The organism is Kineococcus haloalkalitolerans (genome assembly GCF_050871905.1).
GTDB lineage: Bacteria > Actinomycetota > Actinomycetes > Actinomycetales > Kineococcaceae > Kineococcus.
Genome location: NZ_JBJLSH010000023.1, coordinates 1 through 54,692 on the forward strand (window position 1 = coordinate 1; position 54,692 = coordinate 54,692).

Sequence of the window (54,692 nt, forward strand, 5' to 3'; positions counted from 1 at the left end):
CATCGCCCAGACCCTCAACGTGCTGCAGGCGATGATCCTGACCGACGGGGACGCGCTGGTCCTGACGCCCAGCTACCACGTGTTCGCGATGAACAAGGGCCACCACGACGCCGACTCCCTGCCCCTGCACCTGCGCACCCCCTCGCCCGTGCGGACGGTCGGGGACGAGGAGCTGCAGACGTTCACGGCCACCGCGAGCACCAAGGACGGCCGCGTCCTCCTCTCGCTGACGAACCTCGACGCCGTCGACGACCTCGAGGTGGACCTCGACCTGCGCGGCGCCGCGGTCTCCGACGCGCGCGTGCGGCTCCTGACCGCCGACGAGCTGACCGCGCACAACACCGCCGACGCCACCCCCGTCGTCGTCCGGGACGCCGACGAGACCGCGACGCTGGAGGGCGGGCGCCTGCGCGTGCGGCTGCCGCGGCACTCCTTCGCCACCGTCAGCCTCGCCGTCACCGCCTGAGACCCGTGGGGGCGGCCGGGATCAGTCCCGGTCGCTCCCGGCGAGGGCCGCCGCGGCCGCAGCCGCGCCCTCGGCGAGGACCGTGGCGTCCACCGCCACGGCGACCTCGTCGAAACCCAGCGCCGCCAGCGCGCGGGCCGGCTCCACCGCGCCCCCGAAGGCGCCCGCGCTGATCCCCGCCGCGCGGCAGGCCGCCACCACCCGGGGCAGCGGGTCGTCCGGCGCGGTGGCCGCCAGCAGCTCCGCGTGCGTGGTCCCCAGCGAGAGGGCCAGGTCGTAGGGGCCGACGAACACCTCGTCCACCCCGGGCACGGCGGCGATGGCCTCCACCCGCTCCAGCGCCCCCGGCGACTCCACCATGACGACGCACCGCACCCGCGCGTCGGCGCGCGCCGGGTCCTCGACCGCCCCCGTCCACAGCGGCGCCAGCTGCCCCCAGCTGCGCCCGCCGCGCGGCGGGTAGCGGCAGGCGCGCGCCGCCCGCCCGGCGGCCGCCGCGTCCTCCACGAGCGGGACGACGACGCCGTCGGCCCCGGCGTCCAGGACGCGCCCGGTCCAGGCCGGGTCCTCGCGCGGCAACCGCACGAGGACCTCCACGTCCGGCGGTGCCGTCCCGCGCAGCGTCGCGAGGGCGGCGAGCACCGAGGACTCGTCCCACAGGCCGTGCTGGGCGTCCAGGACCACGCGCCCGACCCCGCTGCGGGCCAGCGCGGCCGCCGCGGCGGGGCTGCCCAGCGTCGACCACGCGCCGGGGCGCACCTCAGTACCCGCGGTCGGAGTACCCGCCGTCGGCGGAGGTGCTGCTCGCACGGGACCGCGGCCGGAAGAACGCGAACTCCAGGACGATCCCGAGGACCCCCACGACCATGAGGATGACCCCCACCGTCTGCAGGTCCACCCCGGACACCTCGAGGGTCACCGCGAAGCGGAGGACCGCCCCCACGGCGAGCAGGAAGATGGCTGTTCCCAGGCGCACACCCCGAGCTTCCTCCGATCCCGTGATCGCGCAAGGCGGACACGCGGGCGGCCCCGCGCACACGCGCCCGACCCCGCCGCGAGGGCGCCGGGGGCCTGCGACCACCCTGGTCCGGTGCCCGACCCGGTGACCGCCCCCCGGCCCGCCCGCCTGCCGCCCTGGTGGCCGGGCGCCGTCCTCGTCGGGGCGGCCACGGTCGCGGCGCTGACCGCCGGGGCCGCGCTGCCGCTGCTGCCGGCCTCGACGGCGGCCGTCGTGCTCGGCGCGGTGCTGGGCAGCACGGGCCTGCACCGGCCGGCGTTCCGCCCGGCCACCGCGTTCGCCTCCCGGCGCCTGCTGCGCGCCGCCGTCGTCCTGCTGGGTCTGCAGGTCCCGCTGGCGCAGGTCCTCGGCCTCGGCGCCGCCGGCGCGGTCCTCGTCCTCGGCACCGTCGCGGTCACCTTCGCCGGGACGCTCCTCCTGGGCCGGCTGCTGCGGGTGCGGCGCGAGCGGACCCTGCTCGTGGCGACCGGGTTCTCGATCTGCGGGGCCTCCGCCATCGCCGCCGTGCGGCCGGCCACCGACGCCGACGAGGACGACACCACCACCGCGATCGCGCTCGTCACCCTCTGCGGGACGCTGGCGATCGGCCTGCTGCCCCTGCTGCGCGGCCCGCTGGGGCTGGACGTGCAGGGGTTCGGCGCGTGGGCCGGGGCCAGCGTCCACGACGTCGGCCAGGCCGTGGCGGTCGGCGACCTCGTGACCGGGGCGCTGGCGACCGTCGTGGCGGTCAAGCTGGCCCGGGTGCTGCTGCTGGCGCCCCTCGTCCTGCTCGTCGGGCTGTCCCGGCGTCGCCGCGCGCGCGCCGGGGGCCGCGCGCACCGGCCTGCGCTGCTGCCCCTGTTCGTGGTGGGGTTCGTCGCCGCCGTGGCGCTGCGGGCCACCGGCGTCCTGCCCGGGGAGCTGCTGACCGGGGTGGCGCGGGTGCAGGACGTGCTGCTGGTGGCGGCGCTGTTCGGCCTGGGCACGGGCATCGACGTGCCGCGGCTGGTGCGCACCGACCGGCGCTCGCTGGCCCTCGGCCTGGCGGCCTGGCTGCTCGTCGCCGGCGTCGCCCTCGCGGGGGTGCGCCTGCTGGGGCTGTGAGGCCCGCGGGTGCGCGGTGCGCGCGGGCCCTGGGACCCCGCGCGCACCGCACTCTCCTACTGCGCGTTCCCGCCGGCGGTCCTGCCGCTGCGGCCCACGGCGGTCCCGTGCGACAGGCGGCCCGGCATGAGCAGCGCCAGGCCGACCATGCCCAGGCCGAGGCCCAGGTGCAGCCAGTCGTCGGCCCGGTTGACCGGCACGAAGTTCGCCCCGCTCTGCTCGGCGACCACGAGGCCGTAGACGAACAGGCCGAGGTAGGCCACGCCGCCGACGAGCAGGTACGCCTTGGCGAGGGCGGCCGTGCGGGCCAGGGCGAGGCCCGCGACGCCGAACAGCAGGTGCAGCAGGTTGTGCAGCACCGAGACGTGGAAGACGCCCAGCAGGTGGGCGCCGGACTCGTGCCCGGCGAAGGTCATGTCACCGACGCCGGTGGTGATCCCCGGCACGAAGCCGAGGACGCCGACGAGCAGGAACGTCGCGCCGACGAGCAGGGACGCCAGTTGCACGGGAGTGCGCCGGGACCTGCTCACGGTCAGGTCGTCGGTGCGGGTGGACGAACTGCGGTCGCTGGCCACGGGTCCTCCTGGTGGGTCGTGGGTGGGGTGGTGCGGCGGCTCAGGAGACGGCGGGGCCCGAGGAGCTGCTGCCGGAGAGGTCCTTCAGGAACTCGTGCGCCCTGGCCGCGCGCTGGGAGTCCTCCTGCATGACCTGCTCGAAGAACTGCGCGATGTCGTCGCGCCCGGCGTTGCGGGCGTCGCGGACGTACTGGCCGTAGTCGTGCCCGGCCTTCAGGGAGTGGTACTGCACGGAGATCAGGTCGAACGTGACGTCGTCGAAGCCGGTCTCGCCGGTGGCCATGGTGCCTCCTCCATCGATCGGTGGTCCGTCACCCTGTCCCTACCCGCCGTGGCCGCGCTCACACCCGCGTCCGGGGCGCTCCCGCACCCGGTCCACCACCGCCCGGCTCGCCCGGCCGGCGCCGGCTGCGTACGGTGCGACGGGTGAGCGCCCTGCGGACGTTGTTCATCGGTGGTAGCGGGATCATCAGCTCCGCCTGCGTGGCCGAGGCGGTGCAGCGCGGGCACGAGGTGACCGTGCTCAACCGCGGCAGCGGGCGGCGCGACCTGCCGGAGGGCGTGGAGCGGGTCGTCGCCGACGTGCGCGACCCGGCCTCCGTGCGCGAGGCGCTGGGGGACCGCGAGTTCGACGCCGTCGCCGACTTCGTCGCCTTCACGCCCGAGCACGTGCGCACCGACCTGGAGCTGTTCGAGGGGCGGACGGGGCAGTACGTCTTCATCAGCTCCGCCTCCGCCTACCAGACGCCCCCGGCGCGACTGCCGATCACCGAGTCCACGCCCCTGCGCAACCCGTTCTGGCAGTACAGCCGCGACAAGGCCGCCTGCGAGGACGTCCTCGTCGAGGCCTACCGCGACCGCGGGTTCCCGGCCACGGTGGTGCGCCCCTCGCACACCTACGACCGCACGCTCGTCCCGCTCGACGGCGGGTGGTCGGCCGTGGAGCGCATGCGCCGCGGGCAGGAGGTCGTCGTGCACGGCGACGGCTCGTCGCTGTGGACGCTGACGCACCACACCGACTTCGCGCGGGCCTTCGTCCCGCTGCTGGGCCACCCCCGCACGCTGGGGGAGGCGTTCCACATCACCTCCGACGACGTGCTGACCTGGGACCAGATCGCCCACGCGCTGGCCGCGGCCGCCGGCGTCGAGGCTCGGATCGTCCACGTGCCCTCCGAGCAGATCGCCGCCGCCGACCCCGAGCGGGGCGCCTCGCTGCTGGGCGACAAGACGCACTCGGCGGTGTTCGACAACAGCAAGGTGCGCAGCGTGGTGCCGGGCTGGACGGCGACCGTCCCGTTCGAGCGGGGCGCCCGCGAGATCGTCGACTGGTACGACGCCGACCCCTCCCGCCGGGTCGTCGACGAGGACTGGAACGCCCTCGTGGACGACCTCGTCGCGCGGTTCCGCATCGGCTGAGGGGGGCCTCGCCGGCCGGTGGACGTGCCGCGCCGGCGAGGAAGTTGCTGCGGCGTACTGGACGGGTCCACGACGTTGTGTTCAGATACGGCTCTCTTCCGTGAGCACGTTGCTCGTGGAAACAGCCCTGACCCGGGCGCGGTGACGCCTGCGCGCCGCCGTGCCCGGCACTCACCGAGGAGCGCCGTGCCCCGCACCACGACCACCCGCACCACGACCACCAGCACCCGCAGGACCCTGGCCACGGGCGCCGCCCTGGCCGCCGCGATCAGCCTGACCGTCGGTGCCCCGCACGCGGGTGCCGCGCCCACCGCGAGCAGCGCGACCGCCGGCACCTCCGCGACCGCCGCCGCGGCCGTCCCGATGAACTACACCGTCAACGTGGCGAAGGCCAACCGCGGCCAGACGCTCAAGGTCGAGCGCGCCGTCACCGCCGCCGGCGGCACCGTCGTGCAGTCCTGGGCCGAGATCGGCGTCGTCGTCGCGCAGTCGGGCAGGAGCGACTTCGCCGAGCGCCTGCGCGCGGAGAAGGCCGTCGAGTCCGTCGGCGCCACCCGCACGGCCGCCGTCGTGGAGACCGACCCGACCTGGGAGATCAGCGACCCCCTGCGCCCCGGCGAGCCGGGCCGCGGGAACGCCCGCACCCTCGCCCAGCGCACCGGGAACGTCGAGGACGCCACCACCGCGGTCCCCGACCCCCGCGAGGGCGAGCAGTGGGACCTGCAGCTCATCGGCGCCGACGCCGCCCACCAGGTCACCGACGGCAGCCGGGACGTGCTCGTCGCCGTCCTGGACTCCGGCATCGAGGGCGGCCACCCCGACCTGGCGCCGAACGTCGACACCGCCGCCTCCGCGAGCTGCCTCAGCGGCGTCCCGGACACCTCCTACGCCGCGTGGCAGCCCACCACGAGCGACCACGGCACCCACGTGGCCGGGACGATCGCCGCGGCCCGCAACGGGATCGGCATCGTCGGCGTCGCCCCCGGCGTGCGGATGTCCGCCGTCAAGGTCGTCAACGACGACGGGTTCATCTTCGCCGAGGCCGCGATCTGCGGGTTCATGCACGCGGCCGCCACGGGCGCCGACATCACCAACAACAGCTACTACATCGACCCGTGGCAGTTCTGGTGCGACGACGACGCCGACCAGCGCGCCGTCAAGACCGCCGTGCAGCGCGCCGTCCGGTACACCCAGGACCGGGGGATCGCCAACGTCGCCGCCGCGGGGAACTCGAACGTCGACCTGGCGAACAAGACCGTCGACACCTCCAGCCCCAACGACAGCACGCCCGTCTCCCGTCCGATCGGGAACGACTGCCTCGACATCCCCGCCGAGGTCGAGGGCGTCGTGACCGTCTCCTCGACCGACCGCAGCGGGGCGAAGTCGAGCTTCTCCAACTACGGCGACGGCGTCGTCGACGTCGCCGCCCCCGGACGCGCGATCCTGTCGACCGTCCTGGGCGGCGGGTACGGGACCAAGAGCGGCACCTCGATGGCGTCCCCGCACGCCGCCGGCGTCCTGGCGCTCGTGAAGTCCGCGCACCCCGAGCTCAGCGGCGCCCAGCTCGTGGAGCGCCTCGAGCAGCAGGCCACCGACGTGCCCTGCCCCGCGGGCGTCCAGCAGTGCACCGGCACGAAGGAGCGCAACGGGTTCTTCGGCGAGGGGCTCGTGAACGCGGCCGCTGCCGTGCGCTGACGCGCTGACCCGCGGCGGCGCTCAGGCGGGCGCCGCCGCGGGCTCGCGGTCCGCGCGCAGGCTGAACAGCGCGTACGCCGCCACCACGGCGAAGCAGGCACCCGGCACCAGGTAGGCGGTGGTCGCGCTCGTCGCGTCGATCGTCGCCCCGTGCACCAGCGGCAGCAGCGCACCGCCCAGGATCGCCATGACCAGCCCGGCGGCGCCGAACTTGGTGTCCTCGCCCAGCCCCCGCAGCGCGATCCCGTAGATCGTCGGGAACAGCAGCGACAGGCACAGCGACAGCCCCACCACGGCCAGCATCCCCACGAGGTCCGGGGACAGGACCGCCACCGCGCACAGCACGACGCCGAGCACCGTCATGAGCAGCATGAGGAACGCCGCGCGCACGTACCCCATGAGCCACACCATGAGGAAGCGCGAGACGAGGAACACGATCAGGCTGGCCTGCAGCCACACCCCCTGCTCGGTCGAGGACGCCCCCACGGCCTCCGCGGCGTACTGCAGGGTGAACGTCCACGCGCAGGTCTGCGCGCCGACGTTGAAGAACTGGGCGACCACGCCGAAGCGGTAGTGGCGGTTGGCCAGCAGCCTCTTCAGCGTCGCGGCGAAGTGCGTCTCGTGGCCCTCCTCGACGTCGGTGCCGACGTGGTCGGGCATCCGCACCGCGGCGATGCCGAGCCAGATGAGCACGAGCGCGACGCCCATGCCCAGGTACGGCGCCATGACGGCGTCCAGCTCCTCGGCCTGGATCGCGCGCAGCGCCTCCGGATCCAGGGCCGCGCGCTCCTCGGCGGTGGCGCTGTTCAGGTTCGGCAGGATGAAGACCGCGGCCAGCAGGACGCCGAGGTTCGTGCCGACCGGGTTGAAGGCCTGCGCCAGGTTCAGGCGGCGGGTGGCGCTGTCGTCTGGTCCCATCGCCATGACGAACGGGTTGGCCGACGTCTCCAGGATCGACAGCCCGGCGGCCAGCGTGAACAGGGCCACCAGGAACCAGCCGTACGTCATGGACTGCGCGGCCGGGAAGAACAGGAAGGCTCCGCCGGCGGCCAGGCCGAGGCCCAGCAGCACGCCGGTCTTGTAGGAGAAGCGCCGGTTGATGAACGCCGCCGGCAGCGCGAGCAGGAAGTAGGCGCCGTAGTAGGCGGACTGCACCAGCGCCGACTGGAAGTTGCTCATGCTGAAGATCGTGCGGAACACGCTGACCAGCGGGTCTGTCATGTTCGCGGCGGTGCCCCACGCGGCGAAGCACGTCACCAGCAGGACGAACGGGAGCTTCGCCCCCGGGTTCAGGAAGGGGGCCTTCTCGACGGTCAGGTCCCCGCCGGTCGTCGAACGTGTCGTCACGGCCGTGCTCCTCGTGTCCTCGTCGACCTGAGGAGGTGCCCACCGGCCGGCGACCCGTCACGGGCCGGCCGGCGACGCCTCGGGCCCGAGGGCCCCAGGCAGGTCTAGCACGTCACCGCCCCGCCCTCCAGGGCAGCGCGGCGCGGGCCCGCGCGTCAGTCGACGGCGCGGCGGGAGGCCGGCAGGACGACGACCGAGGCGCCGCGGGTGGCGGGCATCGCGGCGACGACGGCCTGCTCGGACGGGCGCGGGCGGGCGACGTGGCGCAGGGCGGACAGCCAGCCGGATCGGGTCGTGACGGGGGTCGAGGTGCCGGGGTCGGTCATGCCTCCAGTGTCCGCGGCACCCCGTCCATGCGTCCAATGAACCTTGCGCATGTCACCCATGACGTGGCGTCATGCGGGATGGACACGCAGGCCCTCCGCTGGTTCCAGCAGGTCGCCGACGGCGTGAGCGTCACCGACGTCAGCGCCGGCGAGCGCGTCAGCCAGTCGGGGGTGTCCCGCGCTCTGGCCCGGCTGGAGGCCGAGGTCGGCACCCCGCTGCTGCGCCGCTCCGGGCGCTCGCTGCGCCCCACGCGCGCCGGCGCCGCGTTCAAGCGGCACGTCGACGCCGCCCTGCACGCGCTCGACGACGGCCTGGCGGCCGTGGAGCAGGCGGTCGACCCCGGGGCGGGCACCGTGGTCCTGGCCTTCCAGGCGTCGTTGGGGGCCTGGCTCGTGCCCGACCTGCTGGCCGGCTTCCGCGCGCGGCACCCCCGGGTCGGCTTCGAGCTGCGCCCGGCGCGCGACGAGCTCACCACGTCGCTCACCGCCCGCGGCGACGTCGACCTGGAGCTGACGGCCCTGCGGCCCGTGGGACCGGCGCTGCGGTGGCGGCGCCTGGCGCGCCAGCCGCTGCGCCTGGCCCTGCCCGCCGCCCACCGCCTCGCGCGGCGCGACGCGCTCACCCTCGCCGACGTCGCCGGCGAGCCGTTCCTGGTCCTGCCGCCCACGTCCCTGCTGCGCCGTCGCACCGACGAGCTGAGCGCGGCCGCGGGCTTGGCGCCCGCCGTCGCCTTCGAGTGCGGCGACCTGCCCTCCCTGCACGGGTTCGTCGCGGCGGGTCTGGGCGTGGCGGTCGTCCCCGACGGGCCCGAGCAGGACCCCGCCGTGCGGACCGTGCCCCTGACCGACGCCGGCGCTCACCGCGACGTCGGCGTGGTGTGGTCCTCCGAGCGCCGGCTGCTGCCGGCCGCCGAGCGGTTCCTCGCGCACGTCACCGAGCGCGCCGAGCGCGAGGGCCCGCGGGGCCTGGACCCCGGGGGCCGCGGGGGTCCACGATCGCGGGGTGGCGACGCGACGCAGCGGTGAGCTGCAGCCCGAGCCGGGCGCCGACCGGGAGGAGGGCGGTGCGGGCGAGGTCCCGCGCCGCGCCTACGAGCGGCGGCTGCTGGAGCTGCAGGTCGAGCTGGTGCAGATGCAGGAGTGGGTCCGGCGCAGCGGCACCCGCGTCGTCGTGGTGTTCGAGGGGCGCGACGCCGCCGGCAAGGGCGGCACGATCAAGCGGATCACCCAGTACCTGAACCCCCGCTCGGCGCGCATCGCCGCCCTGCCCGCGCCCGACGCCCGCGAGCGCGGCCAGTGGTACTTCCAGCGCTACGTCGAGCACCTGCCCACCGCCGGCGAGATCGTCCTGTTCGACCGCTCCTGGTACAACCGCGCCGGGGTGGAGCGGGTCATGGGTTTCTGCACCCCCGATGAGCTGGAGGTGTTCCTCCAGCAGGCGCCGGTGTTCGAGCGGCTGCTCGTGGACTCCGGCACGGTCCTGGTGAAGTACTGGTTCTCCGTCAGCGACGCCGAGCAGGAGCGCCGGCTGCGCTCGCGCCTGTCGGACCCGGTGCGCCGCTGGAAGCTGTCGGCGATGGACGTGGAGTCCCGCCGCCGCTGGGTGGAGTTCTCCCGCGCCAAGGACGAGATGTTCGCCTGCTGCGACACCGAGCACGCCCCCTGGTGGGTCGTCGAGGCCGACGACAAGCGCGCCGCCCGCCTCAACTGCATCTCCCACCTGCTCGCCCAGGTGCCCTACGAGCACGTCGAGCCCGAGCAGCTGGAGCTGGGCGAACGACCCGCCGCGGGGGAGTACCGGCGCCCGCCGCGCAGCGCCTCCCGGTACGTGCCCGACGTCACCGGGCCGCTGCGCGCGTGAACGCAGCGGACGGCAGCGCCGCGGACAGCGCCGATGATCCCGTCGCGCTCGTCGTGGAGTTCAGCGCGCCGCTGTGGCGGTGGGAGGCGCGCACCGACGAGTGGGTGTTCGCGCGGCTGCCGCAGGACGCCTCCGACGACGTCCGGGCCCTGCCGCGCCCGCCCAGCGGTTTCGGGTCCGTGCGGGTGCGCGTCACCTGCGGCGCGTCGACCTGGACGACCTCGGTGTTCCCGGAGTCCGCCGACGGCGCGTACGTCCTGCCGCTGAAGCGCTCGGTGCGCCGCGCCGAGGGGATCGGCGTCGGCGACACCGCGCGGCTGCGGGTGGAGGTGCTGCGGTAGGCGGGGCCGTGGCGGCGTCGACGACGGTCACGACCGGCCGTCGCGGTCCTCACGCACCGCCTCGACCGCGTCGCGGAACGACACGCTGCCACCGGCCCGCCCGCCGGCGCGCTCCAGCACCGCGTCGAGCGCGGGGATGCCTTCCTCCTCGACGAGGCTGGTCGGCCGTCGCTCCTGGGGCGACTGGTGGGCGCGGGCTGCGCGGCGGCGCGGGGCGGCGTGCGTCTCGTCGGGGACGTCTTCGATCGGAGCGCTGGGCACATCGCCACGGTGACACTGCCGCAGCGGTTCCGCGAGCGCCGGAGCGACGGGACCGTGAGGTGGAGCCGACCTCGGCCGCCCACCCGGTGAGCGGGATGACCGGTGAGTCGCAGGGAGCGTCGGAGGCGAGCGCTAGCGTCCGGACCTGACCTGCTCACGACCGGGAGGGCGCAGACGATGACCCCGCTGATCGATGCGCTGAACGTCCGCGCCATCCACGCCTACGAGCGCCAGGACGCGTCAGCCCTTCCCGGTCTCCGCTCCCTGGGTGCGGTGATGGCCCTGCACGGCATCGCCGAGAACGGCGGACTGGTCGGTGGAGGCATCGAGAACGTCTTCTTCAGCGACGGCCTGCGATCGATCGAGGACGCCGTCGAGGGCTACCGCTGGCTCGGTCTGAGCGACGTCGCCGAGCTCGTCACCCGCGCCCGCGAGGAGTACCTGCGGTTTCGGCCCACCGGCTGGGAGGAGCTCTCGGAGGCGGACGCCTCGCTGTGGGACCAGCTCGACTCGGCGTACTCCGCGATCGCTCCCTCGGAGCGGCTGGAGGCGGCGGTGGCCGCTCACCTGCACGAGATCGCACCCGAGCTGCTGCCGTCCTGACCGCGTGGTCGTCACACCGGGATCCGCAGGACCGGCGTCAGTTCCGCGCCTCCCGGCCCGCCGCCCGCAGCAGCCCGTCCTCCAGCTCCCGCGGCAGCCCGTGCACCGGCCGGTCCGGGCGCTGCGCCGGGAACCCCTCGCGCTGCAGCCACTCCCACGTGTCGGCCACCGTCTCCTCCACGGGCCGGCAGCGCAGACCGGCGGCCGCGGCGCGGGAGGTGTCAGCCTCCAGGAACCCGGCGAACTCCCCGCTCGTCGGCACCCAGCACGGCAGGTGCGTCCACGGCTGCGCGCCCGCCGCGGCCAGCCGCTGCTCGTCCACCCACACCAGTTCCGCGTCCGAGCCGGTGACCTCCACGCACGCCCGCAGCAGGCCCGCCGTGGTGGTGTGCCCGGAGCGGCTGGCCACGTCGACCGCGCCGCCGGCACCGGCCACGAGGGAGTCCAGCACGAACGCCGCCAGGTCGCGGGCGTCGACGAACTGCAGCGGCCGGCCCGGGTGGCCGGGGGCCACGACCCGCCCGCCGGCGGCGGCGCGCCGCAACCACCACGGCAGCCGGCCGATGTCCTCGCGCGGGCCCAGGACCAGACCGGCGCGCGCCAGCAGGGCGCCGGGGGAGGAGGCCAGGACGCCCAGCTCGGCCCCGCGCTTGGCGGCCGCGTAGTCGACCTCGTCGCCGCCGGCGGGGTCGCCGTCCACGAGAGGCGAGGTCTCGTCGACGTGCTCGCCCCAGACGTAGACCGAGGCGCTGGAGACGTAGGCGTACCCCCCGGTGCTCCCCGCCAGCACCTGGGCGGCCGCGGTCGCCACCCGCGGGGCGCCAGCCCACGTGTCCACCACGGCGTCCCACCGGCGCCCGCCCACCGCGGCCGCGAACTCCCGATCGTCGGTGCGGTCGGCGTGCAGCACCCGCACCCCCGGCGGCGGGGCGCCCGTGCGGCCGCGGTGCAGCGCGGTGACGTCCCAGCCGCGCGCCAGCGCGGCGTCCAGCAGGGCCCGGCCGACGAAGCGGGTGCCGCCCAGCACCAGGAGGTCCACGGCCCGATCGTGGCCGTCCGCGCGCCCGGACGTCACCCGGTTCCCCCGCGGGCGAACGGGCGGGGCCGTGAGCCAGCGGCCAGCTCCGCGGGCAGGACGACGGCGACGTCGCGGCGACCGCTGCGCACTGTGGAGACGGCCGACTCAGTCTGAGGTGGTCCCTACCGTGGAGCCATGACGTGGACGGTCGACGTGCAGGAGGCGAAGACGTACCTGTCCCACCTGCTCGAAGCGGTCGAGCGGGGCGAGGACGTGGTGATCACCCGATCAGGCAAGCCTGTGGCTCGCCTGGTGCCCGCGCGCTCACGCGGAGCGCGTCGTCCCGGAGCCTGGCAGGGGCGAGTGGCCGTCGCCGACGACTTCGACGACACCCCCGAGGACCTGGTGGCCGCCTTCGGCGACGATGACGTCCGACTCCTGTGAACGGTCGCTGACTCCCACCACCGCGGGACGACCGCGGGGTCGTCGCCCCGCCGCCGCGCTCAGCCGGCCGGGAGTTGCCGCGCGACCAGGGCGACGAGGTCCCACGCGGGCGGGTGCTGCTCCTGCGCGGCGCCGCACGTCAGCAGCGCGGCCTCGGACCCGGCGGTGCGCCGCACCGTCACGCGCAGCACCCCGCCCGGCGCGGCGCTCGCGGGCGCGTCGGCCAGGTCGACGTGCCACAGCGCCTCGTCCTCGCCGTCGCGGCGGGCGGCGACCGGCCGCAGGGCCGCGACGTCGTCCACGCCCAGCGCCAGGCGGGCGTGCACGTCGGCGGCCTGCGCGACCATCGCCTCGCTGCAGCGCCCGCGCGCCAGAGCGGGCAGCACGCGGCCCGCGGCGGTCGCCGCCACCAGGTCCACCGCGTCGGTGGCGTCCACACGACCGTACGTCCACCCCGTCGGCAGGGTCAGCACGCTGGCCGCGAACCGGTCGCCACCCAGGTGCGAGCACTCCCACACGTCGTCCGGCGCCAGGGCGGCGAGCGCCTGCGCGACCGGGCGCCCGCGCAGCGCGCAGCACCAGTCCTTGCGCCCGTGCGTGCACACCAGCAGGAGGTTCCCGGGCCGCTCGGTCCAGCCGTCGTCGTCCGCGGCGGCCGCGGCCACGTCGGCGGCCGCGCACGTGCGCACCAGGACGCGCTCGCGCCCGCGGGTGCAGGTGACGCGGAACAGGGTCCGCACGCCGTCGTCCTCGCGGGCCTGCCCGGGCCGGCGCACCAGCAGCAACCGGGCCGAGAGCGCGGACGCGGTGCGCCGCAGCGACTCCGTGACCTCCGGGCCCAGCCGGGACTCCGGGACGCCGCCCGCCCCCCACGGCCCCGGCTCCTCCACCAGCAGCCAGGCGCGGGTGGGGGAGGCGGTGCCCAGCACCGCCTCCCCGCGCTCCTGCGACGCCGCGGCGCACGAGAACCGCCGCTGCGCCGGGTGCAGGTCCTCCGGCGCGCAGCCGTGGCGCCCGGTGCCGGTGACGGTCAGGACGCGGCTCCCGGCCCGGCCGGCAGCAGCACCCGCTCGCGCAGCAGCCGGCGCAGCAGCACCTGCGCGTCGTCGGCGTCGATCCCGACCCCGGCCGCGGCCAGCGCGCGCGGCGACGTCGGGCGGGCCAGCGCCTCGCGCAGCGCCGGCTCCGTCCACGCCGGCAGGGAGATCCGCCGCCGCCCCACGGCCAGCGCCACCCGCTCCGGGCCCTCCGCCCCGAGCGTCCAGCGCAGCCCGGTGCGCGGGCGCACCCCGTCGTCGGGGCCGAGGGTGCGGGCCGCGCGGTCCTGCGCCAGCGCCCCCACCGGCTCCACGGGCACCGCCCGGGCCCGGCGCGCGGCCACGACGCGCTCCACGGCCGCGTCGTCCAGGGACTCCAGCCACGCCAGGGCGGCGCGGCGGAACGCGGCGACCTCCGTGCCGTCGCCCTGACCGGGCAGCGGCAGCGCGTGGCGCAGGGCCACGGCGTCGTGCCCGGCGCCGGTCAGCAGGTCGCCCAGCACGTCCGCCCACGTCGTGGACAGCAGCCCCACCGTCAGGTGGATCGAGCGCTCGTCGGTGGTCTGCGCCGAGTGCAGCCACCCGCGCGGCAGGTACAGGGCGTCGCCCGGCTCGAGCACGGTGTCCACCACGGGTGCGCGCCCGCCGACCGGGTCCGGGCCCAGGTCCTTCGAGGGCTGGCTGCGCAGCGGCAGCTCGACGACCGGCGGGTGGATCGTCCAGTGCTTGCGGCCGTCGACCTGCAGCACCAGCACGTCGTGGGTGTCGTGGTGCGGCTTGAACCCCTGCGCGCCCGGCGGCGTCACGTACACGTTGACCTGCGTCTGGTGGCCCAGCTCCACGGCCAGGTCGCGGCAGAAGGCGGCCAGCGGCGGGTGGACCCGGTGCAGGGCGTTGAGCACGATCGTCGCGCCGTCGGCGTGCGCGGCGGCGATCCCGTCCGGGTCGGGCAGGTCGGCCAGGCGCTGGTTGCCGGCGTTGGCGGTGCGCGTGTAGGCGCTGCGCGGCAGGGAGACGCCGTCGCGCACCATCGAGAAGAACGGCACGCGCAGCCCGCGCGGGCCCAGCAGCTCGTCCACGTCCGCGGGCGAGAGCAGGTCGTCGAACCCCGGTGCGGCGTCGGCGCCCGAGCGCTCCGCGGCCCGCACCAGCAGCGGGCGGGCGTTCCAGTGCTCGGCCGCGAACCGCTCCGGGGTCGTGGCGAAGCAGCGCGCCAGCGGGGACGCCCCGGCCCCCGCGGTGGCGGGGACCGGGGCGGTCAGCTCGGTGGTCACCTCAGCCGTTGGCCGGGTCCGTGCCGGCCGGGTCCGAGCCCGCGGGGTCGACCTGGGTGCTGTCGGAGTCGCCGGCGTCGGCGTCACCGCCCTCGCCGCCGGCGGGGTCCACGCCCGAGGGGTCCGAGCCCGAGGGGTCCACCTGCGTGGCGTCGCTGTCGCCGGCGTCGGCGTCACCGCCGGGACCGGTGCCCTGGGTGCTCGTGGTGATGTCGTCGTCGCTGAGGGACATTGCGCCTCCGGTTCGTCGGGCGTGCGGGGTCGTCGTGCGGCGCCATGCTGTCGCGCGCACCGGTGGCCCGCCACCCCGGGACGCGGGGCGAGCCGGCGACCCGCCGCGGCACCGGGTCCGTCACCAGCGCGAGGAGGGCCGCCGCCCGCGGGCCGTCCAGCCCAGGTACCCCGTCAGCGCGGCCGCGGCCGCCACCCCCGCCCCGACGATCTTCGTCTGGTGCGGCTGCCAGCGCGGCGGGTCCACCGCCGCCAGCTCCGCCAGGCCCTCGATGACCGCGGCCGTCACCACGCCCACCACGACGCGGTTGCCGATGCGCTCGACCCGGCGCACGTACGACTCCAGCTCGTCGGTGCGCAGCGACACCGACAGCCCGTCGCGCTCCACGTCGTCGAGGATCCGCAGCAGCTGCCCGGGCAGCTCCGCGCCCAGCTCCGCGGCCTCCAGGCCCACCCGGCCCAGCCGGCGCGCCAGCGCCGTCGGGCCCAGCTGGTGCGCCATCAGCCGCCGCACGTACGGCGCCAGGACCTCGCCCAGGTGGAAGCGCGGGTCCAGCTCCGCGCCCATCCCCTCCAGCATCACGACCATGCGCACCACCAGCGCCAGGTTGCGCGGCAGCGTCATCCGGTGCGCGCGCAGGATCGCCAGCACGTCGCGCACGTACGCGCCGATGCTGATCTCCGACAGCGGCAGCCCCTGGTAGCGGGCCAGCAGCCGCGCCGCGTCGTCGGCCAGCCGCCGCCGGTCCACCCGCCCGCGCGAGAGGGCGATGTCCGTGACGGCCGAGGCCACCCGGTCCGCGTCGTGGCGCACGAACGCCGCCACCAGCGCGGCCAGCCGCAGCCGGGTGCGCTCGTCGACCTCGCCGACCATGCCGTGGTCCAGCAGCCCGATCTCCCCGCCCGGGCCGATCAGCAGGTTGCCCGGGTGCGGGTCGGCGTGGAAGAAGCCGTGCACGAACACCATGTCCGCGACGATCCGGGTGGCGCGCGCCGCCAGCGCCGGGCGGTCGATGCCCGCCGCGTCCAGCGCGTCCCCGTCGCTGACCCGCACCCCGCGCAGGCGCTCCAGCGTGATGACGCGCGACGTCGTGCGGTCCCAGTGGACCTTCGGCACGTGCACCTCGGGGTCGCCCGCGAAGTCGTGGGCGAAGCGGTCCGCGTTGCGGCCCTCCTGCAGGTAGTCCAGCTCGGCGCGCAGCGTGTCGGCGAAGTCCTGCGCCAGCCCCACCACGTCGTAGTCGGCGGCGATGCTCCAGCGCCGCGACGCGCGCGCGGCCAGGTCCCGCAGCACCTCCAGGTCGCCCTGCACCTGCTCCACCACGCCCGGGCGGCGGACCTTGACCACGACGGCCGTGCCGTCGGGCAGCGTCGCCGCGTGCGCCTGCCCGATCGAGGCGCTGGCCAGGGGCTTGGGGTCGACGTGCTCGAAGAGCTCCTCCAGCGGCGCGCCCAGCTCGCTCTCCACCGTCGCGCGCACCGCCTCCCACGGCACCGGGGACACCTCGCTCTGCAGCCGGGTCAGCTCGCGCTGGTAGTCCGGCGGCAGCAGGTCCGGGCGGGTGGAGATGATCTGCCCGAGCTTGACGAACGTGGCGCCCAGGTCCTCCATGACCGCGCGCAGCCGCTCCGGGCCGGTGCGCGGCGGGGTGTTCCGCTCGCGCAGCACCGCCACCGGGGCCACGGCCGCCAGCCCGCCCGTCAGCCCCGCGGGCAGCCACCGCTGCAGGTCCAGCACGTCCACGAGGTGGTCCAGCCCGTGGCGCGACAGGGTGCGCGCGATCTGCAGGTACCGCTCCTGACGTCGCACCGGCGCCCCTCCCGTCCGCTCCCGCTCGTGCCGCGCGGCTCGTGCCGTACCGCCCGTGCCGCGGGTGCTGCGGGGACAGCCTGTCAGGAGGAGCGGCCGTCCGCGGGACCGCCCGGGGCTGGAGGGCCCGCGCCGACCACGGACAGGCGCAGGTCCCGGACGAGCTGGTCGGCCGGGCGCCGCCGTGGTCAGCGCCTGACGGGCCCCTACCAGCGGTAGTCGAGGAACTTCCCGTCGAAGGTGACGACCACGCGGTCACCGTCCGGGTCGGGCCGGCGGGCGACGTCGACGCGGAAGTTGATCGCGCTCATGATGCCGTCGCCGAACTCCTCGTGGATCAGCTCCTTCAGCGCCGGCCCGTACACCGACAGGGCCTCGTGGAACCGGTACACCGTCGGGTCGGACGCGACGGCCGGGTCGGGACCGCGGTGGGGCTGCAGCTGCAGGGCCTCCACGACGTCCTCGCCGAGGCCGAGCAGCTGCCCGGCGCGCCGCGCGTGCTCGGCCGGCACGGGGTGCTGGCCGAGCAGCGCGGCCGTCGTCCACACGGGCGGGGTGCCCAGGTGCGCGGCCACGTCGGCCCAGCGCAGCCCGGTGCGGCGCAGCGCGGCGCGCACGGCGTCCGCGGCCTCCCGCTTGGTCGTCAGGCGCTCGCTCACCGGGTCACCTCCGCGCCGCGCTCGCGCACGTCGGCCTGGCGGGGGAGCACCGCGCGCGGGCGCCCGGTGCGCGCGTGCGTCGTGTACAGCGCCAGACCCACGAAGGTCAGGCCGCCGACGAGGTTCCCGACCACCGTGGGCACCTCGTTCCAGACCAGGTAGTCCAGCAGCGAGTACGAGCCGCCCAGCAGCAGCCCGGTGGGGAACAGGAACATGTTCACCACCGAGTGCTCGAACCCCATGTAGAAGAACACGATGATGGGCATCCACATCGCGATCACCTTGCCGGACACGTTCGTCGACAGCATCGCGCCCACCACGCCGGTGGAGACCATCCAGTTGCACAGGACCCCGCGCACGAACAGCGTGAGCATCCCGGCGGCGCCGTACTGCGCGTACCCCAGGGTGCGGTCCTCGCCGATCTCCCCGAGGCGCTGGCCCACCTCGTTCGGGTCGACGGCGAAGCCGTAGGTGACGACGACCGCCATCATCACCGCGACCGTCAGCGCACCGGCGAGGTTGCCGGTGAACACCAGGCCCCAGTTGCGCAGCATCGAGCGCCACGTCACCCCGGGACGCTTGTCGATGAGGGCCAGGGGGACGAGCGTGAAGACGCCGGTCAGCAGGTCGAAGCCGAGCAGGTAGAGGATCGAGAACCCGACGGGGAACAGCAGCGCGCCCACGAGCGCGTTCCCCGTCTGCACGGTGACGGTGACGGCGAACGCCGCCGCCAGCGCGAGGATCGCGCCGGCCATGTAGGCGCGCACGAGCGTGTCGCGGGTGGACATGAGGACCTTGGACTGCCCCGCGTCGATCATCTTCGTGACGAAGTCCGGCGGGCTCACGTAGGACATGAGCAGCGACCCTGCCGCGCGCCTGTTTCCGCCCGGTCAGCTCGTCGTGTCCGGCCGGTCACCGTCCCCGCACACCGCGGTGGCGGTGCTGTGAGGCCGGGTCCTCAGGCCGCGGGCGGGTCCGGGAGGGGGCCGTCGTCGGGGACGAGGTCGACCAGCGTCGCCACGCGCGTGGTGCGCAGCAGGAAGCGGACGACGGGGGGCGGGTCGAGCACCTGCACGCGGTGCGGGCGCACCCGCACCGCGAGCCGGGCCAGGAACCCCACGCCGGTGGAGTCCATGAACGTCACGCCCCGGGTGTCGACCACCACGGGCAGCGCCGAGGCACCGACGTCCGCGACGGCGCGCTCGAGGTCCTCGCCCAGGGTCGCGTCCACCTCGCCGGCGAGGACGACGCGGGCCAGCGCGGCGTCGACCGCGGTGCGCACCGACCCGGACGCCGCCCGCTCCTGCGCGCGCTCACCCGTCACCGTGCACCTCCTGTCCGTGGACGTGGTCGTCCACGGCAGGTGGAGTCCCACCGCTGCCGGGTGTCACGCCGGGAGAGGTGTGTCCTCGGTCACACGCGTCGACCGGTGGGGACGGCGGGGCTCAGTCGTCGTCGTCGGCGCACAGCTGGGCGGTGACCCGGCCGTCGTCGAGCTCGACCTCCAGGTCCAGCCGCTCCTGCCCGCGGCGCCACTCGACCTCCACCTCGTCGTCGTCGTCCACGTCGACCTCGGTGGTCCAGCCCCCGGCCGCCCGGACGTCGGCCAGCGACAGGCGCCCGTCGGTGAACGGCACGACCGCCGAGCCGGCGTCGGCCACGACGTAGCGGCCGTCCTCGGGCACGGGGACGTCGGTGCACGTGCCGCTCGCCGGCCGGGGCCCCGCGGGCGCCGCCGGCGCCGCCGGAGCGCCCTCCGGGGAGCTGTCCGGCGAGGTCCCGGGGGAGTCGTCGGGGGAGGTGGTCGGGCTCGCCGGGTCCGCGCCCTGCTCGCCGGGGCTCAGGGTCACGGCGTCACCGGCCGGTGCTGCGGCGTCGTCCCCGCCGCAGGCGGGCAGCAGGAGCAGGACGGCGGCGGGCAGGGCGAGCAGCCCCGCGGTGCGCGTACGGGTGCGGGCGGTGGTCCGGTCAGCCATGCGGACAGTCGACCAGCGCGGCGTGAGAGCCGCGCGAGAGGACGGTGAGAGGACTCTCACGGCCCCGGGGACCCCACCGCAGCGGCTCACCCCAGGGCCAGCCCGGCCGCCAGACCAGCCGCGGCGGCGGCCGTCGTCGCCACCAGCGTCCCGGCCGCGTTGCCCGCGGCGGCCCACCACGCGCCCCGCTGCGCCAGGCGCACGCTCTCCAGCACCGCCGTGCTGAACGTCGTGTACCCGCCGCAGAACCCCAGGCCCGCGACGGCGCGCAGGTCCTGCGGCCCGGCGCCGGCCAGCACCAGCCCCGTGACCAGGCCCAGCAGCAGCGAGCCGGTGACGTTGACCCCCACGGTCGGCCACGGGAAGGTCGTGGGCCACCGGCGCCGCACCTCCCCGTCCACGACGAAGCGGGCCACCGCGCCCAGCGACCCGGCCAGGCACACCGCCAGCGGGACGAGCAGGGCGCTCACCGCGGCGCGTCCGGGTCCGCGTCCGGGTCCACCGTCGTCGACACCGCCGGGCGCCGCGCGGTCCGCCAGCGGTGGTGGCGGGCCGCCGCGAGCACCCCCAGCAGGGCCGCCAGCAGGCCGAGGGCCACGCTGAGGACGGCGTAGGCCGCCCCGGTCGCGAGAGCCCCCCCGCGCACGAGCAGGTCCGCCTCGCCCGCCAGCGAGCTGTACGTCGTGAAGGACCCCAGCAGGCCGGTGCCCAGGCCCAGCCGCAGCAGCCGCCGCCGCCCCTCGTCGGGACCCCGCCGCGCCAGGCCCTCCAGCAGCGCGCCCAGGCCGAAGGCGCCCAGCAGGTTGACGCCGAACGTCGCCCACGGCCACCCCGTCGCCGGGGACGGCCAGGCGCTCTCCGCGGCGTAGCGCAGCGCCGTGCCGCAGAACCCGCCCAGGAGCACGACGGCCAGCGGGCGCGGGGACAGGTGGGGTGCTCGGGCGGGCACGGGTCGCTCCGATCGCGGGGACGGGGGTGCTCCGGCTGGGGCGCGCGCCACTGTACGAGCCGCCCGCCGGTGAGGGCAGGCTGGCCTGCTCGGGCGCGGATGCCGTTGCGCTGCAAGCGGAAGCGGCGAGCGGGTGGTACCGCGGCGAGTAGCGTGGCGGTCGTGACCGACCTGGCCCACCACGACCGCGAACCCGCCGAGCACCTCGGCTCCGTCAGCGGCCGCCTGAGCTGGCTGCGCGCCGGCGTCCTCGGCGCCAACGACGGCATCGTCTCCGTGGCCGCGCTCGTCCTGGGTGTCGTGGCCGCCACCGACGACCGCGGCGTCCTGCTCACCACCGGTCTGGCCGGGCTCGTGGCCGGCGCCCTGTCGATGGGGGTCGGGGAGTACGTCTCCGTCAGCACCCAGCGCGACACGCAGTCCGCGCTGCTGGCGCGCGAGCGGCGCGAGCTGGCCGAGCTGCCGGACGAGGAGCTCGACGAGCTGACCGCGATCTACACCGCCAAGGGGCTCTCGCCGGCGCTGGCGCGGCAGGTCGCCCGCGAGCTGACCGCGCACGACGCCCTCGGTGCGCACGCCGAGGCGGAGCTCGGCCTGGACCCGCAGGAGGTCGTGCGCCCCTGGCAGGCCGCGGGGGCGTCGGTGCTGGCGTTCACCCTCGGCGCGGCGCTGCCCCTGCTCGCCGTGCTGCTGCCCCCGGACGCGGCGCGGGCACCGGCCTGCTCCGCCGCGGTCCTGCTCGCGCTCGCCGTCACCGGCCTCGTCAGCGCCCGCCTCGGCGGCGCCGACCCGCGCCGGGCCGTGCTGCGCACCACCGGCGGGGGAGCCGTCGCCATGCTCGTCACCTACGGGACCGGCTCGCTGCTCGGCACCGCCCTCTGACGCCCGCTGGGCCCTGCGGGGTGGGTCCGGTGGGCACTCTGCCGCTGGAACGACGTCCTGCTGGACGATCTGCCCGTCCGGACCAGTCCCGCTTGCGCACCGGTACCCGGCGTCGCGACGCTGCGCGGGTGACGACGACCGGACCGGCCGCGACCCGGCCACCCACCGCGGCGGCCGCGCCGCTGCCCCACTCCCGCGCCGAGGACGTGGCGGGCCTGCTCGTCGGGACCTTCCTGGCCTCCCTGGGGCTGCACCTGCTGCACGCGGCCTCGGCCGTCACCGGCGGCACCGCCGGGCTCGCCCTGCTCCTCGGCTACGCGGCCGGTCTGCCCTTCGGCGTCCTGTTCCCGCTGGTGAACCTGCCGTTCGTCGTGCTCGCCGTGCGGGTCAAGGGCTGGGCCTTCACGCTGCGCTCTGCGCTCGCCGTCGCGGCGGTGTCCCTGCTCAGCCCCCTGCAGGCGGCCTGCCTGCCGGACCTGCGGATCGACCCCGTCTACGCGGTGCTGGCCGGCAACCTCGTGGCCGGCACGGGGCTGCTCGTGCTGTTCCGCCACCGCGCCAGCCTCGGCGGGTTCGGCGTCCTGGCGCTGGTGCTGCAGGAACGGCTCGGCTGGCGGGCCGGCTACGTGCAGATGGTGCTGGACGTCGCCGTGGTCACCGCGTCCGTGGCGGTCGTCGGCCCGGCGGTGGCCGCGCTGTCGGCCGCGGGCGCGGTCGTGCTCAACCTCGTGCTGGCGATGAACCACCGCCCGGGCCGCTACACGGGCAGCTGACCCGGTCGGTGCACGGGCAGTCGACCCCGGTCGGGGAGCGGGTGCGCCCTCAGCCGCCCAGGCCGGCCCGCAGCGCCCACGCGCGGGTGGCGGCCACGTCCAGGCGCAGCTGCTCCACGAGCTCGCTGGAGCCGGCGTAGCGGCGCTGCGGGCGCAGCCGCTCGTGCAGGCGCACCAGCACGGTGCGCTCGTACAGGTCGCCGTCGAAGTCGAGCAGGTGCGCCTCCAGCAGCCGCTGCCCGTCCCGGCCGTAGTAGGTCGGGCGGTGGCCCACCGACACGGCGGCCACGTGCACCGGCCCGCCGGTAGCCGGGTCCACCTGCACCGTGCCGGCCCACACGCCGTCGCGCAGCCCGTGCTCGGGCACCGCGACGTTCGCCGTCGGGAACCCCAGCAGCCGCCCGCGCTCGTCGCCGTGCTCGACCACGCCCTCCACGTGCAGCAGGGCGGGCGCGTCGCGCAGGCGGTGCTGCGCCGGCAGGCGGGTGGTCAGGGCGCTGGGGCGTTCGGGCACGAGGACCTGCTTCCGGGCCGGGCTCCGCGGAGCCGCGCTTGCCGGGCGCCCACCGCCCGGCCGGGTCGTCACCTGGAGCACCCCACCGCGGTGGAGGGTTGCCGGGCAGCCAGCCAGGGCTTCACGCTGCCGCTCTTGACCTGCGGTCACGGTAGGAAGGGGTCCTGGACGTGTCAACAGCAGCGCGGGGGGACGGATGACCGGGACGACGACGACCGGCGGTGCGGGCGGCGCGCCGTGGGAGGTGCCCGCCGGGCTGCTGGACGGGCTGCTGGACGGGCTGCCGCCCGCGCGCCGCGAGGTGTTCGCCCTGCGGGTGGAGCGCTGGTGGGAGGACCTGCGCAGCGGCCTGGCCGGTCTGCACGCGCCGGACGTCGCCGACGACCTGGCGGCCCGGCTGCTGCGCCTGGCCGCCGGGGCGTGCGCCCGCCGGCCCGACGACCTGCACCGCCTGGACCAGGCCCGCACCCTGCGCCCCGACTGGTTCCAGTCCCCGCGCGCCGTCGGGTACGCCGCCTACACCGAGCGGTTCGCGGGCACCCTGGCCGGCGTGGCCGGCCGGCTGGACCACCTCGAGGACCTCGGGGTCACCTACCTGCACCTCATGCCCCTGCTGCGCCCGCGCGAGGGCGACAGCGACGGCGGCTACGCCGTGGCCGACTACCGCGCCGTGCGCGAGGACCTGGGCGACGTGGAGGACCTGCGCGAGCTGGCCACCGCCCTGCGCGCGCGCGGCACCAGCCTCGTCCTGGACCTCGTGCTCAACCACGTCGCCCGCGAGCACGAGTGGGCCCGCGCGGCGCGCGCCGGCGACGAGCGCTACCGCCGCTACTTCCACGTCTTCGACGACCGGACCCTGCCTGACGCCCACGAGCGCACGCTGCCGGAGGTGTTCCCCGACTTCGCCCCCGGGAGCTTCACCTTCGACGACGAGCTCGGCGGCTGGGTGTGGACGACGTTCAACTCCTTCCAGTGGGACCTGGACTGGTCGAACCCCGAGGTCCTCGCCGAGTTCGCCTCGATCGTGCTGTTCCTGGCCGAGCTCGGGGTGGAGGTGCTGCGCCTGGACGCGGTGGCGTTCCTGTGGAAGCGGATGGGCACGAACTGCCAGAACCAGCCCGAGGTGCACTCCGTGGTGCAGGTGCTGCGCGCGCTGACCCGCATCGCCTGCCCCGCGGTGCTGCTGAAGGCCGAGGCGATCGTCGCGCCCGACGACCTGGTCCACTACCTCGGCCGCGGCCGCCACCACGGCCGCGTCAGCGACCTGGCGTACCACAACACGCTCATGGTGCAGGTGTGGTCGTCGCTGGCCGCGCAGGACGTGCGGCTGGCCGCGCAGGCGCTGCGGGCGCTGCCCACCGTGCCGACGACGACCGCGTGGATCACGTACGCGCGCTGCCACGACGACATCGGCTGGGCCGTCTCCGACGCCGACGCCGCGGCGGTCGGGCTCGACGGGCACGCCCACCGCTCGTTCCTGTCCGACTGGTACTCCGGCGCCTTCGAGGGGTCCACCGCGCGCGGCCTGGTGTTCCAGGAGAACCCGGCGACGGGGGACCGGCGGATCAGCGGCACGTGCGCGGACCTGGTGGGGCTGACCGCGGCCCGCGAGGCGCTGGCCGCCGGGACGGGGGACCCGCGGGTGCACGCGGAGCTGGAGGCGGAGGTGGACGCGGCGCTGGCCCGGCACCTGCTGGCCCACGCCGTCGTCTTCGCCTGGGGCGGCATCCCGGTGGTGTGGTCCGGCGACGAGGTCGCCGCGCCCGGCGACCCGGACTGGGCCGCCGACCCGGCGCACGCCGCCGACAACCGGTGGGCGCACCGGCCGCGGCTGGACGAGCGGGACCTGGGGGCCGCCCGGGACCCCGCGTCGGTGCCGGGGCGGGCGCTGGCCGGGCTGCGGCACCTGGCGCGCACGCGCGCCGGCCTGCCGCACCTGCACGCCAGCGTCGCCGCGGACGTGCTGGAGCCCTCCGACCCCGGGGTGCTGGCGTTCGTGCGCAGGCACCCGCTGGGGGAGCTGCTGTGCCTGTTCAACGTCACGGGCACCTGGCGGCCCTTCCCCGGGCACCGCGTCGAGGAGCTGGGCCTGGCCGGGGCGGTGGACGCGCTGAGCGGGGAGGCGGCGCCGTGGGGCGGGGACGGTCAGCTGTGGCTGGCGCCGTGGCGGTCGGTGTGGCTGCACCTGCCGGTGGAGGAGGTGCGCCCGCCCGCGCCGTGAGGTGAGGATGGGCGGGTGCGCGAACCGGTCCGGCGGCCCTGGGACGACCGCGTCGAGCGGCAGGTCCGCGAGGCGCAGGCGCGGGGAGCCTTCGACGACCTGCCGGGGGCGGGGCGGCCGCTGCGCGGGCTGGACCGGGAGTTCACCGTCGAGGGGTGGGCGGCGGAGAAGGTCCGCCGCGAGGGCTTCGACCTGTCGGCGGTGCTGCCGCCCGCGCTGGCGCTGCGCCGCGAGCGCGAGCAGCTCCTCGACGAGGCCGGCGTGGCCGCGCTGCGCTCGGAGCCGGAGGCCCGCGCGGTCGCCGAGGACTTCAACGAGCGGGTGCGCGAGCTGTACCGGCGCCCCGCCGACGGCCCGCTGGTGGTGGTGCCGCTGGTCGACGTCGACGACCTCGTGGCGCGCTGGCGGGCCGCCCGGTCCGCCCGGTCCGCGTCCGCCGCACCGGTGCTGGACGCGCCGCCGGTGGTGCGGGGGCGACCGCGGCGCTGGTGGCGCCGGCGCCGGACGTGACGCAGGTCACACCCGATCGAGCGTGACACCGCGGTCCCCTCCCTCTCGACCGGGGGGTGGAGGTGGTGACCGTGGACACGGACCCGAGCCCGCCCGGACCCGGCGGGGTGCACGACCCCGCCGGGTCCGGGCTGGACGAGACCGACCTGCGCGTCCTGGAGCTCGTCGGCGACGGGCTGCCCGGGGTGCTCGCGGGGCGTGCGCTGGACCTGGACGTGGTGGAGGTGGCGCACCGGCTGCGCCGCGCCCGCGCGGCGTACGGCGCGAGCAGCACCCGCGCCGCCCTCGAGGCGGCCCGGGCGGCCGGCGACCTGCCGCAGCGGGCCCCGGGGCGGGACCCGGGCCCGGACGCCGGGCGGGGCGGTGGTCCGGCACCCGGCTGACGCCGGGACCGGGCCACCGCCCCGCGGGCGGGTGGGCTCAGCCCTTCAGGCCGGTGCCCGCCACGCCCTCGACGATGCGCCGCTGGAACAGCAGGAACAGCACCACCAGCGGAAGGGCGCCCAGGATCGTGGAGGCCTGGATGTCGGAGAAGCGCTGGCCGAACGAGCCCTGCACCGTCGCCAGGCCGACGGGGATCGTCATCAGCTCCGGGTTGGACAGCACGAACAGCGGCAGGATCAGGTTGTTCCACGTCCACACGAACGTGACGATCGCCATGGCCGAGATGACCGGCTTGGACAGCGGCATGATGATCGAGCGGTAGATGCGCCAGCTGGACGCCCCGTCCAGGCGGGCGGACTCCTCCAGCTCCTTGGGCAGCCCGTCGAAGAACTGCTTGAAGACGAACAGCGCGATGACGCTGGCCGCCTGCGGGAAGATCACCGCCCAGTAGGTGTTGAGCAGCCCGACGGCGTTGAGCATCTGGAAGATCGGCACGATGAGCACGTCGGCCGGGATCATGATGCCGGCCAGGACGAGCACGAAGACGAGCTGCCGGCCCCGGAAGCGCATCCGCGACAGCGCGAAGGCCGCCATCGAGGCGAAGACGACCACGAGGAACGCCGCGCCGGTGGCCGTGATGAAGCTCGCCAGGTACCAGTTCCACAGGTCCCCGCCGCCCAGCAGGGTCGCGTACGAGGCCAGCGTCGGGTTCGTGTCCCGCAGGATCGCCTGGGCGCCCAGCGAGGAGACCGCGTTGTCGGTGAACGACGTCTTGATCGCCCACAGGCTCGGGATGAGCCACAGCACGGCGAAGACCGTCAGCACGACCACGCACGCGGTGTTGAACGCCTTGCTGCTGCCGGTGGCACGGATGCGCTGCGGCGGGGCGGCCGCCGAGACGCCGCGCGCGCGGGCACCGGTGCCGGTGCCGGTCGACGTGGTGGGGGTCGCCATGTCAGGCCTCCTTCTGCTGCGCGCGGTCGACGAGCTGGCGCACGACGGCGATCGCGACGATGACGACGAACAGCAGCGCCGAGGCCGCGGCCGCCGCGCCGATCCGGTAGTCGGTGAACCCGGTGCGGGTGATGAGGACGAGGGCGGTCTGGGTGCTGGTGCCCGGCCCGCCGTCGGTCATCAGGTACACCTGGTCGAAGATCTTCAGGCTGGCGATGATCTGCAGCAGGACCACCAGGGTCGTGGTGCGGCGCAGCAGCGGGATCGTCAGGTGCCGGATCTGCTGCCACGGGGTAGCGCCGTCGATGGCCGCCGCCTCGTACAGCTCGCGCGGGATGTCCTGCAGGCCCGCCAGGTAGAGGATGAAGTTGAACCCGATGGTCCACCAGATCGTCGTCACGGCGATGCCGATCATGGCGGTGGCCGGGTCGGCGAGCACCGGGGTGGGCGCCGTGATGCCGAACCACTGCTGCACCTGGGCCAGCAGGCCGGTGTCGCCGGTGTAGATGAACACCCAGATCAGCGAGATCGACGCGGAGGGCAGGATGAACGGCACGAAGAACGCCATCCGCCAGAACACGTGGCCGCGCTGCATCCGGTTGGCCAGCACCGCGAAGACGAACGACAGCACGACCAGCGGCGGGACGGTGTAGAGGGTGAACTGCAGCGTGTGCCACATCGCGGACCAGAAGAGGCTCGAGGTGAGCATCTCCTGGTAGTTCGCCAGCCCGGCCCAGCCGCCCAGCCCGCCCTGCACGAGGCTGGTGTCGGTGAAGCTGGCGATGAACATGTAGGCCGCGGGCCCGATGAGGAAGAGCAGGTAGAAGACGGCGAACGGCGCGATGAACAGCCACGCCACGCGCTGCGGCCGCTGCTGGCCGCCGCCGCGGTCGGCAGCGGACGCGCGGTCGGCGGCGGGCCGGGTCTGGACGGTCTGCGCGCTCATCGGTGGTCCTCCCGGGTCCGGACGGGACGGGTGTCGGGGGCGCTCACAGCGGGTTCGCCGTGTTCGCGTAGTTCTCCAGCTGCGAGCGCATGCTCGCCACGGCCGCCTCCGGGCTGGTCAGCCCCTGCAGCACGAGCCCGATCTCGGCGCCCGTCACGGTCTCGAAGTTCGACCCGGAGCCGGAGTACCAGGCGGGATCGTCGTAGACGGCGTAGTCGGCGGCCTCCGCGTAGTTCGACTGCGGCTCCAGGGCCTGGTACTCGGCGCTGCGGAACGTCTCCAGGAGGGTCGGGATGTGCCCGCCCTCCGCCCAGTCCAGGCTCATGTCCAGCATCGACTCCACGAACCCCATCGCCCGCTGCAGCTTCTCGGGGCTGCGGTCCATCCGCGGCAGGACGAACGCGTGGGAGTCGGCGTGCGCGGCGGGCGACTCGTACAGCTGCGGGAAGGGGGCCATGCCGAACTCCAGGCCCTCGATGCCCTGGGCCGTGGTGATCTCCCACTCGCCGTTGAGGAAGAACGCCGAGCGGCCCGTGAACATCAGCGTCTGCGCGGCCGGGGTGTCCACGTTGCGGGGCATCAGCCCGTCCGCGGTCCAGCTCTGCATCGTGGCCAGCGTGTCCGTCACGAGGGCGTCGTCGAAGGTGACCGCCTGCCCCTCCTCCGACAGGAACGGCGTGTGCCCGTCGCGCTGGCGGTACAGGGTGTGCAGGAACCGCCAGCAGTTGGAGGTGTCGCCCACGTTGGCCGTGGACGCGCCGAACTCGCCGGTGACCTCCTGCGCGGCCCGCAGCGCCGCCTCCCAGCCCTCGACGCCCTCGATGGGGGCCAGCAGGCCGTCCGGGCCCAGCAGGCCGGCCTGCTCGCAGACCTCGACGTTGTAGAACAGCACCCACGGGTGCGTGTCCATGGGGATGGCGTAGGACTGCCCCTCGTACTGCGAGGCCTCCCACGCCCGCTGGTTGAAGTCCGCGGGCGACAGGCCCGCCAGCGCGAGCACGTCGTCGGTGATCGGCTCCAGCAGACCCGCGGCCGCCAGGTTGCTGGCGCGCGTCAGGTGCGCGACCGCCACGTCCGGCGGCTTGTTGCCCAGGGTCGCCAGCGAGACCTTGGTGTAGTAGGGGTTGCCCCAGGCGAACGTCGCCGCCTGGAGGGAGTCCGCGCTGCCCTGCTGGCGCCGGTACTCCTCGAGCATGAGCTGCAGGCGCGCCCCGTCGCCGCCGCCGAAGAGGTTCCAGAAGGTCACCGTCCCCGGTGACAGCTCGGAGCCGACCAGCCCGGCGGCCAGCGGGGTGCCCGCGCACCCCGACAGCCCGGCCGTCAGCCCGAGGCCGCCGGCGGCGGCCAGACCGCCGCGCAGCAGCGAGCGTCGCGAGAGCCCGCGGTGGGGGAGTCCTGTGGTGCTGTTCACGCGTGTCCGTTCCCTTCCTCCGTGGCGGAGGGGACTGCGTCCCCCCGCACCCCCGTCGGTGCGTGGAGAACCGCGCGGTGACCGGCGACGACGCTGCTGCCGGCCCGTGCGGTGGCGTGAAGCTAGCACGCGCTTTCCAACGCTAGAAGCGCTTGCGCGAAGCTGTTGTCCCCTCGTCACCCGGACGGCATGATCGGGTGACGAGGAGGTCCCGTGAACCCACCGACGACGACGTCGACCCCGCCACCGACCCCGTCCGGGCGGCCCGGCGCCCCCGCGCTCCCGCGCCCCGAGCACCCCCGCCCCACGTCCCGCCGCGAGGACTGGCTGTGCCTGAACGGCCCCTGGCAGTTCGAGGTGGACGCCGGCGACTCCGGCCTCGAGCGCGGGCTGCTGCAGCGCCCGCTGACCGGCACGATCACCGTCCCCTTCGCCCCCGAGTCGGAGCTGTCCGGCGTCGGCGTCACCGACTTCCTGCCCGCCGTCTGGTACCGGCGCACCGTCGAGGTGCCGGCCGCCTGGGCCGGCCGGCGCGTCCAGCTGCACTTCGGGGCCGTCGACCACGACGCCACCGTGTGGGTCGACGGCGAGGAGGTGGCCCGCCACCGCGGCGGGTTCACCCCCTTCACCGCCGACCTGGGCCACCGCACCGGGGAGCTGACCGTCGTCGTGCGCGCCCGCGACGACCACCGCGGTCCGCAGGCGCGCGGCAAGCAGTCCACCCGCTACGCCAACCACGAGTGCGTCTACACCCGCACCACCGGGATCTGGCAGACCGTCTGGCTGGAGCCCGTGCCCGACGTGTCGCTGGCGCGCACCCGCGTCACCCCCGACCTGGCCGGGTCGTGCTTCCACCTGGAGCAGCCGCTGCGCCGCAGCGGCACGGGCGCCGCCGGTGACCGGCGCGGGTGGACCGTGCGCGCCGTCCTCACCGACGCCGCCGGCGAGGTGGCGAGCGCCCGGGTGCGCGCCGACCTCGACCTGTCGCCCCGCCTCGTCCTGACCGTCCCGGACGACCGGGTCCGCTGGTGGGGTCCGGACGACCCGCACCTGTACGGCTTGCGGGTGGAGCTGCGCGACGCCGCCGGCGACCTCGTGGACGCCCTCGACAGCCACGCCGGGCTGCGGTCGGTGAGCATCGACGGCAAGGCCGTGCTGCTCAACGGCCGGCCCCTCTTCCAGCGCCTCGTGCTGGACCAGGGCTGGTACCCCGACGGGCTCATGACCGCCCCCGACGACGCCGCCCTCGTGCGCGACATCGAGCTCGCGCAGGCCGCCGGCTTCAACGGCGCCCGGCTGCACCAGAAGGTCTTCGAGGAGCGCTTCCTGCACCACGCCGACCGGCTCGGCTACCTCGTCTGGGGCGAGTTCGGCGACTGGGGCGCCCGCGAGGAGGGCACCGTCGTCGACGGGGAGCGCCAGCGCCCCACCGCCAGCTTCGTCACCCAGTGGCTGGAGGCCCTGGAGCGCGACGCCTCCCACCCCAGCCTCGTCGGCTGGTGCGGGCTCAACGAGACCCACCAGCCGATCACCGACCGGATCACCGTCCTCGACGACGTGACCCGCGCGATGTTCCTGGCGGCCAAGGCCGCCGACACCTCCCGGCCGGTCCTCGACGCCTCCGGGTACGCCCACCGCGTCGCCGAGAGCGACGTGTGGGACTCCCACGACTACACCCAGGACCCCGCGGCCTTCCGCGCCGAGGTCGGCGGCCTCGCGCAGGGCCGCCCGCACACCAACACCGGCCCGGACGGGCAGGTGTGGTCGCTGCCCTACGGCGGGCAGCCGTGGTTCTGCAGCGAGTTCGGCGGCATCTGGTGGCGCCCGGACGCGGAGGCCAGCGACAGCTCCGTCGACCGCGGCGCGGACAGCTCCTGGGGCTACGGCGAGGCCCCGCGCAGCGAGGAGGAGTTCCACACCCGCTTCGCCGGGCTGACCGCCGCCCTCCTGGACGACCCGCTGGTGTTCGGCTACTGCTACACGCAGCTGACCGACGTCTTCCAGGAGCAGAACGGCGTCTACTCCTTCGACCGCTCCACCAAGCTCGACGTCGAGCGCGTGCGGGCGGCGCAGCAGCGCCCGGCCGCCGTGGAGACCGCCTGGCCGGACGAGCCCGGCGCGCGCGGCGGGTAGGCCGCACGCACGAGCGCGGGGCGGGGCCGGGGGGGGGGGGGGGGGGGCGGGGGGGGGGGGGGGGGGGGGTGTTTTTTGGGTGGGCGACCGCGCCCCCCGCCGCCCCCCCCCCCGCCCCCCCCGCCCCCCCCCCCCCCCCCCCCCCCCCCCCCCCCCCCCCCCCCCCCCCCCCCCCCCCCCCCCCCCGGGAGGGGGTGGGCCGGTGGCGCTCGGGCGCGCCGACGCGTTCCAGCGGCGGCACCGGGTGGTCGGCTACCCGCTGGCGGTGGTCTACAAGTTCTTCGAGGACCAGGGCGTGTACCTGGCCGCGCTCATCACCTTCTACGCGCTGCTGTCGCTGTTCCCGCTGCTGCTGCTGCTGTCCACGGTCGTGGGCTACGTCCTGTCCGGCGACCCGCAGCTGCAGCGGCAGGTGCTGGACTCCGCGGCCGGGCAGTTCCCCGTGCTGCGCGAGGACCTGCAGTCGCCCGGGCGCATCGGCGGCGGCGCCGTCGGGCTCGTGGTCGGCACGGTCGGCGCGCTGGTGGGCGCGATGGGCGTGGGCCTGGCCCTGCAGAACGCCGTCAACGTGGCCTGGGCGGTCCCGCGCAACGAGCGCCCGGACCCGCTGCGGGCCCGGGTCCGCAGCCTGCAGCTGATCGTCACCGCCGGCGCGTTCGTCGTGGCCACCACGGTGCTGGGCGTCCTGTCCGCCGACGCCGGCCGCTGGCTGGGCGCCAGCGGCGCGCTGGGCGCCGCGGTGGGCCTGGGCACGCGGGCGGCCTCGGCGGTGCTGGCCGGGTGCGCGTTCGCGCTGGCGTTCCGGCTGGCCGCCGCGCACCGGCCGCCGCTGCGCGCGGTGCTGCCCGGGGGGCTGCTCATGGGCGTGGTCTGGCAGGTCCTGCAGTACAACGGCGCCGGGCTGGTGGCGCAGGTCGGCAACCGCTCCAGCGCCACGAACACGGTCTTCACGATCGTGCTGGGTCTGCTGGTGTTCCTGTACGTGGCCGCGGTGGCGCTGGTGCTGTGCGTGGAGGCCGACGTGGTGCGCGCGCGCCGGCTGTACCCGCGGGCGCTGCTGACCCCGGTCACGGACGCGGTGGAGCTGACCGAGGCCGACGAGCGCACCTACACCGGGCACGCGCAGGCGCAGCGGCACAAGGGCTTCGAGCGGGTGCACGTCACCTTCGAGCGCGAGGACGACCACGGCGGCGACGACGGGCCCGATCCCGAGCACGATGACGGGCCCGGCGGCGGGCCCGGCGCCTCAGCCGCCGGTGAGCGGCCCGAGCAGGCCGCCGGGCAGGTCCCCGGCGAGGTCCTGCGCGACGTGGACGGCCAGCAGGCCGGCGGCCAGCGCGCCGCTGACGGCGGCGACGACGTGCTCGATGCGGTGGCCCGTCGCGAACAGCCCCAGTGACGTGCGCCGGCGGCGGCCGGGCAGCAGGACCGCGAGCGGGCGCGGGACGCCGCCGCGGGTCAGCCAGTCCCCGGCGATGTGCACCAGGGCGCCGCCGGCCAGCGCCCACGGCAGCCAGCGCAGGTCCACGTCGCCGCGCTGGGTCAGCCACCAGGCGCCCGCCCACGAGGCCACCAGGTTGCCGACGACGGTGGTCTCCAGGCTGCCGGGGATGACGGCGTGGCAGGCGCGCAGGGCGGCGCCGACGGTGACGGCCAGGACCGCCAGCGCCGCCCACGGGTGCAGGGTGGCGGCCAGGGCGGTCAGCGCGAACGCGGCCGGGCCGACGACGGGGTCGTGGGTGCCCCACCGGTGCCCGCCGGCCAGTCGGCCCACCAGGCGGGCCGGGACCAGCGACAGCGGCCCCCACATGGTCGCCGCGGTGGAGCCGGTCGGGCGGGGGAAGCCGCGCCGCCAGGACACCGCGCCCTGGTCGAAGTCGGGCAGCAGCGCGGCCCCGCCCCAGGCCGCCACCCAGGCCACCGCCCCGGCCGTGCCGGTGACGGGCGCCAGCGGCAGGGTCGCCGCCCCCGCCAGCAGCCCCGTGCAGGCGTGCGCGTGCGCCATCACGGGCCCGGCACCGCCCCGGGCACGGGCGGCGCGGCGGACCGCGCGGCGCCCGCCTCCTCCAGCCCGCCGGCCCCGCGCGCCAGGCGGGGCGCCAGCACCGAGCACACGGCGATCTGCAGCGGGTGGTAGACGATCACCGGCAGCACCAGCAGGCCGACGACGTGCGGGTCGAACAGCACCGTGGCCATCGGCAGGCCCGTGGCCAGCGACTTGTTGGACCCGCAGAACAGCAGCGTCGTGCGCTGCGGGCGCGCGGCGCGCCACAGCCGCGGCAGCCACCACGTCAGCGCCAGCGCCGCGCCCAGCAGCAGCGCGCAGCAGCCGAGCACGACCGCCAGCTCACCGGTGCCGACCTCGGCGAACGCGCCGCTGACGACCCCGCGGCTGAAGGCGGCGTAGACGACGGCCACGACCACGGCGCGGTCCAGCACCGACAGCGGCCGCCGGTGCCGGCGCACCCACGCCCCGCTCCAGCGCCCCAGCAGCAGACCCAGCAGGAACGGCACCAGCAGCTGCAGCACGATCCGGCCGACGGCGGAGGCGTCCGGCGCGGCACCGGCCGCGGTGGCGCCCAGCAGCAGCGCCGCCAGCAGCGGGGTCAGGCCGATCCCGGCCAGGTTGGAGGCGGTGGCGGCCACGACCGCGGCGGGCACGTCCCCGCGGGCCACGGACACGAAGACCACGCACGACTGCACCGTGCACGGCAGCACCGCCAGGAACAGCAGGCCCGCCACCAGGCCGTCCTCCAGCAGCGGCCCGGCGGCGGCGGCCAGCCCCAGGCCCAGCAGCGGGAGCAGCGCGTAGGTGGACAGCGCCACCGAGCCCTGCAGGCGCCAGTCGCGCAGGCCCGCGAGCGCCTCGGCGGGCCGCAGGCGCATCCCGTACAGCAGGAAGAGCAGGCCCACGCCGAGGCTCGTGCCCACCGCGAAGCCGTCGGCCACCGCTCCGGCGGCGGGCAGCAGCAGCGCCGCGCCGACCGCGGCGAGGACGGCGAGCAGGAAGGGGTCCAGGCGGCGCAGGACCGGCACCCGGGACCAGGCGCTCACGCGGTGCCCGGCTCCTCCCGCTCCGCCCCGGCGTCCGCGTCCGCGGTCGCGCGGGCGGCCTCGCGGGAGGCGGCCGCCCCGGCCGCGGCCTCGCGGGCGGCCTTGCGCACCTTGCGGTCCGAGACCGGCCGGTCCCCGTACTCGGTGCCGGCCCCCGCCGCGGCGGCCTCGTCGACGGTGTCGGTGTCGTCCCCGGGCTCGACCGCCTCGGGGGCGTCGGTGGGCGCGGCACCGGGCACGTCGCCGGCGTAGGCGCCGGGGGCCGGACGGCGCTTGCGCACCGGCGGGCGCACCCCGTCGGCCAGGCGGCGGGTGGTGACGAGGAAGCCGGTGTGACCGACCATGCGGTGCTCGGGGCGCACGGCCAGGCCCTCCAGGTGCCAGCCGCGCACCATCGACTCCCACGCCTCCGGCTCGGTCCAGCGCCCGGAGGCGCGGGCGGCCTCGGCCACGCGGGAGAGCTGGGTGGCGGTGGCGACGTAGCAGATGAGGACGCCGCCGGGGGCCAGGGCGTCGGCCACGACGTCGAGGCACTCCCAGGGGGCGAGCATGTCCAGCACGGCGCGGTCGGCGCCGGTGCCGTCGGCGGCGGACAGTCCTGCGGCCGGCAGCGCCTCGACGAGGTCGCCGACCGTCAGCCGCCAGGCCGGGTGCGGGCCGCCGAAGAACGTCTCCACGTTGCCGCGGGCGACGTCGGCGAAGTCCTCGCGCCGTTCGAAGGAGTGCACGGCGCCGCCGTCGCCGACGGCGCGCAGCAGGGACATCGTCAGCGCGCCGGAACCGACGCCGGCCTCGACGACGACGGCGCCGGGGAACACGTCGGCCATCTGCACGACCTGCCCGGCGTCCTTGGGGTAGACCACGGCCGCGCCGCGCGGCATGGACAGCACGAAGTCGGCCAGCAGCGGGCGCAGCACGAGGTACTGCACGCCGGCGCTGTTGGTGACGGTGGTGCCGTCGGGCCGGCCGATCAGCTCGTCGTGGGCGAAGCGGCCGCGGTGGGTGTGGAACTCCTTGCCCGGGGTCAGGGTGATGGTGTGCCGGCGGCCGCGGGGGTCGGTCAGCTGCACGCGCTCGCCCGCGCGCAGGGGCCCGCGGCGGGTGGCGGCGCCGGTGGGCGCGGCGGGGTGGGCCCCGTCGGTCGTCACGTGGTGTCTCCTGCTGGTGCTCGGGGCTCGCGGTGGAGCGGGCGGCGGCCCGCGCGCGGCGGGACCGGGTGAGGCTACCGGGCGGCGCGGCGGGCCGGCGGCGGGTCAGCGGCGGGTCAGGACCGCGACGACGTCGCCGGTGTGCAGCAGGCCAGCCACCCGGCCGGCGGCGTCGAGGACGACGTGCTCGCCGGGGCGGGCGGTGACGGCGCGCAGGAGCTGCTCGCCGGCCAGGTCCTGCGGCACCCAGGCGCGCGGGGGCAGGGCGCGGGCCGTGGCCCCCGCACCCAGGGACGTGCGCCGCTCGGCGGGCACCGAGCGCAGCGCGCCGGTGTCGACCACCGCCACGGGCACCCCGTCGTCGGTGAGGAGGACGACCTCCAGGTCGGCGTCGGTGCCGCGGGTGGCGCCGGAGTCGATGGCGGCGCGCGCCGAGCGCACGACCTCCTCGACGGTGGCGCGCGCGGGCACGCCGATGGCCGGGCGCTGCAGGGCGCGGGCGCTGAGGGTGGGCAGGCGGCGGCGCTGGGTGGCCCAGGTGAGGGCCTGCGAGGCGCCCTGCCACAGCAGCGCCCCCACCAGCGCCCCCCACACGACGTCGACGACCGAGGTGCGCCAGCCCAGCAGGCGCGGCACGACGAGCGCGGCGACGAGCACCCCCACCGCCAGGACGCGGCCTGTCCACGCGGCGGCCACCGTGCCGGCCAGCCGGTCCCGGCGCAGCCGCCACACGACGGCCTCCAGCGCGTGCCCGCCGTCCAGCGGCAGGCCCGGCAGGAGGTTGAAGACGGCCAGCAGGACGTTGGAGATCGTCAGCGCCCACAGCAGCAGCGCGGCCACCCCGCCGCCGCCGGGACCGTCGGCGACCGCCTGGGTGGCCTGCCAGGCCACCAGCGCGATCGCGCCGTTGGCGACGGGCCCCACGACCGCCACCAGCAGGCTGCGGCCCGGGCCGCCGGCCTCCTCCCGGAAGGAGGTGTGCCCGCCCCACACGTTCAGGACGATGCCGGTGACCGTCATGCCGCAGGCGCGGGCCACGAGGGCGTGGGCCAGCTCGTGCACGAGCACCGACAGCAGCAGCAGCACCGCGTAGGAGAACGCCACCAGGTAGGCGGACGGCCCGGGCACGCGGAAGGCGACGGTGGGGGCGAAGACGAGGGTGATGACCGCGGCGAAGAGGAACCACGTCGGGCTCAGCGACAGCGGCACCCCGAAGGGCCGGCCCAGGCGGATCCCCCCGGGACGGGGGACGGCGTCGCGGTCGGGGTCGGTCTGCTGCGCGGCGGGCACGTCCCGATCGTAGGAGCCGCCGCGGCGCTCCGCCCGGCCCGCGTCCCCCGCGCGGGGGCCGGGGGCCCGGGGGCGGTGCCGCCGGGCGCACGGCCGCCGCGGCGGGACCGTCGCGCCGGGGCCGTGTCGGGGGCGGCTCCTACAGTCGCGCCCATGACGGTCCCGCTCCAGCTCGAACCCGCCGCACCCCCGGGCGGTCCGCCCGCCCCGGGCCCCGCGGACGCGCCGGGCGCGGACGAGGAGGAGCGCGCGGCGCGCCGGGCCCGGGGGCTGTCCCCCTCGCGGGCGGCGGACTTCGCCCGCTGCCCGCTGCTGTACCGCTTCCGGGTGCTGGACCGCCTGCCCGAGGCTCCCACCGAGGCGGCGGTGCGCGGCACCCTCGTGCACGCCGTGCTGGACCGGCTGTTCGACCTGCCCGCGCCGCAGCGCACCGTCGAGGCGGCGCGGGCGCTGGTGGAGCCGGAGTGGCGGGCGCTGCGCGAGCGCGAGCCGCGCGTGGCCGCCCTCTTCCCCGCCGCCGACGGCGCCGGGGAGGCCGGCGGCCCCGCGGACGAGGCGGGGCTGCAGCGGTGGCTGGCGAGCGCCGGGCGGCTGCTGGAGCGCTGGTTCGACCTGGAGGACCCCACCCGGCTGGAGCCGAGCGGGCGCGAGCTGTGGGTGGAGGCCCCCCTGGAGGGCGGGCCGGTGCTGCGCGGCATCGTCGACCGCGTCGACGAGACCGCCGCCGGGGACCTGCGGGTGGTCGACTACAAGACCGGCCGGGCGCCGTCTGAGTCGTTCGAGTCCGCGGCCCTGTTCCAGCTGCGCTTCTACGCGCTGGCGCTGTGGCGCTCGCGCGGGGTGGTGCCCCGGGTGCTGCAGCTGGTCTACCTGGGTTCGGGCGAGGTGCTGCGGGTCAGCCCCGACGAGGACGACCTGCGGGCCACCGAGCGCAAGGTGCGGGCGCTGTGGGAGGCGATCGAGCAGGCCCGCCGCGACGGCGACTGGCGCCCCAACCCCGGCCGGGCCTGCCGCTGGTGCGACCACCAGGCCCGCTGCCCGGCGTTCGGCGGGACCCCGCCGCCGCTGCCGCTCCTGCCGGTGCCCCCGGTGCCCCCCGTGCCCCCCGTGCCGGCCGAGGCGGACGGGCCCGGCGCACCGGACGCGCGGGAGCAGGTGGGCTAGCCCGCCGTCCCGGGACGCGCGGCGAGCGCGCCGGCGGGGCCGGCGGGGCCCTCGGGACCGGCGCCCGCGAGGGTGTCGACGACCTCCCCGCCGGCCAGGCGGGCCAGCAGTGGCAGGTCGACCTCGGCGAGGGAGGCCACCCGCGAGCGTCCCGGCGCGGGCGGGATGGGCACCATGTGCGGGCAGGCCACGGTCCGGCAGCCGGCCGCCTCGGCCGAGGCCACTCCCGGCGGGGAGTCCTCCAGCGCCACGCACGCCGCCGGGTCCACGCCCAGGCGCTCGGCGGCGCGCAGGTACGGGTCGGGGGCCGGCTTGCCGCGCTCGACCTCGTCGCCGGCGACGACGACCGCGAAGGCGCCGGGCACCCGGGAGGCCACCGCGTCGGCCAGCGAGCGGTACGACATCGTCACCAGCGCGCACGGCACCCCGGCGTCGCCGAGCGCGCGCAGCAGCTCCAGCGCCCCGGGCCGCCACACCACCGCCGAGCTCACGGAGGCCACGACGGCCTCGAGCAGCTCCTCGACGATGCCGGCCGGGTCGCGCTCGACGCCCACGCTCTCGCGCAGGTGCGCGGCCAGCACCGCGCCGGAGTCCGGCAGGGCCTTGCCGACCAGGCCGAGGGCCTGCTCGTGGGTCCACGTGGCGCCGTGCGCGCCCACCAGAGCGCGCTCGGCGGCGATCCAGCTGGGCTCGGTGTCGACGAGGGTGCCGTCCATGTCCCACAGGACGGCGGCGGGCGGGGCGGCGCCGTCCTGACCGGGCACGGGCGAGGGCGTGGTGTCGGTCGGCATCGGGGCCCGAGTCTAGGCTGACCCGGTGCCTGAGACGCCCGCCGGCCCCGCACCGTTCGCGGTGCCGGGTCCCCCCCTGCGCAACCCCGTCGTCGTGGCCGCCTTCGAGGGCTGGAACGACGCCGGGGAGGCCGCCAGCCAGGCGGTGGCGCACCTGCACGAGGTCTGGGGCGCCGAGGACCTGCTGGAGCTGGACCCGGAGGAGTACCACGACTTCCAGGTGAACCGGCCGATGGTCGACTACGACGAGGACGGCCGCCGCCGGCTGACGTGGCCGACGACGAAGGTGTCGTACGCGCGGCTGCCGGACGCCTCGCGCGACGTGCTGCTGGTGCGCGGCATCGAGCCGTCGATGCGCTGGCGCACCTACTCGCAGGAGCTGGTGCGCGCCGCCCGCGACAACGGCGCCAGCCTGGTGCTGACGCTGGGCGCGCTGCTGGCCGATGTGCCGCACACGCGGCCGCTGCCGGTGACCAGCAGCAGCGACGACGACGAGCTGGTGGAGAGCCTGGGCGTGGAGCCGTCCCGCTACGAGGGGCCCACGGGCATCGTCGGGGTCGTGCAGGACGCGGTGGCGCGCGCGGGCATCCCGTCGGTGTCGCTGTGGGCGGCGGTGCCGCACTACGTGGGGCAGCCGCCCTCGCCGAAGGGGACGCTGGCGCTGCTGCACCGGGTGGAGGAGGTCCTGGACATCTCCGTGCCGCTGGGTGACCTGCCCGAGGACGCGCGCGCGTGGGAGCGCGGGGTGGACGAGCTGGCCGGCGAGGACGCCGAGATCGCCGAGTACGTGCAGCAGCTGGAGGAGGCCAAGGACACCGCCGAGCTGCCCGAGGCCAGCGGTGAGGCCATCGCGCGCGAGTTCGAGCGCTACCTGCGCCGGCGCGACGACCCGCCCCGGCGCGGCTGACGCGCGGCGGGGGCGCTCGCCGGCGCTCCGGGGTGCGCGCGCGCCCGTCGGGCGCAGGATGTGCAGCGTCGGATCGGGTCGGGCCCCGCGGGGCGGGGCGTCGCTGCGGAGGTGGGCCGTGGGCCGGGGTCGGTCGTCGGGGTCGGGCGTGACGGGCACCACGGCGGTGGCCTGGCGCGTCGTGGTGACGGTGGTCGGGGCGGCGCTGGCCGTGACCGGGGTGGCGCTGCTGGTGCTGCCGGGGCCGGGGTTCGTGCTCATCGCCGCCGGGCTGGCCGTGCTGGCCAGCCAGTACGCGTGGGCGCGGCGGCCGCTGCGCTACGCCGGTGAGCGCGCCGGGCAGGGCATCGACGAGGTGGGGCGCGGCGGCTGGCGCAGCGCCTGGCCGGTGGTGTTCGGGCTCGTGATGGCCGGGGTGGGCGTCGCGGGCCTGGCCGGGGCGCGGATCCCGCTGGTGAGCGGGCCCAGCGCGGCGCTGCTCGTGCTCAGCGGCGCGTTCCTCGTCGGCTCGGTGGTCTACGCCCGCGCCACCCGCTCGCACCGCGCGGCCCGCCGCCGCTTCCGGGCCGCCTCCGCGGCCCGGGCCCGCGCCCGGCGCTGAGCCCCGCGGGCGGGGGCCTCAGACCGCGACGCCGAGCAGGGCGGTGACGGTGCGCCGCACCAGGTCCCCTGCGCCGGCGTCCTCCCCGGCGCCGGCCAGCGCGGCGTCGGCCCAGGCGTCGACGGCGCGCACGGCGCCGGGGGCGTCCAGGTCCTCGGCCAGCCGCTCGCGCACCCGCGCGAGGACCGCCCCGCCGTCGGGACCGGCGGGGCGGGCCACGGCCGCGCGCCAGCGCGCCAGCCGCTCGCGCGAGTCCGCCAGGAGCGCGTCGGTCCACTCCCAGTCGTCGCGCCAGTGCTGCGAGACGATCGCCAGGCGCACCGCGGCCGGGTCCTCGCCGGCGGCGCGCAGCCGCGAGACGAGGACGAGGTTGCCGCGGGACTTGCTCATCTTCTCCCCGTCGAGGGCGACCATCCCCGAGTGCGCGTACAGGCGCGCGAACGGCCCGGCGTGCGGGCGCAGCACCTGCGCGTGGGAGGCGCCCATCTCGTGGTGGGGGAAGACCAGGTCGCTGCCGCCGCCCTGCACGTCCACCGGCATCCCCAGGTGCTCCAGGGCGATGGCGGTGCACTCCACGTGCCAGCCGGGGCGCCCGGCCCCCAGGCCGGCGGCGTCCCAGGACGGCTCGCCGGGCCGCTGCACCCGCCACAGCAGCGGGTCCAGCGGGTCGCGCTTGCCGGGGCGGTCCGGGTCGCCGCCGCGCTCGGCGGACAGCGCGCGCATCGCGGCGGCGTCCAGGCCGGAGACCTGCCCGAAGGCGGGGTCGGCGGCCACGGGGAAGTACACGTCGCCGTCGGGGCCGCCGCCGGTGCCGGGCACGCGGTAGGCGGCGCCGGCCTCCAGCAGGTCGCGCACGGCCGCGGCGACGAGGTCGACGGCCTCCACGACGCCCAGGTACTCCTGCGGCGGGACGACGGCCAGGGCGGCCATGTCGTCGCGGAACAGCTGCACCTGCTCGGCGGCCAGTTCGCGCCAGTCCACACCGGTGGCGGTGGCGCGCTCCAGCAGCGGGTCGTCCACGTCGGTGACGTTCTGCACGTAGCGCACCTCGTGGCCGGCGTCGCGCCAGGCGCGGCCCAGCAGGTCGAAGGCGACGTAGGTGTTGGCGTGACCGAGGTGGGTGGCGTCGTAGGGGGTGATCCCGCAGACGTACAGGCTCGCCCGGCCCGGGGTGGCCGGACCGGCGGCGACGAGGGCGCCGGTGGCGGTGTCGTGCAGGCGCACGGGCAGGCCGCGACCGGGCAGTCGGCCGGCTCCCGGGAGGTCGTGGGGGTCGGGGGCGGGCCAGGAACGCACGGGAGGAACCTACCCGCGGCCCCTCAGAAGGGCGGCCAGGGGATGGTGCGGGAGCCGCGGGGGCGGGGCAGGCGGTCGGCGTCCAGGAGGGCCGCGACGCGCTCGAGGGTGGCGACGGCCTCCTCGACGGTGAGCAGGTCGGACAGCAGCTCCCCGAGGCGGCCGCCGTCCAGCTCGGCGGCCAGGCGCGCCAGGACCTCGCGCTCGTCCGGGCGCAGGCGGTCCCCGGCCCACCCCCACAGCACGGTGCGCAGCTTGGGCTCGACGTGGAAGGTCAGGCCGTGGTCGACGCCGTGGACGGCGCCGCCCCAGCCGGGCAGGACGTGCCCGCCCTTGCGGTCGGCGTTGTTGAGCACGACGTCCAGCACGGCCACGCGGCGCAGCCGCTCGTCGTCGGCGTGCACGAGCGCGACGGGGCGGCCCAGGCCGTCCTCGGCGCGCAGCACCGTGAACCAGCCCTCGCGCGCGGTGCGCAGCGCGGTGATGTCGACCAGCCCGGCGCCGGGGTCAGGCAGGACGACCTCGTCGGCGTCCTCGGCGTCCTCGGCGTCCTGCAGGTCGGGGTCCGCGTCCTCGTCCGGGGTCCCCGGCGCCGCCGCGCGCTCCCCCGGCGCGCGGGAGGACTCGTCGGTCAGCCACAGCTGCACGCTGCCCGGGCCCAGCGGCCCGTCGCGCAGCACCGTGGGCGGCACGACGTCCCACCCGGTGGCGGCGGAGACGGCGTAGGAGGCGACCTCGCGGCGGGCGAGGGTGTCGTCGGGGAAGTCCCACAGCGGCCGCTCCCCCGCGACCGGCTTGTAGACGCACGCGACCTCGCGCCCGTCCTGCGCGCCGGCCCCGCCCTCGCGCACGACGGCGTACAGGGTCGCGTTGGAGGCGTCGGCCAGGCGGCCGCGGACCTCCAGCTCCCCGCCGGCCAGGCGCGCCAGCGCCTCCTGCTCCTCCAGCCCGGCGAAGACGCCGGGCGGCGGGACGCGCCGGCTCAGCGCCGGTAGCCGTTCGCGCGGGGGCACACGTGCCCGCCGGGGTCCAGCGGCCCGGCGCAGAACGGGCACGGCGGGCGGCCGGCGGCCACGAGGGCCAGCGCGCGGGCGGCGAAGGCGCGCGCCGCGGTGCCGTCGAGGCTGACGCGCAGCACGCCCCGGGACGGGTCGGGCTCGGGCAGGTCCTGCTCGGTCTCGGCCTCGTCGACCTCGAAGCACTCGATGACGACGAGCTCGCGCTCGCCGTCCCAGGCCAGGCTCATGGTGCCGACGCGGAACTCCTCCTCGATGGGCACGTCGAGGGGGGCGGTGTCGCGGCTGGCGGTGGTGGGGGCCGCGGGCACGGGCGCCTGCCCGCCGGAGCGGCGCACGATCTCGTCGAGCAGCTCGCCCACGCGCTCGGCCAGCGCGGCGACCTGGGTCTTCTCCAGGGCCACCGAGGTGAGCCGTCCGTCGCCGCGGGCCTGCAGGAAGAACGTGCGCGACCCGGGTTCACCGACGGTCCCGGCCACGAAGCGCTCGGGCGGGTCGTAGTCGAAGACCGGCATGGTCCCGACCCTACGCCGAGGTCGCGGGCCGGGCCGCTGCACCACCCGCGCCGCCCGCGCGGTGCCGGCGCGCCCTCACGCGCCGGTCCCGCCGCCCACGACGGCGTCGGAGGAGGCCGGGCGTCGGCGGCGGCGCTTGCGCGCGGGCGGGGCGAAGGCGGACAGGTCCCCGCCGGTGTCGTTGACGCGCAGCACGAACGGGCGCAGCGGCGTGTAGCGCACCGCCGAGACGGAGCACGGGTCGGCGCTCAGGCGCTGGAAGAGGTCCAGGTGCATGCCCAGCGCATCGGCCAGGACGGCCTTGATGAGGTCGCCGTGGGTGACGGCCGCCCACACGGCGTCGTCGCCGTGCTCGGCGGCCACCTGCGCGTCGTGCTCGCGCACGGCCGCCACGACCCGGTGGGCCATCGCGGCCATCGACTCCCCGCCGGGTCCGGGGAAGACGGCCGCCGAGGGGTGGGCCTGCACGGTGCGCCAGGCGGGCTCCTTGGCCAGCGCCGTCAGCGGCCGGCCGGTCCAGTCGCCGTAGCGCGCCTCGCCGACGCGCTCGTCCACGAGGGGGTCGGGGCGCGCCCCGGTGGGACCGTCGACGGCGCGCAGGGCCTCGGCGGTCTGCCGGCAGCGCTCCAGCGGGGAGACGACGAGGCGGGACAGCGCGACCGGCGCCATCCGGGCGCCCAGGTCCGCGGCCTGCCGCTCACCGGTCTCGTCGAGCTGCACGCCGGGTGTCCAACCCGCCAGGACGCCGGAGGTGTTGGCCGTGCTGCGGCCGTGGCGGACGAGGAGCACTGTCGGCACGGGGCGAGCGTAGGCGCTGGGCGCGCCCGGGTGCCCTCCGGCGCGACGGGTCCGGGCGCGGGGGGCACGATGTCCCGCGTGATCGCCGACGTCGTCAGCTACCGGGAGGGCCGCCCCGACGGGCCCGCGGACACCGCCGGGCACGCCCCCAGCGGCACCCCGGACGGGGGCGTCGCGGTGCCCGCGGGGGTGCCCGCCGCCGTGGAGCGCGTGCGCGCCGGGGGCGATGGCCCCGGGGACTTCACCTGGATCGCGCTGCGCGAGGCCGCGGCCGCCGACGTGCAGGACCTCGGCGAGCGCCTGCAGCTGCACCCGCTGCTGGTGGAGGACACCGTGGAGGGCCACCAGCGGCCCAAGGTCGAGCGCTACGGCGACACGACGTTCGTGGTCCTCAAGGAGCTGGCCTACTTCGAGGACCGCAGCGCGGTGGAGACCTCCGAGCTGCTCGTCGTGGTCGGCGAGGGGTTCGTCCTCACCGTCGGCGGGCAGGAGCCGCGCCAGGGGGTGCGCCCGGGTGAGCGCACCCGCCCGGGGCCGGTGCCGGCGGTGCGCGCGGAGCTGGAGGCGGACGCGCAGCGGCTGGCCCGCGGGCCGCGGGCGGTGCTGCACGCGCTGATGTCGGAGCTGGTGGACGACTACGCGCGCACCTCGCTGGAGCTGGAGCGCGACGTGGAGGAGGTGGAGGAGCAGGTCTTCTCCCCCACCCGCTCCAGCGACGCGAGCGACGCGCAGCGCATCTACTCCCTCAAGCGGGAGGTGCTGGAGGTGCGGCGGGCCGCCGCGCCGCTGCTGGTGCCGCTGCGCGCGCTCGTCGAGCGCGACGGGCGGGACTGGTCGGACCTGTCGGACCAGTCGCAGTTCGTGCTGCGCGACGTGCTGGACGTGCTGCAGCGCACCGTGGAGCAGGTGGAGGGCCACGAGCGGCTGCTGACCGACGTCCTCAACGCCCACCTGGCGCGGGTGTCGGTGCAGCAGAACGACGACGCGCGCAGGATCTCCGCGTGGGCGGCGATGTTCGCGGTGCCCACCCTGGTCGCCGGCGTGTACGGGATGAACTTCGAGCGGATGCCGGAGCTGCACTGGAGCTTCGGCTACCCGATGGCGCTGGCGCTGATGGCCGGGGCCTGCCTGGTGCTGTACCGGGCGTTCAAGCGCTCCGGGTGGATCTGAGACGCCGGGGCGCCGGCGCAGCGCCGGCGCCCTGGGCGGCTCAGCCGGGGTAGCCGTCGTTGAAGGCCGGCAGCAGCCCCCACAGCACCAGCGCGTACACCGCCAGCGCCGCCACGACCCGGTAGACGACGAAGACGGTGTAGCTGTGCGTGGTGATGAACCGCATGAGCCAGGCGATGACGGCGTAGCCCACGAAGAACGCGACGACCGTGGCCAGGGCCGTGGCCCCCCACGGCACGACGGCCCCGCCGCGCAGCTCGTCGAACAGCTGGAAGAAGCCGGAGCCCACGACCGCCGGCACGGCCAGCAGGAAGGAGTACCGGGCGGCCGCCTCGCGGGTGTACCCCAGCAGCAGGCCCATCGTGATGGTGCCGCCCGAGCGGGACACGCCCGGGACGAGGGCGGCGGCCTGGGCCAGGCCGAAGAGCAGGCCGTGCTTCCAGGTCAGCCGGTCCAGCGTGCGCTCGTGCTTGCCGAAGCGGTCGGCCAGGCCCAGCAGCAGCGCGAACACCCACAGCGTCGTGCCGATGACGACGAACCCGCGCAGCGTGTTCTCGATCTGGTCCTGGAACAGCAGGCCGAGCACGACGATCGGCACGCTGCCGAGGATGACCAGCCAGCCCATCCGCGCGTCCGGGTCGTCGCGCGGGACCCGCCCGGCCAGCGCCTGGCACCAGCGGGTGATGATCCGGCCGATGTCCTTGCGGAAGTAGATGAGGACGGCCAGCTCGGTGCCCAGCTGGGTGATGGCCGTGAAACCCGCGCCGGGGTCCTGCGCCCCGACGAGGGTGCCGACGACCGCCAGGTGCCCGCTGGAGGAGACCGGGATGAACTCCGTCAGCCCCTGGACCAGACCCAGGACGACGGCCTCCCACCAGGACATGACACCCGTCACGGTCCCGGCGGCGGTGTCCGTCAGCACGCGCGGGCACCCCCCGCGTCGATGCGCAGGGTCGTCGGCCGGGAGCGATCGGTGAACACGCTCGGGACCCTAACGGGTGGGTGTCACCCGGCCGGGTGCCGACGGGACGAGCGCACGGCAGCCCCGGCGCACGATCACCGGATGTTCACGCGCCGCTCGCGCGCACGCCGTCCGCGCGGACGGCGTCAGCGCCGGGGCGTCCCGCCGGTCCGCTCGTCGGCGTCCTCGTCGAGGTCGTCCTCGAGCTCGTCGTCGTCCTCGTCCTCGTCGTCGGAGTCGTCGTCGTCGTCGTCGGAGTCGTCGTCGGAGTCGTCGTCGGAGTCGTCGTCGGAGTCGTCGTCGTCGTCGGAGTCGTCGTCCTCGTCGTCGAGGTCCTCGTCCTCGTCCTCGTCGTCCTCGTCGTCCTCGCGCTCGTCCTCCACGTCGTCGTAGAGGACGAAGGGCGTGACCTCGTCGTAGGCGGAGTACAGGGCGTCGTCGTAGACCTCGAACGCCTCGGCCAGCTGCTGGTAGGCACCGGCGACGGCCGGGTCCGCCTCGCTGCGACGGCTGGAGGCCACCTCGAGGTGCCGCTCGAGGGCGGAGACCAGTCGCGCGAGCGCGGCACGCGGATCCGTCGTCATGACCACGACCGTAGCGGAGCAGGCGCACAATGGCAGCGATGGCTCCTCACACCACGCGCACCCGCGACCGCGCCGCCGACGAGCAGTACGAGTACCGGGTCCTCACCATCCCCCGCGAGACCTCCCGGGCCGACGCGCGCCGCCTGCTCACCGAGGAGGCCGAGTACGGCCGCTGGGAGCTGGCGCGCGTGCGCCTGTACCTGGGCGGCGCCCGCAAGGTGTGGCTGCGCCGGCGGATCATCCGCGTGGCCCGCACCGCCTGACGGACGACCGGGAGCGCTCCGGCCGGCAGCCGCGCCCCTCTGGTCCGCGACGACCGCTTCAGGCGTCAGCCAAGCGCCCAGGCGACTCGATCGTCGCGGAAATCGCCGAACTGCTCGATCGTCACGACGCCTCCCGCGATCGCCTCGACGGGCACGTCGAAGCAGACCTGGTACTCCGCTCTACCTCCGGTGCGCAGTCCCGGCTGGTCGAAGGCACTGCGCGGGACGACAGCGGAGCAGCGGCTGTAGTTGCGGGCATCGGTGCCCTGGAACTCAGCGACGAGGTCGATCCAGGGGTTGGCCTCTTCAGCCGTTCCCTCGTAGGTAGCTGTCACGTCGACGAGCACGTACCGGCCCTCGGGCAGGTCGTTGAACTCGTTGGCCTCGGCGATCACGTCGTCCGCGGCGGGGTCCACCGCGGTCACGGTCACCACGTAGTCCCCCACCTCCGCCGTGGCGCCGACAGCGAGCGCTTGAGCATCAGCTTCGGCGGCTGCCTCGGGCTCCACCTCGGTGTAGCCGCGCTCGACCTCGGTCACGGCCTGGTCGACGGACTGGACGGCTGCCCCGACGAGGACGTTGACGAGGACCGCGCCGACGATGGCCACGGGTGCGAGCACGACACCGGTGACGGCCATCCCCCGACCTGCTCCACGACGCGCCAGGGAAGCGATGCCGAGGGCGAGCCCCACCAGCGCCAAGACGATGCTGCCGACGTTGAGCACAGGCACCAGGCACCCGAGGACCGCCAGGATGCCCAGGACCATGGATGCCACCGCGAGTCCCGCCCCCCGTCGGTGAGCCGGGGGCGTGAGTGGAGCGGGTGGGCTGGGGTAGGACACGCGACGCTCCAGGAGTCGACCGGCGCTCGCGGGCCGCGACGCCTCAGTGGTGCAGCATCCAAGCACCCTGGGGGGACACGCAGTGAGCTCCCGACACTGCGCGTCAGGCGGTGGCGAACTGGGTGGCGTGCAGCTCGGCGTAGCGCCCGCTCAGCGCCAGCAGCTCGGCGTGGGTGCCGCGCTCGACGATCCGCCCGCCCTCGACGACGAGGATCTGGTCGGCGCCGCGGACCGTGGACAGCCGGTGGGCGATGACGATGGCCGTGCGGCCCTCCAGCGCCTCGTCCAGCGCCTCCTGCACGCGCGCCTCGGAGTCGGAGTCCAGCGAGGCCGTCGCCTCGTCGAGGACGACGACGCGCGGGTGGGCCAGCAGCAACCGGGCGATGGTCAGCCGCTGGCGCTCCCCGCCGGAGAAGCGGTAGCCGCGCTCGCCGACGACGGTGTCCAGGCCGTCGGGCAGGGCAGCGACCAGGTCGCCGAGGCGGGCGCGGTGCAGCGCCTCGAGGACCTCGGCGTCGGTCGCGTCCGGGGCGGCCAGGCGCAGGTTGGCGCGCAGCGACTCGTGGAACAGGTGCCCGTCCTGGGTGACGACGCCGACGCTGCGCCGGACCGACTCCGCGGTCAGGTCGCGCACGTCCACCCCGCCCAGCCGCACGGCCCCCGCACCGACGTCGTACAGGCGCGCCACCAGGGAGGCCAGCGTCGACTTGCCCGCGCCGGAGGAGCCGACGAGCGCGACCACCTGCCCCGGCTCCACGCGGAAGGACACGTCGTGCAGGACGGGCGCGCCGCCGCGCGGGTCCAGGACGGCGACGTCCTCCAGCGACGCCAGGGAGACCTCCGTCGCGGAGGGGTAGGCGAAGCTCACGCCGTCGAACTCCACCGACAGCGGCCCGGCCGGGGCCGGCACCGCGCCGGGGCGCTCCTTGACGGCCGGCTCCAGGTCGAGGACCTCGAAGACCCGCTCGAAGCTGACCATCGCGCTGGACAGGTCGGTGCGGGCGCTGGCCAGCGCCGTCAGCGGCGCGTACAGGCGGGTCAGCAGCAGGGCCAGGGTGACGATGCTGCCGGCGTCCAGCCGCCCGGCCACGGCGGCCAGCCCGCCCACGCCGTAGACCAGCGCCAGGGCCAGCGCCGACACCAGCGTCAGGGCCGTGACGAACACCGTCTGCAGCATCGCGGTGCGCACGCCGATGTCGCGCACGCGGCGGGCGGCCGCGGCGAAGGCGCGCGACTCCTCCTCCGGGCGCCCGAACAGCTTCACGAGGGTCGCGCCGGGGGCGGAGAAGCGCTCGGTGCTCTGGTTGGTCATCGCCGCGTTCAGCTGCGCGGCGTCGCGCGAGAGCCCCGCCAGGCGCCGGCCGACGCGGCGCACCGGCAGCACGAACACCGGCAGCAGCACCAGCGCCAGGGCGGTGACCTGCCAGGAGATGCCGACCATGACGGCGGCGGTCAGGGCGACCGCGACGACGTTGCTGACGATCCCGGACAGGGTGCCGCTGAAGGCGCGCTGGGCGCCCAGGACGTCGCTGTTGAGGCGGCTGACGAGGGCGCCGGTGCGGGTGCGGGTGAAGAAGGCCACGGGCATGCGCTGCACGTGGTCGAACACGCGCCGGCGCAGGTCGAGGATGAGGTCCTCGCCCAGGGTGGCCGACAGCCACCGCACGCCCAGCCCGAGGGCGGCCTCGGCCAGCGCCACCGCCGCGATGAGCAGCGCCAGGCGCACGACGAGGTCGCCGTCGCCGGCGGTGACGGCGTCCACGGCCCGCCCGGCCAGGACGGGCGTGGCGACGGCCAGGACGGCGGCCAGGACGCTGCCGGCGACGAAGACGCCCAGGCGCGCCGAGCGCTCGCGGGCCAGGGCGACCACGCGGCGCACGGTGTCGCGGGAGAACGCCCGGCCCTGCTGCTGGACGCTGCTGCGCCACACGGCCGACCACGCGACGCTCTCCATGCTCACGCCGGGGCCAACACCGCGCGCGCGACGGCTATGCCGCGGCGGCCACCCGCCGGCGGGCGCTCACCAGCCGGCGGTGCCGGGCCCGCCCTTGAAGGGGCCGTCGAGCTCGTCGCTGACCCACCCGCCGTAGAAGCCGCCGGGCTGCGGGCGCACCTCCTCCTCGTCCAGCAGGCACACCACGCGCCCGGGCGCGCACCCGGCGGGCACGGCGACCGCCCCGGCCAGCTCGCGGTAGGCGGGCACGGGGTCCGGGTAGGTCCAGGCGGCCCCGGCGGCGACCACGCCGCCGTCGGCGTCCAGGACGTCCAGGTAGGAGGCGCGGCCCTTCCACTCGCACCAGCTGCTGCCGGCCGCCGGGCGCAGCAGCCGCCCGTCCAGCGCCGGCGCGGCGACGTAGTACGTCGGCGGGTGGGAGGTCTCCAGCACCCGGTGGGCCAGGCCGGAACCGGCGGGGGCGTCGGCCAGGACGACACCGTCGACGAGCACCCGCACCCGGCGGGCGGCCGGTTCCAGGCGCGGGGGGCGGGGGTAGTCCCAGACGGACTCGCGGGCGGGTGCGCTCACCGCACCAGGGTGCGCGCAGCGCTCGGCGGGCGCCCGCCGGGCGGGCGCGGGTCCGGCGCCCGGTCCCGCCTCACCCTCAGGTGCAGGTCGATCCCCAGGGCTCACCCTCGGGGTGAGGCTCAGGCGAGGGTGACCGTCGCCGCCTCGCGCACCAGGGCCGGCAGCCCCGCCGCGCGGGCCCGCTCGCGCTGCCAGCGGGCGCCGGTGCCGCGGGCCAGCACGGCGTCCGTGCCGGCGCGGACGGCGTCCAGGTCGCCGGCGGCGGTCAGCGGGCCGCGCACGTGCTCCACGAGCTCGGCCACCACGGCGGCGGCCGGGGCCGGGCGCCCGGCGGACGGGGAGACCAGCTGCCCGTCCACGCCGTCGCGGGCCGCGCGCCAGGAGGTCAGCCGCAGCAGCTGCGGCGGGTCCTCGGGCGCGGGCAGGCCGGCGCGCGCGTCGGCGGCGGCGCGCTCGACCAGCGCGCGGACCAGGCGGGCCAGCAGCGCGGCGTCCTCCGCGCGCAGGCACACGTCGGCCACCCGCACCTCCACCGTCGGGTGCACGGCCGACAGGCGGGCGTCGGCGTAGACCATCCCCTCGTCCAGCAGGACGCCGGTGGCCAGCAGTCGCTCGCGCAGCTCGTCGTGGTGGGCCGCGGTGCGGAAGGGGCCGGCGGGCCCGGCGCTGGGCCAGCGGCCCCACACCTGCGAGCGCCAGCTGGCGTAGCCGGTGTCCTGCCCGCGCCAGTACGGCGAGTTGGCGCTCAGCGCCAGCAGCACCGGCAGCCAGGGGCCGATCCGGTCCAGGACGGCCACGCCCTCCTCGCGGTCGCCGACCTCCACGTGGACGTGGCAGCCGCAGGTCAGCTGCTCGGCGGCCAGGGCGCCGAAGCGCTCCACGATCCGCTCGTAGCGCTCCCCCGGCGCCACCCGCGGCCGTACGTGCTCCGGGTGGGTGCCCAGGGCGACCAGCTGCGCACCGGCGCGCGCGGCGGCGTCGGCCGCGCGCCGGCGACGGGCGCGCAGGTCGGCCAGCAGCGCGTCCGCGTCGCGGTGCGGGGCGCTGCCGGTCTCCACCTGCTCGCGCTGCAGCTCCGGCTCCAGCGCGCCGGGCGCGGCGGCCACGAGCTCGGGGGCGCTGGGGCGGGCCTCGCCGGTGGCCGGGTCGACGAGGAGGAACTCCTCCTCCACGCCCACCCGGCGCGCGTCGGCGCCGCTCACGCGCGCGCCGCGCACCGGTAGCGTGCCCGTCCGTGCCCCGGACCATCGCCACCACCACCCGCGTCGACCGCGAGGGCCTGCTGGAGTTCCTGCGTCCCCGCCACCACGTCGTCCTCCTCACGCACCGCTCGGACGGCTCGCCGCAGCTGTCGCCCGTCACCGCGGGCGTCGACGCCGCCGGCCGCGTCGTCGTCTCCACCTACCCCGCGCGCGCGAAGGTGGTCAACGCGCGCCGCGACCCGCGCGTGAGCCTGCTCACGCTGTCCGACGACTTCGGCGACGCGTGGGTGCAGGTGGACGGCACGGCGGAGGTGCTGGACCTGCCGGAGGCGCTGGAGCCGCTGGTGGAGTACTTCCGGTCCATCTCCGGCGAGCACCCGGACTGGGACGAGTACCGCGAGGCGATGCGGGCGCAGGGCAAGTGCCTGCTGCGCATCACCCCGCAGCGCTGGGGCCCGGTGGCCACGGGCGGCTTCCCCGCGCACCTGGCCGGCTGAGGCCGGCGGGCCGGCCGGCCCGACCGCTCAGGCGCCGGGCGCGGGGCCGACGTCGCGCAGCTGCGCGTCGACCTGCGCCACCACCGCCGGCGGCACGGCGTCCAGGCCGTGGACCTCGCGGGCGTGGCGAGCCACCTGGGCCAGGACGCTGTCGCGGTCGGCGCCGACGAACTCCTCGTGGCACCCGGGCAGCACGTCCCCGCAGCGGAACGCCTTCACGGTGCACCTCCTCGCGCTCGGGCAACGGCGCCCGGCTGCCACCGGGCGGCGCTGCGGCCGGCCGCCCCGGTGCTGGAGCGGCTCCCCGACGCCAGGTCGAGCACGACGTCCTCCACGCCCACGACCCCGACGAACCGGCCGGTGGCGTCGGTGCACACCAGCGGGTCGAAGCGGGCCCCGGCGGCGCGGGCGACGGCGCGCACGGCGACGTCGTGGACAGTGTCCTCCGGCGCGAACGTCACGTCCACGGGGACCGAGCGCACCCCCGAGGGGTCGCGCTCGTCGGGCACCACGAGCGCCACGGGCACGTCGCGCACGTCCACGACCACCACGGTGGTGCGCTCGGTGCCCGCCACCCCGGCGGCCTCCGGCAGCGAGCGGCTCGTCTTGGTGCGCCGCGCCAGGTCCCCGGCCCGGCGGCCCTCGGGACCGGCGGGCCCGCCGCGCCCGGTGCCGCGGCGCAGGTGCTCCAGCGCCCGCGGCGACAGGGACTGGAAGCGCGGCTCCGGGCGGGCCAGCAGGTGCCCCTGGACCAGCGGCACGCCCATGCCGCGCAGCACGTCCAGCTCGGCCGGGGTCTCCACGCCCTCGGCGACCACCCAGGCGTCCAGGCGCCCGGCGCACTCGCCCAGCAGCTGCACGAGGGTGCGCCGCACGACGTCGCCCTCCAGGCCGCGGACCAGCTGCAGGTCGACCTTGACGACCTCCGGGCGCAGGACGGCCATCCGCAGCAGCCCGGAGTGGGCGGTGCCCACGTCGTCCAGCGCGACGACGGCCCCGCGGGCCCGCAGCGCGCGCAGCGGCTCCAGCAGCGCCTCCGGCTGGCAGTCGGCGTGCTCGGTGACCTCCAGCACGACGCCCGACAGGTCACCGGCGCCGAGCAGGACGTCCAGGACGCGGCCGTCGAGCAGCGAGGTGGGGCTGGCGTTGACGGTGAGGAACTGCCCGTGGGGGGTGCGGGCCCGCAGGCCCACCGCGCGGCGCAGGACCAGCGCGTCCAGCTCGGCCGCGCGGCCCAGCGCACGCGCGGCGTCGAACCACCGCTCGGGGCCGGCCGGGGCGGGCGCCTCGTGCGCCGGGGCGCCGGACCGGGCCGGGGCGGGCAGGTCGACGCGGGAGAGCACCTCGTGGCCGGCCACCCGCGCGGCGGCGAGGTCGACGAGGGGGTGCAGCACCAGCCGCAGCGACTCCGGCGCGGCGAGCAGGGCGTCCAGCCGCTCCGACCAGCCGGCCGCGTCGGCGGTGCCGGTCGGTGGTGCCGGCCCGGTGGTCCCGGCGACGAGCTCCCCGGCGGCGCGCTCCACCGGCGGCGCGGGTGCGCGCCGGTGACGGAGCCGGGGGTCGCTCACGGGCGGGCTCCTCCTGCTGCTGCGGTGCCGGGCGACGGGCCCGGTCCCGCCGCAGCGGGTGCGCACGGGCCCGCGACGCCGCGGGTCGTGGTGGTGCGGTCGTGCTGCCGAGGGTGGTGCGGTGCACCGTCGGCCGTCCCGACGGTCCGCGAGCATAGTGCGCCGACGTCCGCCTGTGCAGCCAGACAAGTACGTTGCGTGACATCGACCCGCCGGGCGGGTGGCGCCGGACTTCTCGGCGGGCTCAAGGCAGGCGCCGCGGGCGTCGATGCCCCGGCGTGGCCGCCACCCGTCGCCGGACGTCCCGGAGGAGCAGCGCGCCCGCGAGGGCGCTGACCGCGGTGGCCGCCGTCCTGACCGGCGCCGCCGTCCTGTGCGCTCCGGCGGCCGCCTCCCCCGCCGCGGGCTCCTCCGGCTCCTCCGGCTCGTCGAGCGGCGCCCGGACGGCGGCGCAGGCGCGCGCGGAGGCCGGGCGCGCCCGGGACGCCGCGCGCGAGGCCACCGCCCGGGTGGAGGACGTGCGCGCGGCGCTGGAGCGCCAGCGCCGGGCCGTCACCGACGCCGTCTCGGCGGGGATCCGCGCCGAGGTCGCCGCCTCCCGCGCCGCCGCCGAGGCCGACGAGGCCGCCGGGGCCGCGACCCGCCGCGTCCGCTCCCTCTACATGGCCGGGGGCACCCCGGTGACGCGCTCGCGCGCCTGGACGGCGCTGCGCTCGCTGGCCGAGGGCGGCGACCCCGTCGCCGCCGTGCGCGGGCGCGACCTCGCGGTGCAGGCCGCCGGCCGGCGCGGCGTGCGCGAGCAGCGGGCCGCCGAGCGGGTCGCGGTCACCGGCGGCGCCGCCGCCGACGAGGCCGACGCCGACGCGCTGGCCGCCGTGGCGGGCCTGCGGGACGTCGCCGAGCAGTCGGTGCGGATGGCCGACGCCCTGGCGCGCGCCCAGGAGCGGGTCGCCGCGCTCGACGAGGAGGCGGGCCGCCTGCAGGCCGCCGAGGACGCCGCCCGGGAGCTGGAGCGGGCGCGGGCCGCGGCGGCGGAACTGGCGGCCCGGGCCAGCGCCGGGGCGGCCGCCGTGCACGCCCGGCCCGCCCCGGCGGACTGGGGCGCGCTGTACGCCGCGGGTGCGGCGACCTGCCCGGGGATGCGGGTGGCGCTGCTGACCGCGGTCGGGCAGGTGGAGAGCGGGCACGGGCGGAACAACGGTCCCTCCTCCGCCGGGGCGGAGGGCCCGATGCAGTTCATGCCGGCGACGTTCGCCGCCTACGGCGTGGACGGCGACGGGGACGGGACCGCGGACGTGTGGTCGCCGGCGGACGCGGTGCGCTCGGCCGCGAACTACCTGTGCGCCAACGGCGGCGGCCGGGGCCGCGACGGGGAGCGGCGCG

At 76.7% G+C, this 54,692-nt stretch carries 61 protein-coding genes and 1 riboswitch (1 of these 62 running past the window's edge); of the genes, 23 read left to right on the forward strand and 38 right to left on the reverse strand.

Annotated elements, in window-relative coordinates; translation table 11 throughout:
* Positions 1-466 (forward strand): alpha-L-arabinofuranosidase C-terminal domain-containing protein (locus ACRYMY_RS10595; protein WP_432547224.1); only part of this gene is annotated, 466 nt, incomplete at its 5' end.
* 21 nt (positions 467-487) lie between these two features.
* Here ACRYMY_RS10595 and ACRYMY_RS10600 read toward each other — a convergent pair.
* Together ACRYMY_RS10600 and ACRYMY_RS10605 are read right to left on the reverse strand one after the other, a co-directional pair.
* The gene (locus tag ACRYMY_RS10600) at positions 488-1,225 is read right to left on the reverse strand and encodes an HpcH/HpaI aldolase family protein (RefSeq protein WP_432547225.1); all 738 of its coding nucleotides are present in this window, start codon (positions 1,223-1,225) and stop codon (positions 488-490) included.
* Position 1,226: 1 nt separating this feature from the next.
* A complete protein-coding gene (locus tag ACRYMY_RS10605; protein ID WP_432547226.1) occupies positions 1,227-1,442 on the reverse strand; it encodes a DUF6458 family protein in 216 nt (71 codons plus the stop codon).
* Between the two features lie 114 nt (positions 1,443-1,556).
* Here ACRYMY_RS10605 and ACRYMY_RS10610 point away from each other — a divergent pair, with 114 nt between their 5' ends.
* Entirely contained in the window at positions 1,557-2,567 is a 1,011-nt protein-coding gene (locus ACRYMY_RS10610) for a YeiH family protein (RefSeq protein ID WP_432547227.1), read from the forward strand.
* Between the two features lie 56 nt (positions 2,568-2,623).
* Here ACRYMY_RS10610 and ACRYMY_RS10615 read toward each other — a convergent pair whose 3' ends face one another.
* Positions 2,624-3,142, reverse strand: coding sequence for a DUF4383 domain-containing protein (locus ACRYMY_RS10615; RefSeq protein WP_432547228.1), 519 nt, complete (start codon positions 3,140-3,142; stop codon positions 2,624-2,626).
* Between the two features lie 40 nt (positions 3,143-3,182).
* Positions 3,183-3,425 (reverse strand): acyl carrier protein, encoded by a 243-nt coding sequence (locus tag ACRYMY_RS10620; protein WP_432547229.1) that lies wholly within the window; start codon positions 3,423-3,425, stop codon positions 3,183-3,185.
* A 143-nt stretch (positions 3,426-3,568) separates the two neighbouring features.
* Between ACRYMY_RS10620 and ACRYMY_RS10625 the strand changes: the two genes are divergently transcribed.
* A complete protein-coding gene (locus ACRYMY_RS10625) occupies positions 3,569-4,558 on the forward strand; it encodes an SDR family oxidoreductase (protein ID WP_432547230.1) in 990 nt (329 codons plus the stop codon).
* A gap of 186 nt (positions 4,559-4,744) precedes the next feature.
* The gene (locus tag ACRYMY_RS10630; protein ID WP_432547231.1) at positions 4,745-6,253 is read left to right on the forward strand and encodes a S8 family serine peptidase; all 1,509 of its coding nucleotides are present in this window, start codon (positions 4,745-4,747) and stop codon (positions 6,251-6,253) included.
* 21 nt (positions 6,254-6,274) lie between these two features.
* Here the strand turns inward: ACRYMY_RS10630 and fucP are convergent, their stop codons facing one another.
* Together fucP and ACRYMY_RS10640 are read right to left on the reverse strand one after the other, a co-directional pair.
* The gene (gene fucP / locus ACRYMY_RS10635) at positions 6,275-7,600 is read right to left on the reverse strand and encodes an L-fucose:H+ symporter permease (protein WP_432547232.1); all 1,326 of its coding nucleotides are present in this window, start codon (positions 7,598-7,600) and stop codon (positions 6,275-6,277) included.
* A gap of 155 nt (positions 7,601-7,755) precedes the next feature.
* Complete coding sequence (locus ACRYMY_RS10640; RefSeq protein ID WP_432547233.1) at positions 7,756-7,926, reverse strand: hypothetical protein; 171 nt, start codon at positions 7,924-7,926, stop codon at positions 7,756-7,758.
* Between the two features lie 78 nt (positions 7,927-8,004).
* Here ACRYMY_RS10640 and ACRYMY_RS10645 point away from each other — a divergent pair, with 78 nt between their 5' ends.
* From ACRYMY_RS10645 to ACRYMY_RS10655, 3 genes are read left to right on the forward strand one after another with little or no spacing between them, the layout of a single operon-like run.
* Positions 8,005-8,952: a LysR family transcriptional regulator gene (locus ACRYMY_RS10645; RefSeq protein WP_432547234.1), complete on the forward strand. Its 948-nt coding sequence runs from the start codon at positions 8,005-8,007 to the stop codon at positions 8,950-8,952.
* A gap of 1 nt (position 8,953) precedes the next feature.
* Positions 8,954-9,787 (forward strand): polyphosphate kinase 2, encoded by an 834-nt coding sequence (ppk2, locus tag ACRYMY_RS10650; RefSeq protein WP_432547291.1) that lies wholly within the window; start codon positions 8,954-8,956, stop codon positions 9,785-9,787.
* Complete coding sequence (locus ACRYMY_RS10655; protein ID WP_432547235.1) at positions 9,784-10,128, forward strand: DUF1905 domain-containing protein; 345 nt, start codon at positions 9,784-9,786, stop codon at positions 10,126-10,128. Before ppk2 ends, ACRYMY_RS10655 begins: the two co-directional genes overlap by 4 nt.
* 27 nt (positions 10,129-10,155) lie before the next feature.
* Here the strand turns inward: ACRYMY_RS10655 and ACRYMY_RS10660 are convergent, their stop codons facing one another.
* On the reverse strand, positions 10,156-10,389 hold the full coding sequence (locus tag ACRYMY_RS10660; RefSeq protein ID WP_432547236.1) for a FitA-like ribbon-helix-helix domain-containing protein: 234 nt from the start codon (positions 10,387-10,389) through the stop codon (positions 10,156-10,158).
* Between the two features lie 177 nt (positions 10,390-10,566).
* Between ACRYMY_RS10660 and ACRYMY_RS10665 the strand changes: the two genes are divergently transcribed.
* Positions 10,567-10,992: a DMP19 family protein gene (locus ACRYMY_RS10665; RefSeq protein ID WP_432547237.1), complete on the forward strand. Its 426-nt coding sequence runs from the start codon at positions 10,567-10,569 to the stop codon at positions 10,990-10,992.
* A gap of 37 nt (positions 10,993-11,029) precedes the next feature.
* Here the strand turns inward: ACRYMY_RS10665 and ACRYMY_RS10670 are convergent, their stop codons facing one another.
* Positions 11,030-12,031, reverse strand: a complete 1,002-nt coding sequence (locus ACRYMY_RS10670) for an NAD-dependent epimerase/dehydratase family protein (protein ID WP_432547238.1) — start codon at positions 12,029-12,031, stop codon at positions 11,030-11,032.
* Positions 12,032-12,205: 174 nt separating this feature from the next.
* Between ACRYMY_RS10670 and ACRYMY_RS10675 the strand changes: the two genes are divergently transcribed.
* On the forward strand, positions 12,206-12,454 hold the full coding sequence (locus ACRYMY_RS10675; RefSeq protein WP_432547239.1) for a type II toxin-antitoxin system Phd/YefM family antitoxin: 249 nt from the start codon (positions 12,206-12,208) through the stop codon (positions 12,452-12,454).
* A 59-nt stretch (positions 12,455-12,513) separates the two neighbouring features.
* Here the strand turns inward: ACRYMY_RS10675 and ACRYMY_RS10680 are convergent, their stop codons facing one another.
* From ACRYMY_RS10680 to ACRYMY_RS10725, 10 genes are all read right to left on the reverse strand, one after another.
* The gene (locus ACRYMY_RS10680; protein ID WP_432547240.1) at positions 12,514-13,383 is read right to left on the reverse strand and encodes a sucrase ferredoxin; all 870 of its coding nucleotides are present in this window, start codon (positions 13,381-13,383) and stop codon (positions 12,514-12,516) included.
* 101 nt (positions 13,384-13,484) lie between these two features.
* On the reverse strand, positions 13,485-14,765 hold the full coding sequence (locus ACRYMY_RS10685; protein ID WP_432547241.1) for a cupin domain-containing protein: 1,281 nt from the start codon (positions 14,763-14,765) through the stop codon (positions 13,485-13,487).
* A 1-nt stretch (position 14,766) separates the two neighbouring features.
* Positions 14,767-14,997, reverse strand: a complete 231-nt coding sequence (locus ACRYMY_RS10690) for a hypothetical protein (RefSeq protein WP_432547242.1) — start codon at positions 14,995-14,997, stop codon at positions 14,767-14,769.
* A 120-nt stretch (positions 14,998-15,117) separates the two neighbouring features.
* The gene (locus ACRYMY_RS10695) at positions 15,118-16,806 is read right to left on the reverse strand and encodes an ABC1 kinase family protein (RefSeq protein WP_432547243.1); all 1,689 of its coding nucleotides are present in this window, start codon (positions 16,804-16,806) and stop codon (positions 15,118-15,120) included.
* 206 nt (positions 16,807-17,012) lie between these two features.
* Positions 17,013-17,465 (reverse strand): cyanase, encoded by a 453-nt coding sequence (gene cynS, locus ACRYMY_RS10700; RefSeq protein WP_432547244.1) that lies wholly within the window; start codon positions 17,463-17,465, stop codon positions 17,013-17,015.
* Positions 17,462-18,319, reverse strand: coding sequence for a formate/nitrite transporter family protein (locus tag ACRYMY_RS10705; protein ID WP_432547245.1), 858 nt, complete (start codon positions 18,317-18,319; stop codon positions 17,462-17,464). Before ACRYMY_RS10705 ends, cynS begins: the two co-directional genes overlap by 4 nt.
* A 104-nt stretch (positions 18,320-18,423) precedes the next feature.
* Positions 18,424-18,789: an STAS domain-containing protein gene (locus ACRYMY_RS10710; protein ID WP_432547246.1), complete on the reverse strand. Its 366-nt coding sequence runs from the start codon at positions 18,787-18,789 to the stop codon at positions 18,424-18,426.
* A 121-nt stretch (positions 18,790-18,910) separates the two neighbouring features.
* Entirely contained in the window at positions 18,911-19,441 is a 531-nt protein-coding gene (locus ACRYMY_RS10715; protein ID WP_432547247.1) for a hypothetical protein, read from the reverse strand.
* Positions 19,442-19,527: 86 nt separating this feature from the next.
* Positions 19,528-19,911, reverse strand: a complete 384-nt coding sequence (locus ACRYMY_RS10720) for a fluoride efflux transporter FluC (protein ID WP_432547248.1) — start codon at positions 19,909-19,911, stop codon at positions 19,528-19,530.
* Positions 19,908-20,390, reverse strand: a complete 483-nt coding sequence (locus ACRYMY_RS10725) for a FluC/FEX family fluoride channel (protein ID WP_432547249.1) — start codon at positions 20,388-20,390, stop codon at positions 19,908-19,910. The genes ACRYMY_RS10720 and ACRYMY_RS10725 overlap by 4 nt, the downstream gene beginning before the upstream one ends.
* Positions 20,391-20,561: 171 nt before the next feature.
* Here ACRYMY_RS10725 and ACRYMY_RS10730 point away from each other — a divergent pair, with 171 nt between their 5' ends.
* Both ACRYMY_RS10730 and ACRYMY_RS10735 read left to right on the forward strand, forming a co-directional pair.
* The gene (locus ACRYMY_RS10730) at positions 20,562-21,272 is read left to right on the forward strand and encodes a VIT1/CCC1 transporter family protein (protein WP_432547292.1); all 711 of its coding nucleotides are present in this window, start codon (positions 20,562-20,564) and stop codon (positions 21,270-21,272) included.
* Positions 21,273-21,400: 128 nt separating this feature from the next.
* The gene (locus tag ACRYMY_RS10735; protein WP_432547250.1) at positions 21,401-22,045 is read left to right on the forward strand and encodes a YitT family protein; all 645 of its coding nucleotides are present in this window, start codon (positions 21,401-21,403) and stop codon (positions 22,043-22,045) included.
* Positions 22,046-22,094: 49 nt separating this feature from the next.
* Here ACRYMY_RS10735 and ACRYMY_RS10740 read toward each other — a convergent pair whose 3' ends face one another.
* Positions 22,095-22,559, reverse strand: a complete 465-nt coding sequence (locus ACRYMY_RS10740; protein ID WP_432547251.1) for a riboflavin kinase — start codon at positions 22,557-22,559, stop codon at positions 22,095-22,097.
* Positions 22,560-22,588: 29 nt separating this feature from the next.
* Positions 22,589-22,700, reverse strand: a riboswitch (SAM riboswitch).
* 55 nt (positions 22,701-22,755) lie between these two features.
* Between ACRYMY_RS10740 and ACRYMY_RS10745 the strand changes: the two genes are divergently transcribed.
* From ACRYMY_RS10745 to ACRYMY_RS10755, 3 genes are all read left to right on the forward strand, one after another.
* Complete coding sequence (locus tag ACRYMY_RS10745; RefSeq protein WP_432547252.1) at positions 22,756-24,780, forward strand: amylosucrase; 2,025 nt, start codon at positions 22,756-22,758, stop codon at positions 24,778-24,780.
* 15 nt (positions 24,781-24,795) lie between these two features.
* The gene (locus ACRYMY_RS10750) at positions 24,796-25,290 is read left to right on the forward strand and encodes a DnaJ family domain-containing protein (protein WP_432547253.1); all 495 of its coding nucleotides are present in this window, start codon (positions 24,796-24,798) and stop codon (positions 25,288-25,290) included.
* Between the two features lie 71 nt (positions 25,291-25,361).
* Positions 25,362-25,673: a hypothetical protein gene (locus ACRYMY_RS10755; protein ID WP_432547254.1), complete on the forward strand. Its 312-nt coding sequence runs from the start codon at positions 25,362-25,364 to the stop codon at positions 25,671-25,673.
* Positions 25,674-25,710: 37 nt separating this feature from the next.
* On the opposite strand, the gene ACRYMY_RS10760 is transcribed toward ACRYMY_RS10755, so the two are convergent.
* From ACRYMY_RS10760 to ACRYMY_RS10770, 3 genes are read right to left on the reverse strand one after another with little or no spacing between them, the layout of a single operon-like run.
* Positions 25,711-26,628 (reverse strand): carbohydrate ABC transporter permease, encoded by a 918-nt coding sequence (locus tag ACRYMY_RS10760; RefSeq protein ID WP_432547255.1) that lies wholly within the window; start codon positions 26,626-26,628, stop codon positions 25,711-25,713.
* 1 nt (position 26,629) lies between these two features.
* Positions 26,630-27,574: a carbohydrate ABC transporter permease gene (locus ACRYMY_RS10765; protein WP_432547256.1), complete on the reverse strand. Its 945-nt coding sequence runs from the start codon at positions 27,572-27,574 to the stop codon at positions 26,630-26,632.
* A 43-nt stretch (positions 27,575-27,617) separates the two neighbouring features.
* Positions 27,618-28,985 carry an extracellular solute-binding protein gene (locus tag ACRYMY_RS10770; RefSeq protein WP_432547257.1) on the reverse strand — a complete coding sequence of 456 codons (1,368 nt, stop codon included), beginning with the start codon at positions 28,983-28,985 and terminating at the stop codon, positions 27,618-27,620.
* A gap of 213 nt (positions 28,986-29,198) precedes the next feature.
* On the opposite strand from ACRYMY_RS10770, the gene ACRYMY_RS10775 reads away from it, so the two are divergent.
* Both ACRYMY_RS10775 and ACRYMY_RS10780 read left to right on the forward strand, forming a co-directional pair.
* Positions 29,199-31,118 (forward strand): glycoside hydrolase family 2 protein, encoded by a 1,920-nt coding sequence (locus ACRYMY_RS10775; protein ID WP_432547258.1) that lies wholly within the window; start codon positions 29,199-29,201, stop codon positions 31,116-31,118.
* Between the two features lie 202 nt (positions 31,119-31,320).
* Positions 31,321-32,517 carry a YihY/virulence factor BrkB family protein gene (locus ACRYMY_RS10780; protein WP_432547259.1) on the forward strand — a complete coding sequence of 399 codons (1,197 nt, stop codon included), beginning with the start codon at positions 31,321-31,323 and terminating at the stop codon, positions 32,515-32,517.
* A 605-nt stretch (positions 32,518-33,122) separates the two neighbouring features.
* Here the strand turns inward: ACRYMY_RS10780 and ACRYMY_RS10785 are convergent.
* The 3 genes from ACRYMY_RS10785 to ACRYMY_RS10795 form a co-directional block, all read right to left on the reverse strand.
* A complete protein-coding gene (locus tag ACRYMY_RS10785; protein WP_432547260.1) occupies positions 33,123-34,172 on the reverse strand; it encodes a bile acid:sodium symporter in 1,050 nt (349 codons plus the stop codon).
* Positions 34,169-35,320 carry a tRNA (adenine-N1)-methyltransferase gene (locus ACRYMY_RS10790; protein WP_432547261.1) on the reverse strand — a complete coding sequence of 384 codons (1,152 nt, stop codon included), beginning with the start codon at positions 35,318-35,320 and terminating at the stop codon, positions 34,169-34,171. Before ACRYMY_RS10790 ends, ACRYMY_RS10785 begins: the two co-directional genes overlap by 4 nt.
* 105 nt (positions 35,321-35,425) lie before the next feature.
* Positions 35,426-36,610 carry a site-2 protease family protein gene (locus ACRYMY_RS10795; protein WP_432547262.1) on the reverse strand — a complete coding sequence of 395 codons (1,185 nt, stop codon included), beginning with the start codon at positions 36,608-36,610 and terminating at the stop codon, positions 35,426-35,428.
* A 153-nt stretch (positions 36,611-36,763) separates the two neighbouring features.
* Between ACRYMY_RS10795 and ACRYMY_RS10800 the strand changes: the two genes are divergently transcribed.
* The gene (locus tag ACRYMY_RS10800) at positions 36,764-37,774 is read left to right on the forward strand and encodes a RecB family exonuclease (protein WP_432547263.1); all 1,011 of its coding nucleotides are present in this window, start codon (positions 36,764-36,766) and stop codon (positions 37,772-37,774) included.
* Here the strand turns inward: ACRYMY_RS10800 and ACRYMY_RS10805 are convergent.
* Complete coding sequence (locus ACRYMY_RS10805; RefSeq protein WP_432547264.1) at positions 37,771-38,565, reverse strand: HAD family hydrolase; 795 nt, start codon at positions 38,563-38,565, stop codon at positions 37,771-37,773. The two genes, ACRYMY_RS10800 and ACRYMY_RS10805, sit on opposite strands and share 4 nt — an antisense overlap.
* 25 nt (positions 38,566-38,590) lie before the next feature.
* Between ACRYMY_RS10805 and ACRYMY_RS10810 the strand changes: the two genes are divergently transcribed.
* Together ACRYMY_RS10810 and ACRYMY_RS10815 are read left to right on the forward strand one after the other, a co-directional pair.
* Entirely contained in the window at positions 38,591-39,472 is an 882-nt protein-coding gene (locus ACRYMY_RS10810) for a PAC2 family protein (protein WP_432547265.1), read from the forward strand.
* Positions 39,473-39,620: 148 nt separating this feature from the next.
* A complete protein-coding gene (locus tag ACRYMY_RS10815; protein ID WP_432547266.1) occupies positions 39,621-40,073 on the forward strand; it encodes a PGPGW domain-containing protein in 453 nt (150 codons plus the stop codon).
* An 18-nt stretch (positions 40,074-40,091) separates the two neighbouring features.
* On the opposite strand, the gene mshC is transcribed toward ACRYMY_RS10815, so the two are convergent.
* The 4 genes from mshC to ACRYMY_RS10835 form a co-directional block, all read right to left on the reverse strand.
* Positions 40,092-41,369 (reverse strand): cysteine--1-D-myo-inosityl 2-amino-2-deoxy-alpha-D-glucopyranoside ligase, encoded by a 1,278-nt coding sequence (gene mshC / locus ACRYMY_RS10820; protein ID WP_432547267.1) that lies wholly within the window; start codon positions 41,367-41,369, stop codon positions 40,092-40,094.
* Between the two features lie 23 nt (positions 41,370-41,392).
* Positions 41,393-42,382, reverse strand: coding sequence for an SCO1664 family protein (locus ACRYMY_RS10825; RefSeq protein WP_432547268.1), 990 nt, complete (start codon positions 42,380-42,382; stop codon positions 41,393-41,395).
* On the reverse strand, positions 42,352-42,900 hold the full coding sequence (locus ACRYMY_RS10830; RefSeq protein ID WP_432547269.1) for a DUF3090 domain-containing protein: 549 nt from the start codon (positions 42,898-42,900) through the stop codon (positions 42,352-42,354). The genes ACRYMY_RS10825 and ACRYMY_RS10830 overlap by 31 nt, the downstream gene beginning before the upstream one ends.
* Positions 42,901-42,975: 75 nt before the next feature.
* Positions 42,976-43,698, reverse strand: a complete 723-nt coding sequence (locus tag ACRYMY_RS10835) for a histidine phosphatase family protein (RefSeq protein WP_432547270.1) — start codon at positions 43,696-43,698, stop codon at positions 42,976-42,978.
* Positions 43,699-43,776: 78 nt separating this feature from the next.
* Here ACRYMY_RS10835 and ACRYMY_RS10840 point away from each other — a divergent pair, with 78 nt between their 5' ends.
* Positions 43,777-44,868, forward strand: a complete 1,092-nt coding sequence (locus ACRYMY_RS10840) for a magnesium and cobalt transport protein CorA (protein WP_432547271.1) — start codon at positions 43,777-43,779, stop codon at positions 44,866-44,868.
* A 40-nt stretch (positions 44,869-44,908) separates the two neighbouring features.
* Here ACRYMY_RS10840 and ACRYMY_RS10845 read toward each other — a convergent pair whose 3' ends face one another.
* Both ACRYMY_RS10845 and ACRYMY_RS10850 read right to left on the reverse strand, forming a co-directional pair.
* A complete protein-coding gene (locus ACRYMY_RS10845) occupies positions 44,909-45,751 on the reverse strand; it encodes an undecaprenyl-diphosphate phosphatase (protein WP_432547293.1) in 843 nt (280 codons plus the stop codon).
* A 224-nt stretch (positions 45,752-45,975) separates the two neighbouring features.
* Complete coding sequence (locus ACRYMY_RS10850; RefSeq protein ID WP_432547272.1) at positions 45,976-46,413, reverse strand: DNA primase; 438 nt, start codon at positions 46,411-46,413, stop codon at positions 45,976-45,978.
* A 29-nt stretch (positions 46,414-46,442) separates the two neighbouring features.
* Here ACRYMY_RS10850 and ACRYMY_RS10855 point away from each other — a divergent pair, with 29 nt between their 5' ends.
* Positions 46,443-46,676 carry a DUF5703 family protein gene (locus ACRYMY_RS10855; RefSeq protein WP_373694864.1) on the forward strand — a complete coding sequence of 78 codons (234 nt, stop codon included), beginning with the start codon at positions 46,443-46,445 and terminating at the stop codon, positions 46,674-46,676.
* A gap of 65 nt (positions 46,677-46,741) precedes the next feature.
* On the opposite strand, the gene ACRYMY_RS10860 is transcribed toward ACRYMY_RS10855, so the two are convergent.
* The 4 genes from ACRYMY_RS10860 to ACRYMY_RS10875 all read right to left on the reverse strand — a co-directional run bounded on the left by ACRYMY_RS10860 (position 46,742) and on the right by ACRYMY_RS10875 (position 51,244).
* On the reverse strand, positions 46,742-47,443 hold the full coding sequence (locus ACRYMY_RS10860) for a DUF4190 domain-containing protein (RefSeq protein WP_432547273.1): 702 nt from the start codon (positions 47,441-47,443) through the stop codon (positions 46,742-46,744).
* Positions 47,444-47,621: 178 nt separating this feature from the next.
* Positions 47,622-49,478, reverse strand: coding sequence for an ABC transporter ATP-binding protein (locus tag ACRYMY_RS10865; RefSeq protein ID WP_432547274.1), 1,857 nt, complete (start codon positions 49,476-49,478; stop codon positions 47,622-47,624).
* Between the two features lie 60 nt (positions 49,479-49,538).
* Positions 49,539-50,042 (reverse strand): DUF427 domain-containing protein, encoded by a 504-nt coding sequence (locus ACRYMY_RS10870; protein WP_432547275.1) that lies wholly within the window; start codon positions 50,040-50,042, stop codon positions 49,539-49,541.
* A gap of 119 nt (positions 50,043-50,161) precedes the next feature.
* On the reverse strand, positions 50,162-51,244 hold the full coding sequence (locus tag ACRYMY_RS10875) for a carboxylate-amine ligase (RefSeq protein ID WP_432547276.1): 1,083 nt from the start codon (positions 51,242-51,244) through the stop codon (positions 50,162-50,164).
* Between the two features lie 32 nt (positions 51,245-51,276).
* On the opposite strand from ACRYMY_RS10875, the gene ACRYMY_RS10880 reads away from it, so the two are divergent.
* A complete protein-coding gene (locus ACRYMY_RS10880) occupies positions 51,277-51,741 on the forward strand; it encodes a PPOX class F420-dependent oxidoreductase (protein WP_432547277.1) in 465 nt (154 codons plus the stop codon).
* 27 nt (positions 51,742-51,768) lie between these two features.
* On the opposite strand, the gene ACRYMY_RS10885 is transcribed toward ACRYMY_RS10880, so the two are convergent.
* Both ACRYMY_RS10885 and ACRYMY_RS10890 read right to left on the reverse strand, forming a co-directional pair.
* On the reverse strand, positions 51,769-51,960 hold the full coding sequence (locus ACRYMY_RS10885) for a DUF1059 domain-containing protein (protein ID WP_432547278.1): 192 nt from the start codon (positions 51,958-51,960) through the stop codon (positions 51,769-51,771).
* Positions 51,957-53,309, reverse strand: coding sequence for an EAL domain-containing protein (locus ACRYMY_RS10890; RefSeq protein WP_432547279.1), 1,353 nt, complete (start codon positions 53,307-53,309; stop codon positions 51,957-51,959). The genes ACRYMY_RS10885 and ACRYMY_RS10890 overlap by 4 nt, the downstream gene beginning before the upstream one ends.
* A 341-nt stretch (positions 53,310-53,650) precedes the next feature.
* Here ACRYMY_RS10890 and ACRYMY_RS10895 point away from each other — a divergent pair, with 341 nt between their 5' ends.
* Positions 53,651-54,692, forward strand: partial view of a lytic transglycosylase domain-containing protein gene (locus ACRYMY_RS10895; protein ID WP_432547280.1) — the 5' portion only. The gene runs 98 nt beyond the window's last position; the window shows 1,042 of its 1,140 coding nt (coding positions 1-1,042); the start codon lies at positions 53,651-53,653; its stop codon lies beyond the right edge, outside the window.

What these genes read in the sequence shown, in the direction of transcription:
- ACRYMY_RS10705 (WP_432547245.1), bottom strand. Translation starts at nt 18,319, where the DNA reads ATGTCCTACGTGAGCCCGCCGGACTTCGTCACGAAGATGATCGACGCG.
- ACRYMY_RS10745 (WP_432547252.1), top strand. Translation starts at nt 22,756, where the DNA reads ATGACCGGGACGACGACGACCGGCGGTGCGGGCGGCGCGCCGTGGGAG.
- ACRYMY_RS10830 (WP_432547269.1), bottom strand. Translation starts at nt 42,900, where the DNA reads ATGCCGGTCTTCGACTACGACCCGCCCGAGCGCTTCGTGGCCGGGACC.
- ACRYMY_RS10845 (WP_432547293.1), bottom strand. Translation starts at nt 45,751, where the DNA reads ATGTCCTGGTGGGAGGCCGTCGTCCTGGGTCTGGTCCAGGGGCTGACG.
- ACRYMY_RS10860 (WP_432547273.1), bottom strand. Translation starts at nt 47,443, where the DNA reads ATGGTCCTGGGCATCCTGGCGGTCCTCGGGTGCCTGGTGCCTGTGCTC.
- ACRYMY_RS10850 (WP_432547272.1), bottom strand. Translation starts at nt 46,413, where the DNA reads ATGACGACGGATCCGCGTGCCGCGCTCGCGCGACTGGTCTCCGCCCTC.
- ACRYMY_RS10800 (WP_432547263.1), top strand. Translation starts at nt 36,764, where the DNA reads ATGACGGTCCCGCTCCAGCTCGAACCCGCCGCACCCCCGGGCGGTCCG.
- ACRYMY_RS10805 (WP_432547264.1), bottom strand. Translation starts at nt 38,565, where the DNA reads ATGCCGACCGACACCACGCCCTCGCCCGTGCCCGGTCAGGACGGCGCC.
- ACRYMY_RS10855 (WP_373694864.1), top strand. Translation starts at nt 46,443, where the DNA reads ATGGCAGCGATGGCTCCTCACACCACGCGCACCCGCGACCGCGCCGCC.
- ACRYMY_RS10665 (WP_432547237.1), top strand. Translation starts at nt 10,567, where the DNA reads ATGACCCCGCTGATCGATGCGCTGAACGTCCGCGCCATCCACGCCTAC.
- ACRYMY_RS10765 (WP_432547256.1), bottom strand. Translation starts at nt 27,574, where the DNA reads ATGAGCGCGCAGACCGTCCAGACCCGGCCCGCCGCCGACCGCGCGTCC.
- ACRYMY_RS10620 (WP_432547229.1), bottom strand. Translation starts at nt 3,425, where the DNA reads ATGGCCACCGGCGAGACCGGCTTCGACGACGTCACGTTCGACCTGATC.
- ACRYMY_RS10690 (WP_432547242.1), bottom strand. Translation starts at nt 14,997, where the DNA reads ATGTCCCTCAGCGACGACGACATCACCACGAGCACCCAGGGCACCGGT.
- ACRYMY_RS10715 (WP_432547247.1), bottom strand. Translation starts at nt 19,441, where the DNA reads ATGGCTGACCGGACCACCGCCCGCACCCGTACGCGCACCGCGGGGCTG.
- ACRYMY_RS10645 (WP_432547234.1), top strand. Translation starts at nt 8,005, where the DNA reads ATGGACACGCAGGCCCTCCGCTGGTTCCAGCAGGTCGCCGACGGCGTG.
- ACRYMY_RS10675 (WP_432547239.1), top strand. Translation starts at nt 12,206, where the DNA reads ATGACGTGGACGGTCGACGTGCAGGAGGCGAAGACGTACCTGTCCCAC.
- ACRYMY_RS10640 (WP_432547233.1), bottom strand. Translation starts at nt 7,926, where the DNA reads ATGACCGACCCCGGCACCTCGACCCCCGTCACGACCCGATCCGGCTGG.
- ACRYMY_RS10760 (WP_432547255.1), bottom strand. Translation starts at nt 26,628, where the DNA reads ATGGCGACCCCCACCACGTCGACCGGCACCGGCACCGGTGCCCGCGCG.